Origin of the sequence: Cronobacter condimenti 1330 (assembly GCF_001277255.1) — a bacterium.
GTDB lineage: Bacteria > Pseudomonadota > Gammaproteobacteria > Enterobacterales > Enterobacteriaceae > Cronobacter > Cronobacter condimenti.
This window is the reverse complement of sequence record NZ_CP012264.1, coordinates 460,057-515,346: the sequence shown is the minus strand read 5'-3', so window position 1 is coordinate 515,346 and position 55,290 is coordinate 460,057. Positions and strand designations below refer to the sequence as shown.

The following is a 55,290-nucleotide window of genomic DNA, read 5'->3' as shown; positions in this document are numbered from 1 at the left end:
GCCTGCTCGGCATGGTGAAAACCTACGGCTGGGTCAGCCCCGATAACGCGCTCTATATCATGCTGGATATGTGCAGCTCGGCGGCGTTTATCATTCTGCCCATCCTGATAGGCTTCACCGCCGCGCGCGAGTTTGGCGGCAACCCGTACCTCGGCGCGACGCTTGGCGGTATCCTCACCCATCCGGCGCTGACCAACGCCTGGGGCGTGGCGGCAGGTTTCCACACCATGAACTTCTTCGGGATTGAGGTCGCGATGATTGGCTACCAGGGCACGGTGTTCCCGGTTCTGCTGGCAGTGTGGTTCATGAGCCTGCTGGAAAAACAGCTGCGCCGCATTATCCCGGATGCGCTGGATCTTATCCTGACGCCGTTCTTTACCGTGATTATCTCCGGCTTCGTCGCGCTGCTGGTGATTGGCCCGGCGGGCCGTGCGCTGGGCGACGGTATCTCGCTTGTTTTAAGCACGCTGATTACGCATGCCGGCTGGCTGGCAGGGCTGCTGTTCGGCGGGCTCTATTCGGTGATTGTCATCACCGGGGTGCACCACAGCTTCCATGCGATTGAAGCAGGCCTGCTTGGCAACCCGTCTATCGGCGTGAATTTCCTGCTGCCTATCTGGGCGATGTCTAACGTGGCGCAGGGCGGTGCGTGTCTCGCGGTGTGGTTCAAAACCAAAGATGCGAAAGTGAAGGCGATTACGCTGCCGTCCGGTTTCTCGGCGCTACTCGGCATCACGGAAGCCGCGATTTTCGGGGTCAACCTGCGCTTCGTGAAGCCGTTTATCTCCGGGCTTATCGGCGGCGCGGCGGGCGGTGCATGGGTGGTTTCGACACATGTGGGCATGACGGCAGTCGGCCTGACCGGCATTCCGGGCATGGCTATCGTGCAGGCCAGTTCACTGCTGAACTACGCCATCGGCATGGTTATCGCCTTCTGCATCGCCTTTGTGGTCTCTTACCTGTGGAAATACAAAACGGACGCTGAATAATGACTACCCCCACGCTGCTGCCCGCCATTTTGCAGGCGGTGATGAAAGGCCAGCCGGTCGCGCTTGGCGATCGCCATTATCCGCACTGGCATCTGGCGCCGGTCACCGGCCTGTTGAACGACCCGAACGGTTTTATTCATTTTCAGGGCCGTTACCATCTGTTTTATCAGTGGAATGCGCTGGGCTGCCAGCATCAGCATAAGTGCTGGGGGCACTGGAGCTCAGCCGATCTGACGCACTGGCAGCATGAGCCGCTGGCGTTGATGCCTGATGAAGAATATGACCGCAGCGGCTGTTATTCCGGCAGCGCGGTAGATGACAACGGACGGCTCACGCTCTGCTATACCGGTAATGTGAAGTTTGACGACGGTACCCGCACCGCCTGGCAGTGCCTGGCGGTACAAAACGCCGAAGGCGGTTTCGACAAGCTCGGTCCGGTCGTGCCGCTGCCCGGCGGCTACACCGGACACGTGCGCGATCCGAAAGTCTGGCGTTACGGCGAACACTGGTACATGGTGCTCGGCGCGCAGGATCTGGAACGTCAGGGCAAAGTGCTGCTTCTGCGCTCCGAAAACCTGTGGAACTGGGAGAACCTGGGTGAAATTGCCGGCAGCACGCTCGGCGGGCTGGGCGACGCAGGGTACATGTGGGAGTGTCCGGACCTCTTTATGCTGGACGACAAGGCTATCCTGCTCTGCTGTCCACAGGGTGTGACGCGCGAAGAAAAACGTTTTCTGAATACTTACCCGAGCGCGTACCTGTGCGGTGAACTGGACTACGACCAGGCGGCATATCACCACGGCCCGCTGGTGGAGCTGGATGCCGGGTTTGAGTTTTACGCCCCGCAAACCACACTTGCGGAAGATGGCCGCCGCCTGCTTATCGGCTGGATGGGCGTACCGGACGGCGAAGAGATGCTACAGCCGACGGTGGCACAGGGCTGGATCCACCAGATGACCTGTCCACGCGAGTTGTCGCTGCGCGATGGCAAACTCTGCCAGCAACCGGTGCGGGAGTTGGCCGCGCTGCGCGGTGAAGCGCATCACGTTGACGGCACGGCATCGGTACTCTCCCCGCTTGCGGCCGAAAGCCTGGAGTTAATGCTGGAATCATCGGGCGACGTGACGCTTAATGTCGCCGATACGCTGCGCCTTGACTGGACGCGTGACGGCCTGCGTCTGGCGCGCCGCAGTCTCGACACGGGCGAGTGGCTCTACCGCTACTGGCAAGGCGAGGTGAAGCGCCTGCACATGTTGTGCGATCGCTCAAGCATCGAGATTTTTATAAACGACGGCGAAGGCGTGATGAGCAGCCGCTATTTCCCGCCTTCACCCGCCATGCTTGCCTTCGAAGGGCAGGCGCATCTCCGGCTGCGCTACTGGTCGTTGCGCCCTTGCATGGTAGAATGAGGGTTTGACCACTAACCGAACCGAAGCCGTGCGAAAAACCAAACGCGTTACTATCAGTGATATCGCCGCCCTGGCGGGGGTTTCCAAAGCCACCGCCAGCCTGGTGCTGAATGGCAGGGGCAAAGAGCTGCGCGTCGCGCAGGAGACGCGCGAGCGCGTTCTCGCCATCGCCCAGCAACACCATTATCAGCCGAGCATCCACGCCCGTCTGCTGCGCAATAACCGCAGTCATACGCTCGGCCTGGTGGTACCAGAGATAACCAACTATGGTTTCGCGGTGTTCTCTTATGAACTGGAAACGCTGTGCCGCGAAGCGGGGCTTCAGCTCCTTATCTCCTGCACCGATGAAAATCCAGGGCAGGAGACCGTAGTGGTCAATAACCTGGTGTCGCGCCAGGTGGACGGACTTATCGTCGCCTCCAGCATGTTGAGCGACAGCGATTATGTGAAGCTCAGCGAACAACTCCCGGTGGTGCTTTTCGACCGCCATATGAACGACACCCAACTGCCGCTGGTGATAACCGATTCCGTCACGCCGACGGCCGACCTGGTCGAGCGTATTGCCCGCCAGCATCCTGACGAGTTCTACTTCCTGGGCGGCCAGCCGCGCCTCTCTCCAACACGCGATCGGCTTGAAGGCTTTAAGCAAGGCCTGACGCGGGCAGGTGTGGAGCTACGCCCCGAGTGGATCATTCACGGTAATTATCATCCAAGTAGCGGCTATGAAATGTTCGCCGCGCTTTGCGCGAAGCTCGGACGTCCACCGAAAGCGCTTTTTACCGCCGCCTGCGGCCTGCTGGAAGGGGTGCTGCGTTATATGAGCCAGCATCGTCTGCTGGAAAGCGACATCCATCTTGCGAGTTTTGACGATCATTATCTGTATGATTCGCTGTCGGTTCGTATCGACACCGTCCAGCAGGATTGCCGTCAACTGGCGCTGGATTGCTTTGAGATGATCACCCAACTGGTGGATGACCATGAACCGACGCCGCTGCAGCGCTACCTGCCAGCGACGCTGCAATGGCGGCATTCGGCGGATTAACGTTTCACGTTAAAGAGTTTCGGGATTTCACGCAGACACCACGCTTTCGCCTCGCCCATGCTGTCGCGCCGCCACGCCATGATGATGTCCACCTCGCTGGTGGACTCCGGGCTAACCACGCGCAGCCGCCCTTCAGCAATATCTTTCTCCACCAGCGGATAGGGCATGGTCGCCACGCCCAGCCCGGCGAGCAGCGCCTGGCGTTTATCTTCAATGGATGTCACCGTCAGCCTCGGCTGTTTATCCAGCAGCTGTACCGTCAGCACTGGGCGTTCACGCGCGGTATCCGCCACTGCCACGCCGCGATATTTCACGCGAGTGACTTCAGACAGCGGTTCTGGTTCGTGATGGATGGGGTGATCCGGCGCCGCGACATAGACATTCATCAGCGTATAAAGCTTGCGGGAATTGATTTCCGACGACGAGCGAAAGTGCATATCCGGCGCGATGACGATATCGGCGCGCCCTTGCTCCAGACGCTCCCAGGCGCCCGCCAGCACTTCGGTAATGAAAGAGAGCTGGGTATTAGCTTTCGACGCAAGTTTTTCAACGAGCGGGAACAGACAGTGCGTGGGCACCAGCGCTTCGGCGACGATGGTCAGGTGCGTTTCCCAGCCGCGCGCCAGCGCTTCAGCGTCGGTTGTGAGCTTATCCGCCGCCTCCAGCAGCACGCGACCGCGCTCCAGCAGCATACGGCCCACGTTAGTGAACTTGGTACGGTGTCCGGAGCGGTCGAAAAGCACCACATCCAGCTCCTCCTCCAGCTTCTGCATGGTGTAGCTTAATGCAGAAGGCACGCGTCCCAGTTCGTCAGCCGCGGCGGCGAAACTGCCGCGCCGGTCGATAGCATCCATGACGCGCAGCGCCTCCAGCGTCAATGCCCTTTCTTTAGCCATCAGGTTCTCGTTCAGGAAATTTGAATATACCAAGCAGATTAACTGGCTAACAATGCAGCGTCCACACCCTTAACATAAAAGCCTGTCAAGAGAGGTAAATTATGATTATCACGAGAACAGCCAAACAGTGTGGGCAAGCTGACTATGGGTGGCTGCAGGCTCGCTATACCTTTTCCTTTGGCCACTATTTCGATCCAAAATTGTTGGGGTATGCTTCGCTCCGTGTCCTGAACCAGGAAGTGCTGGCGCCGGGCGCTGCATTTCAGCCGCGCACTTACCCGAAAGTCGATATTCTTAACCTGATCCTCGACGGCGAGGCGGAATACCGTGACAGCGAAGGGAATCACCTGCGCGCGAAAGCGGGCGAGGCGCTGTTGCTTTCCACCCAACCGGGCGTGAGTTACAGCGAACATAATCTGAGCAAAGATCAGTCGCTAACGCGGATGCAGCTCTGGCTCGACGCCTGCCCGGAACGCGAAAACGCGGCGGTGCAGACGATGACGATTGGCCCGCAGGCGCGCCAGCTTATCGCCTCGCCAGATGGCGCTGACGGCAGCCTGCAGTTGCGCCAGCACGTCTGGTTGTGGCATATCGCCCTCAACGAAGGGGAATCCGTAAGCCTGCCGCTGAACGGACCGCGTGCGTACCTGCAATCCATCCACGGCACGGTGCACGCAAAAACCGAAACAGACGGCAAAGAGGCATTAACCTGCGGAGACGGCGCATTTATTCGTGACGAGGCTAACATAACCCTCATCGCCGGTTCGCCGCTGCGCGCTTTACTGGTAGATTTGCCGGTGTAACAGAAGATGCAGATCGCTGCATCAGGAGTCAGAAAATGAGTACCATCACACAGCAAAAGAAAGTCACGCAGTTGACTGTTTCACCCGCCATGCAGGAAGCGCACACACGCGCCGGAGCGCAACACGAGTTTTCCTACGATTGTATGCTCAGCGAGCTGGAAGCCATTATCGCTGAAGCCGAAGTACGCCTGGCCGAGGAAGAAGCCGCCTGACGTACGCTCTCCGGGCGGGCCTGCCGGCTCGCCTGCTCCTGTTTTTCTTCCTTTGTCGCGCTCTGTTACGGGTGTTCTTCCGTTCTGATGGCAAACCATCCCGCAGGCCAGGTAACACACCGGTCGCCACTACGACCGCTGTCTCACATCCATCTGTGTCTCTTTACACTGTCAGTTTCTGATTTTTCCATCGTTTAGCTGCCCTTCGCATCAAAAGCATAATTTCAAACGCACAGCTCATGAAAATGGCGGCTGATTCTGGGCTCGCTCCGGATTAAGGAAAAAAATGATGAGGATGATCAGAGGTAAAATATGAAGAAAATCGCACTACTTGGGCTAACGTTATTGAGCACAGCCTGCCTCGCGGCAGAGGATCAACCCTCAACCCTGTCTATCGCCGGAAGTGTAAATCAGCCTTACCGTTGCTCAGTGTCCCTGAGCCGCACGACGGCCGATTTAGGGACCCGGAAAATTGAGCAGTTACCCACGGCCGCCACCAGCACAATAAATACGACATCATCCGTACTGGTCGTCGCCACCGTTACGGGTACAGGCTGCAAAGATGATAGCGATACCGATAATTACTACGCCCATACGGCGCTGACGTTTAACGGCGCAGCAGATAGTAATGACAGCACTGTCCTTGCCAATACGTTAAATGACGACACCGCGGCAAAAGGTATCGCCGTCGGTTTATATTCGTCCGAAGGTGTTCGATTTAATATCAACGAAAACCTCCCATTAAGTGATGGCCGCTTCCCCTTCTTTATCGGGATGGTCAAAGTAAACGATAACCCCAGTGCAGGTAAGGTGCAGTCATCCCTGACCGTTTCCGTACAGCATCTTTAAGCGACCGACTTGAGATCCAAAAAAGCAAAAACCCCGCCGAAGCGGGGTTTTTAAAGGAGTGAAGCTAACCGATAAGCCGGGTTCTGTCGTGGACAGTCATTCATCTAGGCCAGCAATCGCTCACTGGCTCAAGCAGCCTACCCGGGTTCAGTACGGGCCGTACCTTATGAACCCCTATTTGGCCTTGCTCCGGGTGGAGTTTACCGTGCCGCGAACTGTTACCAGTCGCGCGGTGCGCTCTTACCGCACCCTTTCACCCTTACCTGATCCCGCTTACGCGGGCCATCGGCGGTTTGCTCTCTGTTGCACTGGTCGTGGGTTTCCCCCCCAGGCGTTACCTGGCACCCTGCCCTATGGAGCCCGGACTTTCCTCCCCTCCGCCCGTCTCCCCGAAAGGACGACGACGAAGCGGCGACTGTCTGGTCAGCTTCGGCGCGGAGTATAGAGGATTTGCCAGTCGCTGTCACGCCCCATCACGGTTTATCGGCCGTCAGCCCTGCTGCTCGAGCGCATATTTGTACAGCGCGTTCTTTTTCACGCCGTGGATCTCCGCCGCCAGCGCCGCGGCTTTTTTCAGCGGCAGTTCGGCCTGCAGCAGCGCCAGCGTGCGCAGTGCGTCCGGCGGCAGCGCATCTTCCTGTGCTTTATGTCCTTCGACGATCAGCACCATTTCACCCTTACGACGGTTTTCATCGTCTTTTATCCACGCAAGGAGTTCACCTACCGGCGCGCCGTGGATGGTCTCCCAGGTTTTGGTGAGTTCGCGGGCCAGTACCACATAACGCGCCTCGCCCCAGACAGCGACCATATCTTCAAGACTTTCCAGCAGACGGTGCGTAGATTCATAAAAAATCAGCGTGCGCGGTTCTTGCTCCAGTGCTTTCAGCACGTCGCGGCGGCCTTTAGATTTTGCTGGCAAAAAGCCCTCATAACAGAAGCGGTCTGACGGCAAACCTGCCGCGGAAAGCGCGGCGATCGCGGCACATGGCCCCGGCAGCGGCACCACGCGCAGACCGGCTTCACGGCAGGCGCGCACCAGATGGTAGCCCGGGTCGTTAATCAGCGGCGTACCGGCGTCAGAGACGAGCGCGATGTTTTGTCCTTCGCGCAATTTGGCGATGAGCGTTTCCGCTTTTTGCTGTTCGTTATGGTCATGTAGCGCAAAAAGCCGGGCGCTGATAGCAAAATGTTGCAGCAGCAGACCGGTATGACGGGTATCCTCAGCGGCGATAAGATCGACGGACTGCAATACTGTCAGGGCACGTTGCGTAATGTCGCCAAGATTGCCGATAGGCGTCGGGACAATATAGAGCTGGCCCTGAGAATTCTGCGCCGAATCGTTTTGTTTCATTGTTTCGTCCGTATTGCCGATTTAAAATTGAACATTCACCAGAAAAAAACCACTGGATACAGCATGGTACCTTCTAAACTTTCCGGCTCTAAAGCCGCGCGTTGTCTGCCTGTCCTGCTGGCAGCTCTATTTTTCGCAGGCTGCGGCACGCAGACGCCTGACCAGAGCACTGCACATATGCAGGGCGAAGCCAAAGCGGATTCAGGCTTTTATCTGCATCAGATGGAGCAAAGCCGTGATGATAGCAAGACCAACTGGCAATTACTCGCCATACGTGCACTGCTCGGCGAAGGCAAACGCGAGCGCGCCATCACGCTGTACGGCGAGCTGCCGCAGAACCTGACCAACGCCCAGCGCCGCGAAGCGTCACTGCTGGAAGCACAGATAAAACTCGCGCAGCAGGATTATCAGGGCGCTCTGGCGCTGCTTGAGAAAATCAATCTGGCTGATCTTAACGACGAGCAGAAAGCCCGTTACTGGCAGGCGAAAATTGACGCAAGCCAGGGCCGTCCATCGCTCGAACTGCTGCGCGCCCTGATTGCGCAGGAGCCGCTGCTGCAAGGCCCGGCCAAACAGAAAAACATCGACGCCACCTGGCAGGCGCTTTCGCAGATGTCGCAAGATCAGGCAAAGTCGCTGGTGATTAACGCTGACGAAAATACGCTGCAAGGCTGGCTCGATCTGCAACGCGTCTGGTTTGATAACCGCAATGACCCGAAAATGCTCCAGGCGGGCGTAAAAGACTGGCAGACCCGCTATCCGCAAAACCCGGGCGCGAAAATGCTGCCGACGCAACTTGCCAACCTGCAAAACTACAAACCGGCTTCCGCCGATAAAATTGCGCTGTTGCTGCCGTTAAACGGCCAGGCGGCGGTCTTTAGTCGCGCCATTCAGCAGGGGTTTGAAGCCGCAAAAAATGCGGGCACCAGCCCGGTTGCCGTACAGGCGCCAGTAACGGCGCCTGCGGATAACGCTGCCGCGCAGAACACGGATAACGATCAGGCACCGCAGACCGCCGCGGCCGACGCCGTGGCAAGCCCTGCCGACGCCGTGGCAAGCCCTGCCGCCGCCCCGGTTGACGATCTGGCCGCACAGCCTGTCGCACAACAAAGCCAGCCTGAATCGCAACCTGCCGTGGCGCCACCGGTTACCGCTGCGCCGGCGAACCCATCGGCGGAAATCAAAGTCTATGACACCAGCTCACAGACCATCACGCAGATCCTCGCACAGGCACAGCAGGACGGCGCAAGCCTGGTTGTCGGTCCACTGCTTAAAGAGAGCGTGGACGGTCTGCTGAAAACCGGCACGCCGCTGAACGTGCTGGCACTTAACCAGCCGGAAACCGTGCAGAACCGCCCGAACGTGTGTTATTTCGCGCTCTCGCCGGAAGATGAGGCCGCCGATGCCGCCGCGCATATCTGGCAGGAAGGCAAACGTGCGCCGCTGCTGCTGGTGCCTTACAGCGCGCTGGGCGACCGTGTGACAAAAGCCTTCGCCGATCGCTGGACGCAGCTTGGTGGCGGCACCGTGTTGCAACAGAAATTTGGCTCCGTTAACGAGCTTAAGATGAACATTAATGGTGGCACCGGCATCGCGCTGACCGGCTCGCCTGTCGCTGCCAGCTTGCCGCAGCAGCAACCGGTGACTATCGGCGGCCTGTCTATCCCGGCACCGCCGACCGACGCGCAGATCACGGCGGGCAGCAGCGGCAAAGTGGACGCGGTCTATATCCTCGCGACCCCTGCGGAAATTGCGCTGATTAAGCCGATGATCGCCATGCGTGCCGGCAGCCACAGCGGCGCGGCGCTTTACGCCAGCTCCCGCAGCGCCCAGGGTGGCGCAGGCCCGGACTTCCGTCTGGAGATGGAAGGACTGGAGTTTAGCGATATCCCGATGCTCGCAGGCAGCAACCCGGCGCTGATGCAGCAGGCGCTTTCAGCGGTGAATAACGACTATTCGCTGGCGCGCCTCTATGCGATGGGCGTGGATGCCTGGTCGCTTGCGAACCATTTCTCCCAGATGCGCCAGGTGCCCGGTTTCCAGCTTAGCGGCAACACCGGGGCACTGAGCGCTACACAGGACTGCGTGATTAACAGGAAGTTAACGTGGCTCAAATACCAGCAAGGACAGTTGGTTCCGGCCAACTGAGTCGCAAAGAGACTGGCGCCGCCTTCGAAGCGCAGGCGCGCGCCTTTCTTGAGCGCAAGGGATTGCGTTTTATCGCCGCCAATGCGCATGAGCGCGGCGGCGAAATCGATCTCATTATGAATGACCGTGGCGTAACGGTGTTCGTCGAGGTGCGCTACCGACGCGCCAGCCTTTATGGCGGAGCCGCCGCCAGTGTCACCCGCAGCAAACAGCAAAAATTGTTACATGCCGCCCGGTTGTGGCTCGCGCGCCACAATGGGAGCTTTGATACTGTGGATTGCCGGTTCGATGTGTTAGCCTTCACCGGCAATGAAATCGAGTGGATTGCGAACGCCTTTTCGCTCCACGCCTGAACTGACGTAACGCTCAAAGGATAATCGTGCTAGAAAGAATCAAAGTCTGCTTTACGGAAAGCATTCAAACCCAGATTGCGGCGGCGGAAGCACTCCCGGATGCGATTTCTCGTGCGGCCATGACCCTGGTTCAGTCTCTCCTCAACGGCAACAAAATCCTCTGCTGCGGCAACGGCACGTCCGGCGCTAACGCGCAGCATTTCGCGGCCAGCATGATTAATCGTTTTGAAACGGAGCGGCCCAGTTTACCCGCCATTGCACTTAATACCGATAATGTGGTCTTAACGGCGATAAGCAACGACAGGCTGCATGATGAAGTGTATGCCAAACAGGTGCGTGCGCTGGGCCATGCCGGGGATGTGCTGCTCGCTATCTCCACGCGTGGCAACAGTCGCGATATCGTCAAAGCCGTTGAAGCTGCTGTGACCCGCGATATGACTATCGTGGCGCTGACGGGCTACGACGGCGGCGAGCTGGCCGGGCTTCTGGGCCCGCAGGATGTGGAGATCCGTATCCCCTCCCATCGCAGCGCGCGCATTCAGGAGATGCACATGCTGACGGTAAACTGCCTGTGCGATTTAATCGATAACACATTATTTCCACACCAGGATGATTAAGGAGTACTCATGAAGGCCATTAAACCCCTCGCGGTGGTGATGACCGCGCTTGTGCTGCAGGGCTGCGTCGCCGCAGCTGTCGTCGGAACGGCAGCCGTCGGCACCAAAGCCGCGACCGATCCGCGCAGTGTGGGTACTCAGGTTGATGACGGTACGCTGGAGCTGCGCGTAAATACTGCGCTTGGCAAAGATGAGCAACTGAAGAAAGAAGCGCGCATCAATGTCACCGCGTATCAGGGCAAAGTGTTGCTGACCGGCCAGTCGCCGAACCCGGAACTGGCGTCCCGTGCGAAACAGATAGCCATGGGCGTGGAAGGCGCGACTGAAGTGTTTAACGAGATCCGCAACGGCCAGCCGATTGGGCTTGGCACCGCATCGTCGGATACCTGGATTACCACCAAAGTGCGCTCACAGTTGCTCGGAAGCGATCAGGTGAAATCGTCTAATGTGAAAGTGACGACCGAAAATGGCGAAGTGTTCCTGCTGGGTCTGGTGACCGAGCGCGAAGGCCGCGCAGCGGCAGATACCGCAAGCCGCGTGAGCGGCGTGAAGCACGTGACCACCGCGTTTACCTACATTAAGTAACCCTTCACCTAAGCCCTCTCCCGCCGGGGAGAGGGTTCACATCATTTCCATTGATGTTTTAATCGGTCTTGCGGCAGAGGGCGCAATGCTTGCCCGCCCGACAAACCAGGCTCATGGGATACACCGCGCCATAACCCACTACATCAGCGCCAGCGCGCCTGTGACCGCACCTGCAAGCATCACCATACCGCCGGTCAGCCACAATGCTTTCGCCGGGAACGCCTTACGCAGCATAATCAGCGACGGCAGGCTCACTGCCGGCAGCGTCACCAGCAATGCAAGCCCTGGCGCAAAGCCCATACCGGCGAGCATCATCGTCTGCACAATCGGAATTTCCGCTGCGGTCGGGATCACAAACAGGCAACCTACTATTGCCATCGCCAGCACCCAGAGCAGCGTATTACCTACGGCGCCATCGGCATGCGGGAACAGCCAGACGCGGGCAGCGCCCAGCACCAGTACCGCCAGCAGATAGACCGGGATCGTGTTCCAGAACAGCGTCCAGAGCGCCTGTCCCCAGCGCTTCATAAAGCTGCCCTGCGGGGCTTCTGCAGGCAGCGCCGATTCAGGCAGCGCAGGCGCAGGCGTGTCGGCCACAAAACGCTGCACCAGCGATGCGATGCCAATCACCATCACCAGGCCTGCGGCCACGCGGATGAGCGTAAACTCCCATCCCAGCACGAAGCCCATAAAGACCAGCGTCGCCGGGTTCAGCAGCGGATTACCAAGCCAAAACGCCAGCGCGCCGCCCATCGATACTGACTGGCGACGCATGCCGGCAGCCACTGGCGCAGCACAGCAGGTACACATCATTCCCGGCAGAGAAAACAGCGTCCCCAGCAGCGTGCCGCGAAAACGCGGCTGACCGAGTGTGCGCACCAGCCAGTCGCGTGGGATCAACACCTGAATCAGCGAGCCGAGCAGCACACCAAGAACGGCCGCTTTCCAGACCGCGAGAAAATAGATGCCGGCATAATCGAGCGCCGCACGCAGAGGGTTATCCTGCGCGTTAGCAAGTATCGAATTACCGATGCTGTGCGTTTGCGCGGCGGTAAAGGCTTTGCCGTAATAGGGCTGCCATTTGACGTACCACAGACCGACACACAGAACGAGAAAGAACAGCGCGGGCTTCCACCATGCGGTAGATTTCAGCGCCAGAGATGAAGACTGACCAGCCATAACATTCCTCTGGAAAACAGGGGGGATAAAATTTGCCGGTCAATACTACGCTCGTGATGTAATTTTTGAAACGCTGTTCAACGCACGGTTTGTGCGGCTATTTCACGCAATTGCGCCGAATCCAGCACGGAGACATCCTCTTTGGCAGGCGACAACGCCGCGTTCATCAACGCCTGCGCTACCGTTTGCGCCTCAATAGCCTTCCATTTACCGGGCAACAGACGAAACAGCGGTGCCATGAATGACTCTCCGGCGCGGCGTTTTTCGCGCTCGCCCGTCAGCAACGATGGACGCGCGATGGTAAGCCGCGGCCAGCCCTGCGCCTTTAATGCCGCTTCCATCTCACCTTTCACGCGATTGTAGAAAAACGGTGAGTTCGGGTTAGCGCCAAGCGCGCTGACCACCAGCATATGCTTTGCGCCAAGCCGTAACCCGGCAAGCGAAGTGTCCACCACCAGTGAATAGTCGGCCAGGATAAACGCCTCTTTACTGCCTGCCTCGCGCCGTGTAGTGCCGAGGCAGCAAAAAACGAGATCCAGCGGCGTATCAAGCTGTGTGAGCACGTCGGAGAGCTGCGGATCGTGAGGGTTTTCTACTTTATTTAACGCGACCTGCAACGGACGGCGGGTCGCCGCGATAATTGACGACACGCGCGGCTCGTCAGCCAGCATCCGTAACAGATGGCTGCCCACCAGTCCGCTCGCGCCGGTTATCAGTACTCGACTCATGATGGCTCCTTTGCAGAATCTTCTGCCTTGCAATGTCAGCGCCCTCAACCAGGCTTAATAGTCTGTGTGGTTTAAGTATTTACCATTTCTGGCAAAAGCCATTACTGCACATCACCGTTCTGTAAAGACACCAAGGGAGGCGTAATGAGCAAGAAGATTGCAGTCTTAATCACTGACGAATTCGAAGATTCGGAATTCACATCCCCCGCCGCGGAGTACCGCAAAGCCGGGCATGAAGTGATCACCATTGAGAAAGAAGCGGGGAAAACCGTCACCGGCAAACAGGGCGAGGCAACGGTTACAATCGATAAATCTATCGATGACGTCAGCCCGGCGGATTTTGACGCCCTGCTGTTGCCTGGCGGCCATTCGCCTGACAGCCTGCGCGGCGACGATCGCTTCGTCACCTTCACGCGCGATTTCGTCAATACCGGCAAACCGGTCTTTGCTATCTGCCACGGCCCGCAACTGCTGATTAGCGCAGATGTGATCCGTGGGCGTAAGCTCACCGCCGTGAAGCCTATCGTTATCGATGTGAAAAACGCCGGGGCGGAATTCTTCGATCAGGAAGTGGTGATAGACAAAGATCAACTGGTGACCAGCCGCACCCCGGAAGATCTGCCTGCGTTTAACCGCGAGGCGTTACGCCTGCTCGGCGCGTAACCAGGCGAGTTTTTTACCAAACCCCAGGGTGTTGTCAGTGAACTTGATTTCATCAAGACGGATCTCCCACAGTGGGGAGGACATCACCCTGGCCACCGGAAAGCGGCGGTTATAGCGCTCGCGCAAGGCTTCGCTTTCCGGTCCTTCCACCAGCCGTAATTCCCCCGCAAACTGCACGCCGCGTATTAGCGCCACGGTTTTGGTCTGCCCATTGACGGTGCCCGCCACACGCGCAAGTGTGCCTGCCATTTCGCCGTGCCGGCTTTTGGTATCGCTCAACAGATAAAACGCTACGCGCTCGCGGTCATAAAGGTAAAACGCATTCGCGCACCAGAGCGCGTCTTCATTCCCAACGCAATAGGTGACGACATGCTGTTTGGCCAGCCATTTGCTGATGGCGTCGAGTTCGTCCATTGGTTCTCCTGTCAGGGATAATCATGTTAAGGTGCGGCCAGTCGTGGCTGTCGCTGATATTCATTATGGAAGAATGGTTTCTCTATCTGATCCGCTGTGCGGATAACCGGCTTTATACCGGCATCACTACCGATGTGGCGCGCCGCTTCACCCAGCATCAGCGCGGCAAGGGCGCAAAGGCGCTGCGTGGTAAAGGCGAGCTGACGCTGGTGTTCAGCACGCCCGTGGGCACTCGCTCCGAGGCGCTACGCGCCGAGTATCGCATCAAGCAACTGACGAAACGGCAGAAAGAGCAACTGGTCGCGGGGGAGCTGGCGTTTGAAGCGATGGCGAACGCGCCGCAAACGCCCTGAGATCAGAAACGGTTAAAATGGTCGTGGTAATCCACGCGGCCATGTACGCCATCAAGCGCGTCATCGGCAAGGCGATGCACCTGAAACGCCGCTTCGGCGCCCGGCCAGCGGCAGTGGAGATCGTAGCGGGCGGCAGGTTCGAAACCCAGGCGGTTATAGAATTCCGGCAAGCCCAGCGTCACGACTGCCGAGTAGCCAAATTCATTCAGCGAATCGAGCCCTTCGTATACTAACTGACGACCAATCCCCTGCCCGCGCCAGGACTCATCGACCGCCAGCGGCGCAAGCCCCAGCCACTGCCGCTCTTCGCCCGCAATAGTGACGGGGCTGAAGGCGACGTAACCGACAACCTGTCCTTCATCGTCCGTTGCGACTAACCCCAGCGTTAACAGCCCGTCTTCACGCAGCGCATGCACCAGCTCCGCTTCGTCGTCGCGTCCGAAAGCGCGGCGAAGTAAAGCGTCGATGCCCGGCGCATCAATGGGGATTTCTACACGAATCAGCATGGTTCACCTATGGAATGTGCTTTAGTTAGCGGCGAGACGCTCAGCCCCGCTTCAACGAAGTCCGCCAGTTGCAGCAGCATCACGCGCAGCGGTTTCGGCATCGCGTCGAGCTCAATGGCGTCCATCAAGTTCTTCACATATAACCCTAATTCAGTATCGCCTTCAATCACCAGACGACGCTGGAAGAAAAGCGTGTCGGGATCCTGCTTGCGCGCGGCGATCATCAGTAGATCGGCCGCGTCGGCGCGGAACATCACATCCGCTTCGGCCTCTTCACGCACGATAAGCGTATCGTTTTCCACCGACGTGAACCAGCGCAGGCCGATGTCGCGCACCTCAATACCGAGCCAGCGGCCCTCCAGAAAGGCCAGCTCTTCATCCGCCAGCGCCTGGCGGAATTGCCAGCCGAGCAGCTGCTCCAGCGCCTGGCGCTTGATAGCGAAAGGCGTTAAGGCCACCGGCGCTTTCAGCAGCGAAGGGCCAAGGTGTACCAGACAGGAACGCAGATTCTTCAACACGGGCTTTTCTCCTTGCCAAATCACAGTGGCCGTTATTGTGCCATATCAGCCAAATGGGATAGCGGTTCAAATCAAGCTTTGCGCCTTCACGGGTACCCCTTTATAGATGCCATCAATACGACATTAGCTGCCTTAAATCAAAAATTGTCGCGGGCGGGTTAACTAAAATCGCCGTTCGTTAACAATTTCGCTGCCTTTGCGCAGCGCGCCAGGCCCAATGCGGCCTGCTTTTATTTTCAGGACACGCTATGGAGTTGCTTTGCCCCGCCGGTAACCTTCCGGCTTTGAAGGCGGCCATCGATAATGGCGCGGATGCGGTTTATATCGGTCTGAAAGACGATACCAACGCCCGCCACTTCGCTGGCCTGAATTTTACCGAGAAGAAATTACAGGATGCGGTGAACTATGTGCATCAACATGGCCGCAAGCTGCACATCGCTATCAATACGTTCGCGCATCCCGATGGTTACGCGCGCTGGGAGCGCGCGGTGGATATGGCCGCACAGCTGGGTGCCGATGCGCTGATCCTCGCTGATATCGCGATGCTGGAATATGCTGCCGCCCGCTACCCACACGTTGAGCGCCATGTATCGGTACAGGCTTCCGCCACGAACGAAGCCGCCATCCGCTTTTATCAGCGCCATTTCGATGTGGCCCGCGTAGTGCTGCCGCGCGTCTTATCCATTCATCAGGTGAAACAGTTAGCCCGCGTCACGCCGGTGCCGCTGGAAGTCTTTGCTTTCGGCAGCCTGTGCATCATGGCGGAAGGACGCTGTTATCTCTCTTCTTATCTGACTGGCGAGTCGCCTAATACCGTTGGCGCGTGTTCCCCGGCCCGTTTTGTGCGCTGGCAGCAAACGGATCAGGGGCTGGAATCGCGCCTCAATGACGTGCTGATCGACCGCTATCAGGAAGGCGAAAACGCCGGTTATCCGACGCTGTGCAAAGGCCGTTATCTGGTGGATGGACAGCGCTACCACGCGCTTGAAGAGCCTACCAGTCTCAATACGCTGGGGCTGCTGCCGGAGCTGTTAGCGGCCAATATCGCCTCAGTGAAAATCGAAGGGCGCCAGCGCAGCCCGGCCTACGTAAGCCAGGTCGCGAAGGTGTGGCGTCAGGCTATTGACCGTTGTCAGGCCGATCCGCAGCGTTTTGCACCGCAACCGGCCTGGATGGACGCGCTCGGCGCGATGGCCGAAGGCACCCAGACGACGCTTGGCGCGTACCATCGCAAATGGCAGTAAGGAGAGCCGCATGAAATATTCGTTAGGGCCAGTGCTGTACTACTGGCCGAAAGCCACGCTTGAGAGCTTTTATGACGCGGCGGCGGCAAGTAGTGCCGATGTGATTTACCTCGGCGAAGCCGTGTGCAGCAAACGGCGCGAGACTAAAGTCGCCGACTGGCTGGCCCTTGCCAAAACGCTCGCCGCAAGCGGCAAACAGGTGGTGCTCTCAACGCTTGCGCTGGTGCAGGCACCGTCTGAACTCAACGAACTGAAGCGCTATATCGACAACGGCGAGTTTCTGATTGAGGCCAATGATTTTGGCGCCGTGGGGCTGGCGGCGGAGCGCAAGCTGCCTTTCGTCGCCGGACACGCGCTCAACTGCTATAACGCCGTCACGCTGCGCCTGCTCCTTAAAGATGGCATGACACGCTGGTGTATGCCGGTGGAGCTGTCGCGCGACTGGCTGGTGAACCTCCTCGAGCAGTGCGATACGCTGGGCATTCGCGATAAGTTTGAAGTGGAAGTGCTGAGCTACGGTCATTTACCACTCGCCTACTCCGCTCGCTGCTTTACCGCCCGATCCGAAGACCGTCCTAAAGACGAGTGTGAAACCTGCTGTATCAAATACCCTAACGGGCGCAGCATGCTGTCGCAGGAAAATAGCCAGGTGTTTGTGCTAAACGGCATTCAGACCATGAGCGGCTACGTCTATAACCTCGGCAACGAGCTGGCCTCGATGACAGGGCTTGTGGATATGGTGCGCCTCTCGCCGATGGGCATGGAGACGCTCACGGTGCTTGATGCCTTCCGGGCTAATGAAACTGGCGCTGCGCCGCTTCCGCTTGCGGCACACAGCGACTGCAACGGCTACTGGCGGCGGCTCGCCGGGATGGCGCTTCAGGCGTAAGAAAAGGCTCACTTTGTTAACAGCATTTTGCATGAGTTCATGCAGTATGAAAGGACAGCTTTCCGGCTGGCGCCCGGGCAAAATCCCCGAAATGCGCCAGGCTGGAAGAAGACCTTCAATCTGATAGCTATGCTGTAATTAAGTGAGCCGTTATGTCTGATAAATCTGTTGTGCCCTTCTCAGTGCTCGATCTCGCGCCGATCCCGCAAGGCTCCTCCGCCCGTGAGGCGTTCCATCACTCGCTCGATTTAGCGCGCCTCGCAGAAAAGCGCGGTTATGACCGCTACTGGCTGGCGGAGCACCACAATATGACCGGCATCGCCAGCGCGGCGACGTCGGTACTGATTGGCTATCTCGCCGCCAACACCACGACACTGCGTCTGGGCTCCGGCGGCGTGATGCTGCCAAACCATGCGCCGCTGGTGATTGCCGAGCAGTTCGGCACGCTTGATGCGCTCTATCCGGGCCGTATTGAACTGGGCCTTGGTCGTGCACCGGGCAGCGATCAGCGCACCATGATGGCGCTGCGCCGAAATATGAATAACGATATCGACAACTTCCCGCGCGATGTGAAAGAGCTAACGGACTGGTTCGACGCCCGCGACCCAAACCCGGCGGTACGTCCGGTACCGGGCTATGGCGCCAAAATTCCGGTGTGGCTGCTGGGCTCAAGCCTTTATAGCGCGCAGCTCGCCGCCCAGATGGGTCTGCCGTTCGCGTTTGCCTCGCACTTTGCGCCGGATATGCTCTTCCAGGCGTTGCACCTCTACCGCACCCATTTTCAGCCTTCAGAACGACTTGAGAAGCCGTATGCGATGGTATGCATTAATATCGTCGCCGCCGACAGTAACCGCGATGCGGAATTCCTGTTCACCTCGATGCAGCAGGCGTTTGTGAAACTGCGCCGTGGCGAAACCGGCCAGCTGCCGCCACCGATTGAATCGATGGAAAGCTTCTGGAGCCCGGCTGAGCAATATGGCGTACAGCAGGCGCTCAGCATGTCGCTGGTCGGCGATAAAGCGAAGATCCGCCACGGACTGCACTCGGTGCTGCGTGAAACCGGCGCAGATGAAATTATGGTTAACGGCCAGATTTTCGACCATGAAGCGCGGCTGCATTCGTTCGATCTCGCCATGCAGGTACGCGAAGAGTTACTCGGTTAAGGGGGACGTGGCCCTCATTACAGCCCTCTCCCATAAGGAGAGGGCGCAAAGCGAGCAAGCGTTACTGATAAACCGGCAACAGATTAAAACTTGAAAGCAGATGCACCAGCGCATTGCCCAGCCCAAAGAGCAGGATCAGCGCAATCATGCCGTTGCCGCCCCAGACGCGAAAGCGTGGGCTGCCAAAACGCTGCCGTGACGCCCGCGCCAGCAGCGCCGGAACAATAGCCGCCCAGATTGTCGCAGCGAGCCCTGCATAACCAATCGCATACAGAAACCCGTTCGGCCACAGCAGCCCGCCTGCCATCGGGGGCAGGAACGTCAGCAGCGCGGTGTTAAGCCGCCCGCGCGGTGAATCGTCAAATCCAAAAAGATCCGCCAGATAATCAAACAGCCCCAGCGTCACACCCAGGAACGAGCTCGCCACCGCAAAATTGGAAAACACAATGAGCAGCACGTCTAATGTCCGGCTATTCAGCGCACCGCTCAGCGCGCTCACCAGCACATCGATATTGCCGCCTGCTTTCGCGATGCCAATAAATTCCGGGCGCGGAATATTACCCATCGTCGCCAGCAGCCAGACGGCGTAGAGCGCCAGCGCAATCAGCGTTCCCCAGAGCAGACAGCGAATAATCGTGCCGGGTTCTTTCCCGTAATATTTCATCAGGCTCGGCACGTTGCCGTGGTAGCCGAACGATGCCAGACAAAACGGCAGTGTCATCAGAACATAAGGCGTATAACTCGGGCTCGCTTCCAGCGTGTTGAAGAGCGTCGTGGGTTCAACGTGGCCCAGCAGGCCGCCAAACGTCAGAAAGAACGTGAGGACTTTACCGCCAAGGACAATTGCCGTCATCCGGCTTACCGCGCTGGTAGAAAGCCAGACAATAAATGCGACGACCAGCGCAAAGCCAAACCCGGCAAGCCGCGCTGGCACCTCAAGAGACAGTCCGGCGAGCGTATGGTGGATAACCGACCCGCTGGCGGAGATGTAGGCGTACGTCAGGATATAGAGCACGAACGCGACGGCCGCGCCGTTCACCACGTTCCAGCCTTTGCCCAGGAGGTCGCGGGTCATGGTGTCGAAGCTTGCGCCGATGTGATAGTTAAGATTGGCCTCCAGCAGCATTAACCCTGAATGAAGCATACAAAACCAGGTAAACAGCAAGGCAAGCAGTGACCAGAAAAACCACGCGCCGGACATCACCACAGGTAAAGAGAACATTCCCGCGCCGATGATCGTTCCGGCGATAATCACAACGCCGCTCAAAAGCGAAGGTGAGGCGCTGCGGGCAATAAGTGTGGTCATAATGCATTCCTGTGAAAAAAGTAACCCGGACGATTCATTGTACCAGTACATTAGTACAATCAGGAGAAAAAATTACGCTCCACATGGATCGTGACGTATTGCGCTGGGGAGGCGCAGTACAACAGCGGATTAATCAGCCAGCGTTCACTGGCACAGCACGTTGATTCTCGCTACAGCGACAGAGGGCGCGTCGTGCGCGCCCTACGGGGATCAGGCGACAGGCTTGAGCCGTGCAACAAAATGGCGCAGCACAGGTGGCTCATAGGTAAAAGTCAGCCCTTTGATTTTGCTCGCACGTTGCTTCACGCTTATCAGCGCGTCGGCGATGTAGTCCATATGATCATTGGTATAGACGCGGCGGGGAATGGTCAGACGCAACAGCTCCATCGGAGAAGGCTTTTGCAGACCCGTTTGCGGATCGCGCCCCAGCAGCAGGGAGCCGATTTCAACGCTACGGATGCCTGCCTCCAGATAGAGTTCGTTGTTGAGCGCGTGCGCCGGAAATTGTTCAGGCGGAATGTGCGGCAGCAACAGTTTCGCATCAACAAACACGGCATGGCCGCCAGTGGGATACTGAATGGGAATGTCGCCTGCGCGCAGGCGCTCGCCGAGATATTCCACCTGATGAATACGGTAGGCGAGGAAATCTTCGTTGGTGCCCTCTTCCAGCCCAATGGCGAGCGCTTCCATATCGCGGCCGGCAAGCCCGCCGTAGGTCACAAACCCTTCCATTGGTACGCAGCGGATGCGCACTTCATTAAAGAGCGCTTCGTCCTCGCGAAAACAGCATAGCCCGCCGATATTTACCATCGCATCTTTCTTGGCAGACATCGTCAGCATGTCGCCGTACTGGTACATTTCGCGAATAATTTCCTTCACGCTCTTATTTTCATAGCCCGCTTCGCGCTGCTTAATAAACCAGGCATTTTCACAAAAACGCGCCGAATCGATGACCACAGGAATATTATGCTTACGCGCAATCTCATAGACTTCGCGCATATTTTGCATCGACACCGGCTGCCCGCCGCTGCTATTACAGGTGATCGTGGTAATAATCGCCGCTACGTTTTCTGCGCCCTGTTCCTGAATCGTCGCCTTTAACTGGTCAATATCGAAATTGCCTTTCCAGTCATACCAGGAGACGGTATCAAATGCTTTCGGCGTAACAACATTAATCGCTCTGGCGCCGTTTAATTCCACGTGCGCGGCAGTGGTGTCGAAATGGAAATTGGAAATAAATACCGGGCGGCGAGACTGAATGCGTGCGATAAGACTCGGGAAAAGAATTTGCTCTGCGCCGCGGCCCTGATGGGTGGGAATGGTAAAGGGGTAACCGATAATCTCTTTCACCTTTTCGCACAGATGCTGGTAGTTGCGCGAGCCCGCGTAGGCTTCGTCGCCCATCATCAGGCCTGCCCACTGGCGGTCGCTCATGGCACCGGTGCCAGAATCCGTCAGCAGATCGATATAAACATCTTCGCTATTCAATAAAAAAGGATTGTAACCAGCTTCTTCCAGCGCGTTGACGCGATCCTGCCAGGTAGTCATGCGAATGGTCTCGACCATCTTAATACGGAAAGGCTCAGGGATACGTTTCATGTTAATTCTCCGACGTACGTCGCCCGCAGGTGGCCCTGAATAACAGCGTCAGAAAGACCTTACCCGCAAAGGCAATAATTTAAAAAAGCGTGATTGAAAAAACGGAGGAGAATTAACGTGGGAAATCGTTAGAAATGCGGTGATCGAGATTATACCAGGCGTTTAAACCGCCTCGCTGAATGAGATGATACGACAGAGACAACACATTCATTACATCGTCCTCTGCGGGTGACAGGTCTGTTAAAAATATCCATAAATAGATATTTATCCGTGACTGATTCCACAAAAGAACAATTACAGAAGAAAACCTTTTGGTTTATTACCCCCATAAAAAAGCCCCGACAATGTCGGGGCTTTTATCAGACTCGTTGTGCTTACGCGTCGCTGGCGCGACGACGACTGGTCGCATCATCACGACGCGGGCCACGGCCACCTTCACGACGTTCGCCACCGAAGCTACGACCGCCTTCACGACGTTCGCCGCTAAAACGACGACCTTCGCCACGGCCTTCAGCAGCACGACCACCTTCACGGCGCTCACCACCAAAACCACGGCCGCCACCGCCACCAGGACGACGATCGCCGCGCGGCTGAGCATCACCCATCAGCTGCATATTCATCGGCTTGTTCAGAATACGCGTGCGGGTGAAGTGTTGCAGCACTTCGGTCGGCATGCCTTTCGGCAGCTCAATGGTGGAGTGGGAGGCAAACAGCTTGATGTTACCAATGTAACGGCTGCTGATATCGCCTTCGTTGGCGATAGCACCCACGATGTGACGCACTTCAACGCCATCATCACGGCCCACTTCAATGCGGTACAGCTCCATGTCGCCTGCGTCACGACGCTCACGACGCGGACGTTCTTCACCGCCGTTACGGTCGCTGCGCGGACCACGCTCATTGCGGTCACCACGGCGCTCGAAACGATCGTCGCGATCGCGGAATTCACGCTTCGGACGCATCGGTGCATCCGGTGGCAGGATCAGCGGACGTTCGCCCTGCGCCATTTTCAGCAGCGCGGCAGCCAGCGTTTCAACATCCAGCTCGCCTTCCGGCTGAAGCTTGGTCAGCAGCGCACGGTATTGATCCAGATCGCTACTTTCCAGCTGCTGCTGAACTTTCGCTGCGAATTTTTCCAGACGACGTTTACCCAGCAGTTCTGCGTTCGGCAGTTCTACTTCCGGGATAGTCAGCTTCATGGTGCGTTCGATGTTACGCAGCAGACGACGCTCGCGGTTCTCAACGAACAGCAGTGCGCGACCCGCGCGACCCGCACGACCGGTACGGCCGATACGGTGAACGTAAGACTCGGAATCCATCGGGATGTCGTAGTTCACCACGAGGCTGATACGTTCAACGTCCAGGCCACGTGCCGCAACGTCAGTTGCAATCAGGATATCCAGACGACCGTCTTTCAGACGTTCCAGGGTCTGCTCACGCAGCGCCTGGTTCATGTCACCGTTCAGCGCAGCGCTGTTGTAACCGCTGCGCTCCAGCGCTTCAGCTACTTCCAGGGTCGCGTTTTTAGTGCGCACGAAGATAATCGCTGCGTCAAAGTCTTCGGCTTCCAGGAAACGCACCAGCGCTTCGTTTTTACGCATGCCGTAGACAGACCAGTAGCTCTGGCTAATGTCCGGGCGAGTGGTAACGCTGGACTGGATGCGCACTTCCTGCGGCTCTTTCATAAAGCGGCGGGTGATGCGACGAATCGCTTCCGGCATGGTCGCGGAGAAGAGCGCGGTCTGATGTTCAGCCGGGATCTGCGCCATGATAGTTTCAACGTCTTCGATGAAGCCCATACGCAGCATTTCATCGGCTTCGTCCAGTACCAGACCCTTCAGGTTAGAAAGATCCAGCGTGCCACGTTTGAGGTGATCCAGCAGACGGCCCGGCGTACCGACCACAATCTGCGGGCCCTGGCGCAGTGCGCGCAGCTGCACGTCATAACGTTGACCGCCGTAAAGGGCTACAACGTTTACGCCATGCATATGTTTAGAGAAATCAGTCATTGCTTCAGCAACCTGAACCGCCAGTTCGCGGGTCGGTGCCAGCACCAGAATCTGCGGTGCGCGCAGTGTTTCATCAATGTTGTGAAGCAGCGGCAGAGAGAACGCTGCGGTTTTGCCGCTACCAGTCTGGGCCATACCCAGAACGTCACGACCAGCCAGCAGATGCGGAATACATTCTGCCTGGATTGGAGATGGTTTTTCGTAACCCAGATCGTTAAGGGCTTCAAGGATAGGAGCCTTCAGCCCCAGATCAGTAAAAGTGGTTTCGAATTCAGCCATGTAGTACGAGTGCCTCAGAATTAATGGCGGCCAGTCTACATAACTCATCGTGAAAATTTTCTGCAATTTTCATTAAAAGTGTGAACCGGCTCAAAGTATGTGGATTGACGAACAAACAAGCCCTCACCGGTTAAGGTGATGACTTTAATAAAAAAATCCGTGGGCTGAAAAGTTCGTCAGCTATTGCTGGTCCGATTCTGCCAGGTCATCTTGCTCCTGGCCCAAGAGCGCTAATTCCAACAATGCATAACGGTGCTCAACGAAGTTGTGTACGTTGTTAGCAACCGCTAATTTGAACAGTGCCGTGGCGCTGTCCTTATCCCCCAGACTTAGGTAGTACTTACCTAAATAGAAGTTGGTTTCACTGAGATGCTCAGCGAGCGAGGTGTTATCCGTTGCGTCTGACTTCAGGCGTTCCATTAACGTTTTTTCGCTAATGTCACCCAGCCAGAATTCGACAATGTTCCATCCCCACTGTTCTTTGTCCGATTTCTCAAAGCGTTCTTGCAAGGCCGCTTTGGCCTGTTTCTCATCCAGTTTGCTTTCAGCAAGGAAGAGCCACAGACTACGGAAAGGATCATTGGGATCGTCGTGATAAAACGCTAGCAGATCATCTTGCGCTAATCGGTAACGTCCACCGTAGTAGAGGGCGATACCGCGATTTAAATGCGCGTAGTTGTAAGTTGGATCAAGCTCTAGTACAGAATCAAACGCTTCATAGGCAGCATCAAAATTGCCTGCCTGCGTTAAATAAATGCCTAAGTAATTGAATACTTCAGGCATATCGGGGCGGATAGCCAGCGCTTGTGAAAAATCATTTCGCGCCAGTGCCCGCAAACCAAGACTATCATACAACACTCCGCGCTCATATAAAAGCTGTGCGCGTTCATCATCGGTTAAAGCCCGACTTGCGAGGATCTGCTCCATGCGTGCGAGGATCACTTCTTGCTGCAAGGCCGGTTGCAATGGCACCGCCAGGACCTCGCTCTTACGCCAGGCAGAGTTGCTGCATCCTGCCAGCGTGAGTGCTGTCGCAACGAAACACCAGCGCAATAAAGGCTTCATTTCCCACTCCCGAAGACAACTATTGGATGAACGTCCTGTCCCCCGGCTGCAAACGGGGCATCCTGCCCCGTAACAACTGGCTCTCCGTGTCACCACGGAGAGCTAAAGGGCAAACCTTACTCGGCTTCCGGCGCAGCAGGGGCTGCTGCTTCCTGAGTCTGCTCGGTCGCTTCTTTGATGCTCAGGCGTACACGGCCCTGACGGTCAACTTCCAGTACCTTAACAGGCACTTCCTGACCCATCTGCAGGTAGTCGGTGACTTTCTCTACACGCTTATCAGCGATCTGAGAAATATGCACCAGACCTTCTTTACCGCCGCCGATAGCAACGAAAGCACCGAAATCAACGATACGCGTTACTTTACCATTGTAGATACGACCCACTTCGATTTCAGCCGTGATCTCTTCGATACGACGAATAGCATGTTTCGCTTTTTCGCCGTCGGTCGCGGCAATTTTTACCGTGCCGTCATCTTCGATCTCAATGGTAGTGCCGGTTTCCTCGGTCAGCGCACGAATCACTGAGCCGCCTTTACCGATCACGTCCTTGATCTTGTCCGGGCTGATCTTAATGGTATGGATACGCGGTGCGAACTGAGAGATATCGCCACGCGGTGCATTGATAGCCTGTTCCATCACGCCCAGGATGTGCAGACGCGCGCCCTTAGCCTGGTTCAGTGCCACCTGCATGATTTCTTTGGTGATACCTTCAATTTTGATATCCATCTGCAGCGCAGTGATACCTTCGCGGGAACCCGCTACTTTGAAGTCCATATCGCCCAGGTGGTCTTCGTCACCCAGAATATCGGACAGAACAACAAAGTTTTCGCCTTCTTTTACCAGGCCCATCGCGATACCTGCGACAGCGGCTTTGATCGGCACACCTGCATCCATCAGCGCCAGAGAAGCGCCGCACACGGAAGCCATGGAAGATGAACCATTGGATTCAGTGATCTCGGATACAACGCGGACAGTGTACGGGAAACGGTCAGCGGCAGGCATAACAGCCAGAACGCCACGTTTCGCCAGACGACCATGACCAATTTCACGACGCTTCGGAGACCCTACCATGCCGGTTTCGCCGACAGAGTACGGAGGGAAGTTGTAGTGGAACAGGAAACGATCAGTACGCTCGCCCATCAGTTCGTCGATGTTCTGCGCGTCGCGCTCGGTGCCAAGGGTCGCAGTAACCAGCGCCTGAGTTTCACCGCGGGTAAACAGCGCGGAACCGTGAGTACGCGGCAGTACGCCAGTGCGCACATCCAGGCCACGAATCATATCTTTTTCACGACCATCAATACGTGGTTCGCCAGACAGCACGCGAGAACGAACAACGTTCTTTTCAATAGCGTGCAGAATGTCGCCCAGTTCGTTTTCGTCAAGCGCGTCGCCTTCGGCCTGCTCAGCCTGCAGTGCGGAGATAACGTCCGCTTTGATAGCGTCGATCTGGCTATAACGTTCTTGTTTGTCCGTAATGCGGTACGCGTCGCTCAGACGAGATTCAGCCAGCGCTTTCACGCGCGCGTTCAGCGCTTCGTTCGCGGCTTCTGGCTGCCAGTCCCAGCGCGGCTTGCCCGCTTCTTTAACGAGATCGTTGATATTCTGGATAACAATCTGCTGTTGTTCGTGACCAAACACGACCGCGCCCAGCATCTGATCTTCGCTCAGCAATTCAGCTTCAGATTCCACCATCAGCACAGCGCTTTCTGTACCAGCAACAACCAGGTCCAGGCGGCTTGATTTCAGCTCTTCCTGGGTCGGGTTCAGTACATACTGATCGTTGATGTAACCAACACGCGCGGAGCCGATCGGACCGTTGAACGGGATACCAGACAGAGACAGCGCCGCAGAGGCACCAATCATCGCGACGATATCCGGGTTAACTTGCGGGTTTACCGAAACGACAGTTGCGATAACCTGAACTTCGTTAACGAAGCCTTCAGGGAACAGCGGACGCACCGGGCGGTCAATCAGACGCGCGATCAGCGTTTCGCCTTCGCTCGGACGGCCTTCACGACGGAAGAAGCCGCCAGGAATACGGCCAGCAGCGTAAGTACGCTCCTGATAGTTGACGGTCAGCGGGAAGAAGTCCTGGCCTGGCTTCGCTTTTTTAGCGCCGACTACGGTAACGAATACCGCAGTGTCATCCATGCTTACCATTACGGCAGCAGTGGCCTGACGAGCCATCATACCGGTTTCAAGAGTGACAGTATGTTGACCATACTGAAATTTGCGGACGATCGGATTAAGCAAAATTATACCCTTTCTAAATGAAGAACAGCACGCCCAAAGCCGTGCTGACAGTACCCGACCTTCTTTGCATCCTCGCGACTAATGACAACCTTAACCCGCTTATGCGGATAAAGCCTCTCATTAGCCGCGCGAACCTCTGCAACGAAGATCATACTCAGCAACAATACATGAGTTTACTCGCAATTGCTGCCGCCTGGTCGAAAAAAGGGGCCGTAAAGGCCCCCTTTTCTGAAACTCGCAGTGATTAGCGACGCAGACCCAGGCGCTCGATCAGCGCAGTGTAGCGTGCTACATCTTTACGTTTCAGGTAGTCGAGCAGTTTACGACGCTGAGAAACCATACGCAGCAGACCACGACGGCTGTGGTGATCTTTTTTGTGCTCTGCGAAGTGGCCCTGCAGGTGGTTGATCTGCGCAGTCAGCAGTGCAACCTGAACTTCGGTAGAACCACTGTCGTTCTCACCACGACCAAACTCAGAAACGATTTTAGCTTTAGCTTCAACGCTTAGAGACATTTTCAACTCCAGTTAATAAAAAATAAGGGTGCCGATCTCTAATTCAGCCACCCGGGGCTACGCCTGCATTAAAATGAAGGGCGTAGTGTTAAGCCGCAATATTCTACCTGTCGCAGCCTGTTATCGCAAGGTAACGACATGCGTTAAACCGGATACTCCACCACCAGTCGACGGGGCGCGACGCGACCTTCGCTGTCAATTTCGCCCATACCGATAAACTTTTCTGTGTCGCCTTCCGTCACGCGAACGAGACCTTCAGACGGCGCATCGCTGGTGCGCACCGGATTGCCGTTTTTGAAGTAAACGGACGACGTTAAGGGTAAGTTGACCAGCGGATAGTCCGACGCGGGACTGTCCATCGGCATTAACAACGGGTCGAGCAAATCAGAGGGGGCAATCGCCTTCTGTTGCGCTTCTTCAAGCAGCGTATTCAACTGCTCAAGCGTCACCATTCGCTCTAGAGGATATTTGCTGACCGTCAGACGGCGCAGATACGTTACATGCGCGCCACAGCCAAGTTTTTCGCCTAAGTCATCAATGATGGTACGGATATAAGTGCCTTTCGAGCAATGCACTTCCAGTTCCAGCTCATTGCCTTCATGACGAATAAACAGCAGCTCATAAACAGTGATCGGACGCGCTTCACGCGGCACTTCAATACCCTGACGCGCGTATTCATATAGCGGTTTACCCTGATATTTCAGTGCTGAGAACATCGTTGGTATTTGCAGCGTGTCGCCACGAAAGCACTCCAGCGCATCCTGTAAATCCTGAGGACTGAATGTAACGGGCCGTTCTTCTACCACCGTACCATCGGCATCAGAAGTGTCGGTGCGCTGGCCCAGACGAGCAATGACGCGATATCGCTTGTCAGAATCAAGCAAATATTGTGAAAACTTAGTCGCTTCGCCAAGACAAATCGGCAGCATGCCGGTCGCCAGCGGATCCAGCGCGCCGGTGTGTCCAGCACGATTTGCGTTATAGAGACGTTTTACTTTTTGCAGCGCATCGTTGGAAGAAAGCCCCTGCGGCTTATCCAGCAGCAACACGCCATGCACATCGCGACCGCGACGACGAGGACGACTCATTATTCCTCCTTGTCGTCGTCCGGATTAACGCGACGCTCTTCGTCGTGTTTCACTACGCTGCTGACCAGGTTAGACATGCGCATGCCTTCTACCAGAGAGTTATCGTAGAAGAAGGTCAGTTCCGGCACGATGCGCAGACGCATCGCTTTACCGAGCAGGGAACGGATAAAACCTGAGGCGTCCTGTAGCGCTTTGATACCGGCTTTGATAGCCGCGTCGTCTTTATCGTTCAGAAATGTCACGAACACTTTGGCATACGCCAGATCGCGGGAAACTTCTACGCCCGATACGGTGGTCATTAGCCCAACGCGCGGATCTTTGATTTCGCGCTGCAGAATGATAGCAATCTCTTTTTGCATCTCCTGCGCAACACGCTGAGGGCGACCGAATTCTTTCGCCATAATAAATTCTCCAGACAAAAAAGGGGCTATTAGCCCCTTTTGAATATTCATACCGGGTGGCGCTTCGCTAACCCGGCCTACAAATGTGCACTGAATCCATGCCCGGCATACCGCTACGGCGCCAGGCTTTTACGGATTAGTCGATGCTGCGCTGGATCTCGATGATTTCGAACACTTCGATCATATCGCCAACGCGAACGTCGTTGTAGTTCTTCACGCCGATACCACATTCCATGCCGTTACGGACTTCGTTAACGTCATCTTTGAAGCGGCGCAGGGATTCCAGCTCGCCTTCATAGATAACCACGTTGTCGCGCAGGACACGGATCGGGTTGTGACGTTTAATCGTGCCTTCGGTAACCATACAGCCCGCAATCGCGCCAAATTTCGGCGATTTGAACACGTCACGCACTTCGGCAAGACCAATGATCTGCTGTTTCAGCTCAGGCGACAGCATGCCGCTCATGGCCGCTTTCACTTCGTCGATCAGATTATAGATGACGGAGTAGTAACGCAGATCCAGGCTTTCCGCTTCAATAACACGGCGCGCAGAAGCGTCGGCACGAACGTTAAAGCCAACCAGAATGGCGTTGGAAGCAGCTGCCAGCGTAGCGTCGGTTTCGGTGATACCACCTACGCCCGAGCCCACAATCTTCACCTTCACTTCGTCGGTGGAGAGTTTCAGCAAGGAGTCGGAGATAGCTTCTACAGAACCCTGTACGTCGGCTTTCAGCACGATGTTCACTTCGTGGACTTCGCCCTCGGTCATGTTCGCGAACATGTTCTCGAGTTTGGATTTCTGCTGACGCGCCAGTTTCACTTCGCGGAACTTGCCCTGACGATAAAGCGCAACTTCACGCGCTTTCTTCTCGTCACGAACGACAGTCACTTCGTCACCGGCCGCAGGCACACCGGAAAGACCCAGAATCTCAACAGGAATGGACGGACCTGCTTCCTGGACTTCCTGGTTCAGTTCGTTGCGCATAGCGCGCACACGGCCATATTCAAAGCCACACAGAACGATATCGCCTTTGTTAAGCGTACCTTCGCGAACCAGAACGGTAGCAACCGGACCACGACCTTTATCCAGGAAAGATTCGATAACGACACCGGTCGCCATACCTTTACGCACGGCTTTCAGTTCCAGAACTTCAGACTGGAGCAGGATAGCATCCAGCAGTTCATCGATACCGGTACCCGCTTTCGCAGAAACGTGGACGAACTGGGATTCGCCGCCCCACTCTTCCGGGATGATGCCATATTGAGACAGTTCGTTTTTAACACGATCCGGATCGGCATCAGGCTTATCGATTTTGTTAACTGCGACAACAACCGGCACTTTCGCCGCTTTCGCGTGCTGGATAGCTTCTACAGTCTGCGGCATCACGCCATCGTCTGCAGCAACAACCAGAACCACGATATCCGTCGCCTGCGCACCACGTGCACGCATTGCGGTAAACGCGGCGTGGCCCGGGGTATCAAGGAAAGTGATCATGCCGTTATCGGTCTGTACGTGATACGCACCGATATGCTGAGTAATACCGCCCGCTTCGCCCGAAGCCACTTTCGTGGAGCGGATATAGTCCAGCAGAGAGGTTTTACCGTGGTCGACGTGACCCATGATGGTCACAACCGGCGCGCGTGACTCTGACTGGGCGCCCATATCACGGTCGCTCATTACCGCTTCTTCCAGCTCGTTCTCACGACGCAGGATAACTTTGTGGCCCATCTCTTCGGCAACCAGCTGTGCGGTTTCCTGATCGATAACCTGGTTGATCGTCGCCATCGCACCAAGCTTCATCATCGCCTTGATAACCTGAGAGCCTTTTACCGCCATCTTGTTAGCAAGTTCAGCGACGGTGATGGTTTCACCGATAACAACGTCACGGTTAACAGCCTGAGCTGGCTTGTTGAAGCCCTGCTGCAGGGAGCTACCTTTACGCTGTTTGCCGCCTTTGCCGCCGCGAACGGCTGCGCGAGCTTCTTCACGATCCGCTTTGGATTCGGAATGCTTGTTGCTCTTCTTCTGGCGGGCGACTTTCGCCGGACGCGCACGGCCACGGCCGCCTTCTACTTCGCGATCGCTGTCATCTTCTGCCTGACGCGCGTGCTGAGAAGTAGTGACATGGTAGTCGCTGCTGTCTTCAGATTCCTCTACGCTGCCGCTTTCCCAACCGGGGGCATTTTCTTCAGCCATACGACGGGCTTCTTCTGCAACGCGACGGGCATTTTCTTCCAGCTTGCGACGCGCTTCTTCTTCGGCCTTGCGCTTAAGTTCAAGGGCTTCAGCTTCGCGGCGGGCTTTTTCCGCCTGAGCAGCTTTGCTCACTTCGTCAGTTTGTTGATTGCTCACTTTGCTCGTTTCCGCAGCTTCACGTTTCGCTTTATCAGCGGCTTCGCGTTTAGCTTGTTCTTCAGCTTCGCGTTTAGCCTTATCTCCGGCTTCACGTTTGGCTTTTTCCTCTGCCTCTCGCTTGGCAGCTTCCTCTGCTTCACGACGGGCCTGCTCTTCCGCCTCACGCTTCGCCTGTTCTTCCGCGGCGAGACGCTCTGCCTCTTGCGGATCACGTTTTACAAAGGTGCGTTTCTTGCGGACTTCGATCTGTACCGACTTACTTTTACCGCCGGTACCCTGAATATTTAAAGTACTGCGCGTTTTGCGCTGTAAAGTCAACTTATCTGGCCCTGAACCATGTTCGCGGTTCAGGTGCGCCAGTAAGGTTTGTTTCTCTTGTGCCGTCACAGAGTCTTCAGCGGACTTCGGGATCCCTGCATCAGCGAATTGCTGTACCAGGCGGTCCACGGAGGTCTGAATCTCTGCGGCCAGCGCTTTTACGGTTACATCAGTCATGCTGTTCCTTCCTGCTACAGTTTATTACGCTTCATCGCTAAACCAGCGGATGTTACGAGCGGCCATGATAAGCTCACCGGCTTTTTCATCGGTCAACCCTTCGATATCCGCGAGGTCGTCCACGCCTTGATCGGCGAGGTCATCAAGCGTACACACACCGAGAGCAGCGAGCTTGTAAGCCAGAGAACGATCCATACCTTCAAGGTTAAGCAGATCGTCAGCAGGCTTGTTGTCGCCGAGGCTCTCTTCCTGAGCCAGCGCCAGGGTGGTGAGCGCATTCTTAGCGCGTTCACGTAATGCTTCCACGGTCGACTCATCCAGGCCGTCGATTTCCAGCAGCTCTTTCATTGGCACGTAGGCCAGTTCTTCGAGCGTTGAGAAGCCTTCTTCTACCAGAACCGTGGCAAACTCTTCATCAATGTCGAGATACTTAGTGAAAGTATCGATAGCGGCGTGCGCTTCAGCCTGATGCTTGGCCTGCAGGTCTTCAACGGTCATGACGTTGAGTTCCCAGCCACTCAGCTGTGAAGCAAGACGCACGTTCTGACCATTACGGCCGATGGCCTGTGCCAGATTGCCCGCTTCGACGGCGATATCCATGGTGTGTTTATCTTCATCCACCACAATAGACGCGACATCAGCCGGCGCCATAGCGTTGATAACGAACTGCGCCGGATTATCATCCCACAATACGATATCGATACGCTCGCCGCCAAGCTCAGTTGAAACGGCCTGAACGCGCGCGCCGCGCATACCAACACAAGCACCGACCGGGTCGATACGCTTATCATTGGTTTTCACTGCGATTTTAGCGCGTGAGCCCGGATCGCGAGCGGCAGCTTTAATTTCGATCACTTCTTCGCCAATTTCCGGCACTTCGATGCGGAACAGCTCAATCAGCATCTCCGGTTTGGCACGGGTCACGAACAGCTGAGCACCGCGCGCTTCAGGGCGGACGGCATACAGTACGCCGCGTATGCGGTCGCCCGGACGGAAGTTTTCACGCGGCAACATATCTTCACGCAGAATGACCGCTTCAGCATTACTGCCGAGGTCAAGCGTAATGTTTTCGCGGTTAACTTTTTTCACCACGCCAGTGATTATCTCACCTTCATGCTCACGGAACTGGTCAACAACCATTGCGCGTTCCGCTTCACGAACTTTCTGTACGATGACCTGTTTGGCGGTCTGCGTCGTGATGCGGTCAAACGTTACGGATTCGATCTGATCTTCAACGTATTCGCCAACGTTCAGGCTCGGATCTTCGAAACGTGCCGCTTCAAGGGTGATTTCACGGGTCGGCTGGGTGACTTCTTCGACAATAACCCAGCGGCGGAACGTATCGAAATCACCGCTTTTACGGTCGATGCTCACGCGAACATCGATCTCTTGTTCATATTTTTTCTTAGTTGCCGTAGCCAGCGCGCTTTCCAGCGCTTCAAAGATTTTCTCGCGCGGAACCGCTTTTTCGTTGGAAACTGCTTCGACAACAGCCAAAATTTCTTTATTCATCAGGGGCCTTCGCCTCAATCCAGACTGTTAAAATTGGGGTACCAGGTTCGCTTTCTGAATGTTGCTCAGTGCGAACACTTCATCTTTGCCGTCAACTGCAACGGTAATCATCTCGCCATCAACGGCTTTAATGATCCCCTGCCACTTACGACGATTCTGTACCGCCATACGCAGTACCAGCGTCACCTCTTCGCCAGTGTAGCGTGCATAATGTTCGGCAGTGAAGAGAGGACGGTCGAGGCCAGGCGAGGAGACTTCCAGGTTATAAGCCACCGTGACTGGGTCTTCGACATCAAGAACGGCACTAACCTGGTGGCTGACATCAGCACAATCGTCAACAGTGATGCCATCTTCACTATCAATATAGATGCGCAGCGTCGATGTGCGACCGCGAATGAATTCGATGCCGACGAGTTCGTAGCCCAGCGCTTCCACCGGTGCCGTAATCATCTCTGTTAATTTTTGCTCTAATGTGGACAAGCCCACCCCCAGGACATAAAAAAAGGGCATAAAGCCCAGTTATTCTTTAGCCAGATAACAAAAAACCCCGATAAATCGGGGCTTTTAATAACTGAACCCTGTAAACCGCGATGCGCGGTCCGGAACACCTTCCAGGGAATTTTCTTTCAAAAAAGATCAGGAAGGCATTCGCTGCACTTCACAGTATATTTGAAAAACAACTCTCAGGGAAAGTGGTTGCGGGGGCCGGATTTGAACCGACGACCTTCGGGTTATGAGCCCGACGAGCTACCAGGCTGCTCCACCCCGCGTCCGAAAACGTGGCAAATACTACGCCTTAAACGTCAAAATTGCAAGTTTTGCTGGGATTTGGTACCGAGGACGGGACTTGAACCCGTAAGCCCAATCGGGCACTACCACCTCAAGGTAGCGTGTCTACCAATTCCACCACCTCGGCACTATAGTGCGCAGTTTCTGTTTACTACGCGAAGCTGACAAATTATCGCGGGATATCGCTGGTCGGCTTAGCCGGCGCTGCGGGCTGAGTCTGCTCAGTTTTAGCTGGCGCAGTCAGATTCTCCCACTCACTTCCTTTATTGGTTTTATTGCTGTTAATGTTACCCAGAACCAAGCTGATAATGAAGAACAGGGTTGCCAACACAGCTGTCATACGGGTCATGAAGTTACCAGAACCACCTGAACCAAACAGCGTAGCAGAAGCGCCTGCACCAAAGGAGGCTCCCATATCAGCGCCTTTACCTTGCTGCAGCATGATAAGACCAACAAGGCCTAACGCTACAATAAGGAAAACTACCAAAAGAGCTTCGTACATAATCAACCTGTTCCTTGCGGGGTTACCGCAGCCAATTGCTTCAAACCAATAAAGCAGGGCATTTGTCATTCCCTACTGAAGCGGGTGTGAATACTAACGAAACCGACCACTGCACGCAAGTGCAATTTTATCTGATAATGCTGACTGCGGAAAAAAACGGCAAATAAGACTAAGGTGGCGATTTTAAAGGCGACTTTCGCCGCCTTTTTAAACGATGGCGTAATTAAACGGCTTTCACTGCATCCGCGATACGGTGTGCAAAAGCCGTCACCTGCGCTTCGTCCTCGCCTTCTACCATGACGCGAATGAGCGGCTCGGTACCAGATTTACGCAGCAATACGCGCCCGCGTTTACCCAACGCCTGTTCAACCTCTTCAGTAATTGTTTTTACCGACGCATGTTCCAGCGGATCGCCACTCCCCGGGGTAAAGCGCACGTTGACAAGAATCTGCGGAAACAGCTTCATACCACTGCATAGATCGTGCAGACTCATGTGATTACGCGCAATTGCCGTTAAAACCTGCAGCGCGGCCACAATGCCGTCACCGGTCGTCGTTTTATCTAACAGAATGACGTGCCCGGAGTTTTCCGCACCAATGCGCCACCCTTTTTCTTGCATTTTTTCGAGGACATAACGGTCGCCTACCTTGGCTCGTGCAAAGGGAATACCGAGCTGTTTTAGTGCAACCTCAAGCCCCATATTGCTCATTAGCGTACCGACCGCGCCGCCACGTAACTGCCCCTGACGCAGGCCTTCGCGCGCAATAATATAAAGAATTTGGTCGCCATCTACTTTATTGCCTTCATGGTCGACCATAATCACGCGGTCGCCGTCACCGTCAAAGGCGATCCCTAAGTCGGCTTTTTCCGCCACCACGCGTTCCTGCAGCATTCGTACGTCGGTCGCACCACATTTTTCATTGATGTTCAGGCCGTCCGGCTCGCACCCGATGGTGATAACCCGCGCGCCGAGTTCACGCAGCACGTTCGGCGCAATGTGGTAAGTGGCGCCGTTCGCGCAATCCACGACTATTTTCAGGCTGTTAAGGCTAAGTTCATTCGGGAAGGTGCCTTTACAAAATTCAATATAACGGCCTGCAGCGTCCACAATACGGTTTGCTTTACCCAGCTCCGCAGAATCAACGCAGTTAATCTCTTTTTCCAGCTCCGCCTCAATCGCTTCTTCAACTTCATCCGGCAGCTTAGTGCCCTCAATTGAGAAGAATTTGATGCCGTTATCGTAAAAGGGGTTATGGGACGCTGAGATAACAATCCCAGCTTCTGCGCGAAAGGTACGCGTCAGGTATGCGACAGCAGGCGTCGGCATCGGGCCGGTAAACAATGCTGAAAGACCAGCTGCGGCAAGGCCTGCTTCAAGTGCGGATTCCAGCATATAACCGGAAATACGGGTATCTTTACCGATGATAACCTTACGCGACCCGTGTCTTGCCAGCACCTTACCTGCCGCCCAGCCAAGCTTAAGGACAAAATCAGGGGTAATGGGTGCATCGCCTACGCGGCCGCGAATACCGTCGGTCCCAAAATATTTACGGTTACTCATAGTATTTTTTATCCTTCGCTGAAAGAGTTGCTTCCACTACGCGCATCGCTTCGACGGTTTCTTTGACGTCGTGAACCCGCATAATTTGCGCGCCCTGCATCGCCGCCGTGACTGCACAAGCGAGACTACCCGGCAGGCGCTGGTCGGGCCCAACATTAAGTAATTGTCCAATCATCGATTTACGCGACATTCCCACCAACAAAGGCATTCCGAAACGGTGAAATTCTGAAAGCCGGGCAAGAAGCTGATAATTGTGGGTCAGATTTTTACCGAAACCGAATCCCGGGTCGAGTATGATTTTCTCTTTTGTTATGCCTGCCGCCTCACAACGCGCAATATGCTGTTCGAAAAAGCGCATGACATCGGTAAACACATCATCATAGTGCGGCGCCTGCTGCATCGTTTTAGGCTGGCCCTGCATATGCATCAGACAAACCGGCAATCCGGTTTGTGCCGCAGCCTCCAGCGCCCCGGGTTCAGTCAACGAGCGGATATCGTTAATGATATGCGCCCCGGCTCGCGCCGACTCACGAATCACCTCAGCTTTTGACGTATCGACGGAAACCCATACTTCGAACCGTTGCGCCAGCGCTTCAACAACCGGCACGACGCGTGAAAGCTCCTCATCTACGCTCACTTCTGCGGCTCCCGGGCGCGTTGACTCCCCTCCCACGTCAATGATTGTCGCACCCGCGTTAATCATTGCATTGGCATGTTTCACGGCCTCTGTAAGCGTGTTGTGTTGGCCACCATCGGAGAATGAATCAGGCGTGACATTCAGGATCCCCATCACATGTGGGTGCGAGAGTTCGAGCATTGTGCCCTGAGCGAAGAGTTTCATTGCCATTCCCTTATGAACTTGAATGAACGAAAACAGAAAACCCCGGACAAGCCGGGGTTTTAATTAAGGCAGCGGTACTACAGTCAGCAATTATTTATCACCGAACTGCTCAGACATGGTGTTACCCGGGTTCGGCGTACGCGGTTCATCGACCGGACGCGGCGCACGCGGGGTGCCATTGCTGTCAGAGTTATTGTTAGCACCCGGATCTTCCCAGCCAGCTGGCGGGCGAACATCACGGCGAGCCATCAGATCGTCGATTTGCGGCGCGTCGATGGTTTCATATTTCATCAGCGCATCTTTCATGGCATGCAAGATGTCCATGTTATCGTTCAGAATCTGACGAGCGCGATTGTAGTTACGTTCGATAAGGGACTTAACTTCCTGATCGATAATACGCGCCGTTTCGTCTGACATATGCTTGGCTTTCGCCACGCTGCGGCCCAGGAATACTTCACCTTCTTCTTCCGCATACAGTAGCGGACCGAGTTTGTCGGAGAAGCCCCACTGAGTCACCATATTACGCGCCAGGTTCGTCGCCACTTTAATGTCGTTAGACGCACCCGTGGAAACATGCTCTGGTCCGTAAATAATTTCTTCTGCCAGACGACCGCCGTATAGCGTAGAAATCTGGCTCTCCAGCTTCTGACGGCTGGCGCTGATAGCATCACCTTCAGGCAGGAAGAACGTTACGCCCAGCGCGCGACCGCGCGGAATAATCGTTACTTTATGTACCGGATCGTGCTCAGGCACCAGACGGCCGATAATCGCATGGCCCGCTTCATGGTAAGCGGTGGATTCTTTCTGCGCTTCGGTCATGACCATGGAACGGCGTTCCGCGCCCATCATGATTTTGTCTTTCGCTTTTTCGAACTCAACCATTGATACCACGCGACGGTTCCCGCGTGCGGCGAACAGCGCCGCTTCGTTCACCAGGTTCGCAAGGTCAGCGCCCGAGAAGCCCGGCGTACCGCGCGCGATAATTGCCGCGTCGATATCCGGCGCCAGCGGTACACGTCGCATGTGCACTTTCAGGATCTGCTCACGGCCACGTACATCTGGCAGGCCAACCACAACCTGACGGTCGAAACGACCGGGACGCAGTAGCGCAGGATCCAGTACGTCAGGACGGTTAGTCGCCGCGATGACAATAATGCCTTCGTTACCTTCAAACCCGTCCATTTCAACCAGCATCTGGTTTAGCGTCTGCTCACGTTCATCATGACCACCGCCAAGACCAGCGCCACGCTGGCGGCCAACGGCATCGATTTCATCGATAAAGATGATGCAAGGTGCCGCTTTTTTAGCCTGTTCAAACATATCGCGAACACGGGACGCACCCACACCCACGAACATTTCTACGAAGTCAGAACCGGAAATAGTAAAGAACGGTACTTTCGCTTCGCCTGCGATGGCTTTTGCCAGCAGCGTTTTACCGGTACCCGGCGGGCCGACCATTAAAACACCTTTCGGAATTTTACCGCCCAGCTTCTGGAAACGGCTCGGTTCGCGCAGGTATTCCACCAGCTCGCCCACTTCTTCTTTCGCTTCGTCGCAACCTGCCACGTCAGCAAAAGTGGTTTTAATCTGATCTTCCGTCAGCATGCGTGCTTTGCTTTTACCGAACGACATGGCACCTTTGCCACCGCCGCCCTGCATCTGACGCATAAAGAATATCCAGACCCCAATCAGCAACAGCATCGGGAACCACGAAATGAAGATAGTGGCCAGCAGGCTCTGTTCTTCAGGCGGCTCACCAACTACTTTTACGTTTTTAGTCAGCAGGTTATCAAGGAGTTTGGGATCGTTTACGGGAATGTAAGTCGTGTATCGGTTACTATCTTTCTTGGTAACGTTGATTTCACGTCCGTTGATACGCGCTTCGCGAACCTGGTCCTGGTTAACTTCTTGCAGGAAGGTAGAGTAATCCACCCTACGGCCACTCGACTCGCTGGGCCCAAAGCTCTGGAATACTGACATCAGCACAACTGCGATGACCAGCCAGAGTATTAGGTTTTTCGCCATGTCACTCAAGGGATTAACCTCATATTACAACTGTGTTAACAAACAGCGTCAGGGTACTATAGTTTGCGCCCGGTCGCTACAATGTACACTTCACGTGAACGGGCACGAGAAGAGTCCGGTTTACGAACTTTCACCTTCGTAAACAGGGAGCGAATTTCCCGCAGGTATTCATCGAAACCTTCGCCCTGAAACACCTTCACAACAAAACTACCGCCCGGTGCCAGCACATCTCGACACATCTCGAGCGCCAGTTCCACCAGATACATGGCGCGGGGAATATCTACAGCTGGAGTCCCGCTCATGTTTGGTGCCATATCTGACATGACAACCTGTACTTTACTGTCACCCACGCGTTCCAGTAACGCTTTCATAACTAATTCATCACGAAAGTCGCCCTGAAGGAAGTCCACACCAACGATAGGATCCATTGGTAAAAGATCGCAAGCGATAATACGGCCCGCGCCTCCAATTTGCGTGACGACATACTGTGACCAACCACCGGGCGCCGCGCCAAGATCGACGACTGTCATCCCCGGTTTAAAAATCTTGTCACTTTGCTGTATTTCATCAAGTTTAAACCAGGCACGGGAACGTAACCCTTTTTTCTGCGCCTGTTGAACATATTTATCGCTAAAGTGTTCCTGAAGCCAGCGACTGGAGCTGGCAGAACGCTTTTTACCTGTCATTTCACATTCCATCCGGGTTCATCGTGAGCCGCAGGCTCAAAAACCCACGTTTTGCCATTTGGCGATAATTGGGAGATGGCGGTAGAATGACCCGTTTTCAATCCCAACGTAAGCAAAAAATACGATGAATCTGAGTACTAAACAAAAACAGCACCTGAAAGGTCTGGCCCATCCGCTCAAGCCGGTGGTTATGCTTGGCAGTAATGGTTTGACCGAAGGGGTACTGGCCGAGATTGAACAAGCGCTTGAGCACCATGAGTTAATCAAGGTGAAGATCGCCTCTGAAGACCGCGAAACTAAGACCCTGATTGTGGATGCCATCGTGCGTGAAACCGGCGCCTGTAATGTACAGGTCATCGGGAAAACGCTGGTGCTCTACCGCCCGTCAAAGGAACGTAAAATTTCGCTGCCCCGCTAAGTTGTGGGCTCTGCGAGCGATCGCAGAAGTCGCAAACTACAGGCAGGGGTGCAAAATGCCACGCTCCGTTTGTTGATAAAAGGCCGCTTAGCGGCCTTTTTCCTTTCTTTACAAACTGAACGGTATGGTTGTCATTTCGATAAAACCTCACGGTACTGGTAGGCAAATCCGTCTGCAAGACGCGCCGCATATCGAAAAAAACTTCCGTTCAGAGGCAGGGTTTAAAGATAATCGACTTTGATAATTTCAAATTCAACCACACCGCCCGGGGTGTTAATCGCCACCACGTCATCCAGTTCCTTACCTACCAACCCACGTGCAATCGGCGAGTTCACAGAGATAAGATTCTGTTTAAAATCTGCTTCATCGTCACCGACGATGCGATACGTCAGCTCTTCATCGGTATCGAGATTCAACACCGTGACGGTGGAGCCGAAAATAACGCGGCCGTTATTGGGCATTTTGGTGATATCAATCACTTGCGCGTTCGAAAGTTTCGCTTCGATATCTTTAATACGCCCTTCGCAGAAACCCTGCTGCTCGCGAGCGGCATGGTATTCCGCATTCTCTTTCAGATCGCCATGCTCGCGGGCTTCGGCGATAGCGGCAATGATTTCCGGGCGACGCACGGATTTCAGGAAGTCCAGCTCTTCGCGTAATTTATCAGCGCCACGTAAGGTCATCGGAATAGGTTGCATTTGTTATACCTCTCACTGTCCTGTTAAGAACGGTTCACAGCCCGCTCCGGCTGCACGCCAGCCCGGAAAGCCTTCCAGCCCCGGATGGCAAACAAAAGAAAACTGACCCGGAGACAAAGCCCCAGGTCAGGAACGATTTTTCAATTTGATACGCATTTTACCCTGAAGTTCCCGAAGGGTCATCGTTTACTTTGCAGGGCGATGCGCCTTAGTATGACGGCACGTTTCCAGCTGTTACCGCGAGATTATGCGATTTTCCAGATTTGCTGTCGGATTGACCACCAGTGTAGCCCTGAATGCCAGTGCCGCCAATGTCGAAGAGTATATCAATCAGTTACCCGCCGGCGCGAATCTCGCTCTGATGGTGCAAAAAGTCGGAGCCAGCTCCCCTGAGATTGATTTTCACAGCCAGCAGATGGCGCTGCCTGCCAGTACACAGAAAGTGATTACGGCACTGGCCGCGCTGTTGCAGCTCGGGCCGGACTACCGCTTCACCACGACACTTGAAAGCCGTGGCGACGTGCGGGACGGCGTGCTGGACGGCGATTTAATCGCACGCTTCACTGGCGACCCAACCTTCAAGCGTCAGGATATGCGCAATATGGTTACGGCGCTAAAAAAAGCAGGCGTTCAGCAAATAAAGGGAAACGTGCTGATCGACACTTCTGCCTTTGCGAGCCACGATAAAGCGCCCGGTTGGCCGTGGAACGACATGACCCAGTGCTTTAGCGCGCCGCCTTCAGCGGCCATTGTTGATCGTAACTGTTTTTCCGTCTCGCTCTACAGCGCGCCACAAGCGGGCGAGCCCGCTTTTGTGCGTATCGCCTCTTATTATCCGGTTAACGTCTACAGCCAGGTGAAAACCCTGCCGCGAGGCTCCTCGGAAGCGCAGTATTGCGAGCTGGATGTGGTGACAGGCGACCTCAATCGCTACACGCTAACAGGCTGCATGACGCAGCGCGCCGATCCGCTACCGCTGGCCTTCGCGATTCAGGACGGCGCAGGTTACGCAGGGGCTATTCTCAAAGCGGAACTCAAACAAGCGGGCATCACTTACAATGGCACGCTGCTGCGCCAGACGCAGCCGAACGAGCCGGGCACAATTATCGCCAGCCGCCAGTCGCCTCCGCTGCATGACCTTCTGCGCGTGATGCTTAAAAAGTCCGACAATATGATTGCCGACACGGTATTCCGTACCATCGGTCGTAACTTCTATGGCGTACCAGGCACCTGGCGTGCCGGCGCGGATGCCGTTCGCCAAATCCTGCGTCAAAAAGCAGGCGTAGATTTAGGCAATACAATCGTGGTGGATGGTTCTGGCCTGTCGCGCCATAATCTGATAGCGCCCGCCACCATGATGCAGGTGCTGCAGTACATTGCGCGCAACGACAGCCAGCTGAATTTTATCTCTATGCTTCCGCTTGCAGGGCACGATGGCTCGCTGCTATACCGGGCAGGTCTGCATGAAGCGGGCGTAGATGGCAAAGTTTCCGCCAAAACCGGCTCGCTACAAGGGGTTTATAACCTGGCGGGCTTTATTACTACGGCCAGCGGGCAACGCATGGCATTCGTTCAGTATCTTTCCGGCTACGCCGTAGAGCCTGCGGATCAGCGCAACCGCCGCATTCCGCTGGTACGCTTTGAGAGCAGGCTCTATCGCGACCTTTACCAGAATAACTAACGATGAAACTGCTGATAGTCGAAGATGATTTGCTGCTACAGGAAGGACTGGCGCTGGCGCTCGGTAACGAGGGCTATGCGCTGGATTGCGCCGCCAGCGCGGCACAGGGCGATGCGCTGCTTCAGAGCGGCGAATATAGCTTGATTATCCTCGACTTAGGCCTGCCTGATAAAGATGGCGCAACACTGTTAAGCCAGTGGCGTCGCAGCGGCATCAGTACACCGGTACTGATTCTGACCGCGCGTGACGCGCTGGCGGATCGCGTGAACGGTCTTGACGCCGGTGCAGATGATTATCTGGTTAAACCTTTTGCACTGGCGGAACTGAACGCGCGCGTACGGGCACTGATCCGTCGCTATCAGGGACATAGCGATAATCTTCTGCAGCACGACGACATTACCCTCAATCTGCAAACGCAGCAGGTTTTATTGCAGGGCCAGCCGGTAGAAGTCACGCCTAAAGAGTTTGCGTTATTAACCCGTCTGATGATGCGCATCGATCAGACCGTTCACCGCGAAACGCTGCAGCAGGATATCTACAGCTGGCAGGACGATCCGAGTTCCAATACGCTTGAAGTCCATATTCATAATTTGCGCCGCAAGCTTGGTAAAACACGCATCCGTACCGTACGTGGTGTCGGTTACCGACTGGAGCGCCAGCCATGAACAGCATGCGCCGTCGGCTAATGCTGATGCTGGCGCTTATTCTTCTTTTCTTTCAGCTCATTAGTGTTATCTGGTTGTGGCATGAAAGCCGCGAGCAGATCAGTTTCCTGGTCAACGAAACGCTGTCGGCGAAATCCCGTACGAACCATGTCGAAAAAGAGATCCGCGAGGCGATCGCTTCGCTGCTGGTCCCTTCGCTGGTAATGGTCGGGTTTACCCTCTTTTTTTCTTTCTGGGCGGTGACCTGGATTACGCGGCCGCTCAGTCTGCTGAGCCACACACTCGCTAACCGCTCTGCAGATAATCTGTCCCCTGTCCCCATTGATTCAGCAATGGAGGAGATAAGCGCGGTTACACTTTCGCTCAACCAGCTTTTCTCACGCCTCGACCATACCATTCAGCAGGAGCGTCTGTTTACGGCCGATGCCGCGCACGAGTTACGCACGCCGCTTGCCGGCATCCGGCTTCATCTGGAGCTAATGGAGCAATCGGGCGTTACTCAGGCCGCGCCGCTTCTGGCACGCATCGACAGACTGATGCATACCGTCGAGCAATTACTGATGCTGTCGCGTGCCGGTCAGGCGCTGGCCAGTGGTCACTATGAAACGCTGCGTTGGTATGAAGATATCATTGCCCCACTGCGTAGTGAGATGGATGAACTGGTGGAGCAACGCGAACAACATATCATCTGGCCCGTCGGCGAGCTGGCGCAACATGTTCAGGGTGATGCGGTCTTGCTGCGTCTTATGCTGCGCAACCTGGTAGAAAATGCTTCCCGGTACAGTCCTGAGAAAAGCCGTATTGTCGTGCAACTGATACCGGAGCAGGATGGCAGCAGCCTGAGCGTTATTGACCAAGGGCCGGGAATAGCAAAAGAACAGCGTCAGGCAATAACAGAGCCTTTTCGCCGGTTGGATCAGCGTTATGGCGGCAGCGGCCTGGGACTCAGCATTGTGCAGCGTATCGTGCATCTGCATCGCGGTCGGTTAATACTGAATGACGCACCGGAAGGCGGGTTGGCGGCCTCATGCTGGTTGCCGGAGACCATTAATCAACAATAAAAAAGCCACCTCGCAAAGAGATGGCTTTTATAAACATCATAAGGCCAGTTCCCCGGCTTTATGACTAACGCTGATAGACGATTTCAACGCCTTCGTCGTCATCTTCGTCCCAGTCGTCATCCCACTCTTCTTCCGCTTCAGCTTCAATCTCTTCGAGCTGCTGGCGATGATAGTCATCCCACATAAACTCGACTTTTTCAGGCTGCTTCGCTTCTTCTTCGTGAACAACAGGGTTTTCGATGATGAAGTGCATCACGTCCCAGCAAAGATCTTTCACGCCCATCTGGCTCGCAGCAGAGATCAGATAATATTTATCGTCCCAGCCCAGCGCTTGTGCGATTGCTTTGGCTTTAGCTTCAGCCTCGTCGCGATCCAACAGGTCGATTTTGTTAAAGACCAGCCAGCGCGGTTTAGAAGCCAGTTTCTCGCTGTATTTTTCCAGTTCACCCACAATAATGCGGGCGTTTTCCGCCGGATCGGAACCGTCGATCGGATCGAGATCGATCAGGTGCAGCAGCACGCGGCAGCGCTCAAGGTGTTTCAGGAAGCGGATGCCAAGGCCAGCGCCTTCCGCCGCGCCCTCGATCAAACCAGGGATGTCGGCGACAACAAAGCTTTTCTCGTTATCCATACGCACGACGCCAAGGCTTGGCACCAGCGTGGTAAAGGGATAGTCCGCCACTTTTGGCTTCGCCGCAGATACCGCACGAATAAAGGTGGATTTACCGGCATTTGGCATACCCAGCATACCTACATCTGCCAGCAGCATCAGTTCCAACTGGAGATCGCGCTTTTCGCCCGGTGTACCCATCGTTTTCTGGCGCGGCGTACGGTTAACGGAAGATTTAAAGCGAGTGTTACCAAGGCCATGCCAGCCGCCTTTAGCGACCATCAGACGCTGACCGTGTTTGGTCATATCGCCCATCGTTTCGCCAGTACCTTGATCGATAACACGCGTGCCGACCGGCACTTTGACGGTGACGTCTTTACCACGTTTACCGGTGCAGTCACGGCTCTGCCCGTTCTGACCACGCTCAGCGCGGAAAGATTTCTCAAAACGGTAATCGATAAGGGTGTTGAGGTTCTCATCCGCTTCCAGCCAGACATCACCGCCATCACCGCCGTCGCCGCCATCAGGGCCGCCTTTCGGAATGTATTTTTCACGACGGAAGCTTACGCAGCCGTTACCGCCATCACCCGCCACGACCAGGATCGTAGCTTCATCAACAAACTTCATTTTACTTCTCCGTAATTCATTCGCCCGAGCGGGGGAGTACTCCAACCGCTTCGTTTTTGCGCCACCGTCCCCAAAGACGGTGACCAATGGCGGAATACATCGCACCCGCAACCACGACAAACGCACCGAGATAACCCAACAGGTTTAGCATCGGTCTGGCGAAGAAATCGGGCCAGGCAACAGATAACACATCTGAAAATAGTAAGGTAAACAAAGGGGTAAGCGTAATAATGGCGCTTACCTGCGCCGCCTGCCATCTCGCCATCGCTTCTGCCAGCGCACCATATCCCACCAGCGTATTCAGGCCACAGAAAATAAGACAGGCGACTTGCCATGAGCTGAGCTGGAACAGTACGGCAGGCTTCGCCAGCGGCAACAGCGCAATAGTACATAAAGTGTACAGCAAAAAGAGGATCTGTTGCGAGGCCAGACGCCGCAGTAATACTTTCTGCGCCACGCCATAACTTACCCACACCGTCGCCGCGCCTATCCCGAAAATCACACCCCAGGTGTAATCGGTAAGCCGCGTAAAGATCTCTATCAGGCTGGTGTTGAAAAACATCACCAGTCCGCAAAGCAGCATCAATGCCCCAATAACCTGCGTGCCGCGCATCTTTTCTTTGAGGATTAGAACGCTTGCGACCATCATGCCAACCGGCGAAAGCTGGCCTATTACTTGCGAGGCTGTGGGGCTTAAATATTGCAGGGAAGAACTAAACAGAATGAAGTTGCCGAAGAGACCACCTGTCGCTATTGCCAGTAAAACCAGCCAGCGCGGTTTGCGAAACAAGCCCATCGGCGGTAGTTTGCCTTTGATCGTAAGGATCAACCCAAGCCCGATTCCCGCCATCAGAAAGCGGTAGAACACCACGGTGGGCGGCTCCATCACTTCCAGTACCTGCTTCATTGCAATTGGCAGCGCACCCCAGCACATTGCGGTCGTAAGCGCCAAAAGAATACCAATGCCGGCCTGCTGCTTCATGCCCGTTTTCCCTACAGAAAATATTACCGGGTTCCCAATGTAAAAAGCCCCGCAACAGGTTGCGGGGCTTTAATCCGTTACCGGACCGAGAAAACCTTACTCAGCAACGATGCTGATGTATTTACGGTTGTTCGGGCCTTTAACTTCGAATTTCACTTTACCGTCTGCTTTAGCAAACAGAGTGTGGTCACGACCGCAACCTACGTTGTTGCCAGCGTGGAATTTGGTACCACGTTGACGAACGATGATGCTACCCGCCAGAACGGTTTCGCCACCGAAACGCTTAACGCCCAGGCGTTTAGCTTCTGAATCGCGACCGTTACGTGTGGAGCCGCCAGCCTTTTTATGTGCCATTTAAATCTCTCCTCAGGTCTTAGGCGCTGATGCCAGTGATTTTCACATCAGTGAACCACTGACGATGGCCCTGCTGCTTACGGTAGTGTTTACGACGACGAAACTTAACGATTTTAACTTTCTCGCCACGACCATGAGCAACAACTTCAGCTTTGATTACGCCGCCATCAACGAAAGGAACGCCGATTTTGACATCTTCACCGTTTGCGATCATCAGAACTTCAGCGAACTCAACAGTTTCGCCAGTTGCGATGTCCAGCTTTTCCAGGCGAACGGTCTGACCTTCGCTAACTCGGTGTTGTTTACCACCACTTTGGAAAACCGCGTACATATAGAACTCCGCTTCCGCGCACGCCTTTTGCATGATCAGAGTGCGCTATAAATATTCACAATAGGGCGCGAATATTACGCAAATTGCGACGCTTTGACAAGCCCGTTTGTTGTTCAGTGCGGAAAAAAAACACAACCGCGACGGCAGCGTTTATCTGCCGCGTTTTTCCGGTACAATCTGTACTACATTTAGAATCCACTATCCTTACCTTCTCCCTTACAGACTGTGGTAAACAGGACGATAGCCAGACTTTTGCGATGAATTTAGAAAAAATTAATGAGTTAACCGCGCAAGATATGGCCGGTGTCAACGAGACCATCCTTGAGCAGCTCAATTCCGACGTGCAGCTTATCAACCAGCTGGGCTATTACATCGTCAGTGGCGGCGGCAAACGCATTCGCCCGATGATTGCTGTGCTCGCTGCTCGTGCGCTCGGTTATGAGGGGAAAGCGCATGTCACTATCGCCGCGCTCATCGAATTCATTCACACCGCCACGCTGTTGCATGACGATGTGGTGGACGAATCCGACATGCGTCGCGGCAAAGCGACGGCCAATGCCGCCTTCGGCAACGCTGCCAGTGTTCTGGTGGGAGATTTTATTTACACCCGCGCTTTTCAGATGATGACAAGCCTGGGCTCACTCAAAGTGCTTGAAGTGATGTCAGAAGCGGTCAACGTTATTGCTGAGGGCGAAGTGCTCCAGTTGATGAACGTAAACGATCCTGATATTACCGAAGAGAGCTACATGCGGGTGATTTACAGCAAAACCGCGCGGCTTTTCGAGGCAGCGGCGCAATGCTCCGGTATTCTGGCCGGTGCAAGCGAAGCGCAGGAGCGCGCATTACAAGATTATGGTCGCTATCTCGGTACGGCATTTCAGTTGATCGACGATCTTCTGGATTACAGCGCTGACGGTGAACGTCTCGGTAAAAACGTGGGCGATGACCTCAACGAAGGCAAACCTACGCTTCCGCTGCTGCATGCGATGCACAATGGCACGCCTGCGCAAGCGCAGATGATCCGCGAGGCGATCGAACAAGGCAACGGGCGCCATCTGTTGGATCCCGTTCTGGAAACGATGGCAGCCTGTGGCTCGCTCGAATGGACACGCACTCGTGCAGAAGAAGAAGCGGATAAAGCCATCGCCGCGCTTGAAATTCTCTCCCCTTCTCCCTGGCGCGACGCTCTGATTGCGCTGGCACACATGTCGGTCCAACGCGATCATTAATCTTTCTCCGCGCCATTCGGCGCGGAGAAATTTCCGCTCTTATTAGCGCCTTTCGCGCGAACGCCAACCGTCCACTTTCCAGATAATACGTTTCCGGATTTTATAAGATCCTGGATACCTCTAACGATCTTTTGGCAATCATTCTCGTTAGAGGCAATGGCATACTTTACATCCGCTTTGTGGTTATTCGCACACTTCTGAATACAACCAAAAGTAACTGGAACCATTTAGAAAATTTTGTGTTATAAATGATCAACCAGTTCCTTATGGAACTGCGCAGGGGGTTTTAATGCCGTAACAGGGAGGATGTATGGAACGTAAGTTTATCGACTGGCACCCCGCCGATATCGTTGCCGCACTACGCAAGAAAGGCTCATCGCTGGCCGCAGAATCTCGCAAAGCGGGTCTGAGTTCTTCAACGCTTGCGAACGCGCTGACCCGCCCCTGGCCCAGAGGCGAGAAGATCATCGCAGAAGCATTGGGCACTGAGCCCTGGATTATCTGGCCCTCACGCTATCACGATCCTGTGACACACGAATTTATTGATCGATCACGTCTGATCCGCCATCGCTGACAGCACTAGAGCAGGGTCGCGGCTGTTGTATCCCGCTATGAGACCTCTTCTTTTTATAACCAATAAAAAAGCCTGCCGGGAGCCGCTGGATATCAGCCTTTCCCGACAGGCTTATCGCCCGTGTGCGCACTTGCGCAGACGCGTTATTCGCCTTTTACGCGCTCGATGTTGGCGCCCAGCGCGCGCAGCTTATCTTCAATACATTCATAGCCACGATCAATGTGGTAAATACGATCCACAACCGTCGTACCTTCTGCGATGCACCCTGCCAGCACCAGGCTTGCGGACGCACGCAAGTCGGTCGCCATAACCTGAGCGCCGGAGAGTTTCTCAACGCCGTGGCAGATAACCGTATTGCTTTCGATTTCCGCATGCGCGCCCATACGGATAAGCTCCGGCACATGCATAAAACGATTTTCAAAAATAGTTTCGGTAATAACGCCAGTGCCTTCCGCAACCAGGTTCAGCAGCGTGAATTGCGCCTGCATATCTGTCGGGAACGCCGGATGCGGCGCGGTGCGTACGTTAACGGCTTTCGGACGTTTGCCGTGCATATCGAGACTGATCCAGTCTTCGCCGGTTTCGATATCCGCGCCTGCTTCACGTAATTTTGCCAGCACCGCGTCCAGAGTGTCAGGACGCGTGTTATGACACATCACTTTACCGCCAGAAATCGCGGCAGCGACCAGAAAAGTCCCCGTTTCGATACGGTCAGGCAGAACGCGATAGACACCGCCGCCCAGGCGCTCAACGCCTTCGATGGTGATTTTATCGGTGCCCTGCCCGGTGATTTTTGCCCCAAGCGTATTCAGGAAGTTTGCGGTGTCGACAATTTCCGGCTCGCGCGCGGCGTTTTCAATAACCGTGGTGCCTTCAGCGAGCGTCGCTGCGGACATAATGGTCACGGTGGCACCAACGCTCACCTTATCCATCACAATGTGCGCGCCTTTGAGGCGGCCCTGGACAGAGGCCTTCACGTAACCCTCTTCCAGCTTAATTTCCGCACCGAGTTGCTCAAGGCCCGTAATGTGTAAATCGACCGGACGCGCGCCGATAGCACAGCCGCCCGGCAGTGAAACCTGGCCCTGGCCGAAACGCGCCACCAGTGGACCGAGCGCCCAGATAGAGGCGCGCATGGTTTTCACCAGCTCGTACGGCGCACAGAAAATATTCACCTTGCTTGCATCGATCCAGACGGAACCATTGCGCTCGACTTTGGTGCCGAGCTGGCTCAGCAGCTTCATGGTGGTATCGATATCTTTAAGCTTCGGTACGTTTTGAATTTCTACAGGCTCTTCAGCCAGCAGGGCGGCAAAAAGGATCGGCAGCGCGGCGTTTTTTGCCCCTGAGATCGTCACTTCGCCGGAAAGGCGGCCTGGCCCCTGCACACGGAATTTATCCATCAGAACTGTTCTCTGTTATTCAATCACTTGCTGCCGGCGTAACGCCCACAGCTCAAAAACCATTGAGTTTGCGATCGCGTTCCCATTCCTGGGGCGTAAACGCTTTGATGGAAACCGCATGGATGCGGTTATCGGCAATGAACTCCATCAGCGGGCCGTAGACAGCCTGCTGTTTCTTCACGCGGCTCATCTCGCCAAACAGCTCACCCACAGCAATGACCTGAAAATGGCTGCCATCGCCGGAGACGTGGACTTCCTGGAGAGGCAGTGCGTTCATCAGCACCGTCTGAATTTCATGATTTTCCATGGGCTTTATTCATTATTTAGTGAAAACAGCCCAACATCTTAGAGCAAAGTGGCGCTGTCTTAAACAAGCAAAAAAGCCCCGCCGTTTAGCCGGACGGGGCTTTATCAGTAACGTGCTGAAAATATTAGTCTGTCGAGGTCGGCAGAACGTTTTCCGGCAGGTTGTAAAGTTTCGCAAGCGTCGTCAGATTCTCGCTCATGCCTTCAAGCGTCACGCTACGCCCGCCCGTTTGTGCAAGCGCAATGAGCTGGACCAATAGCGCCAGCCCGGCAGTATCAACGCGAGCAAGGCCGCTGAGATCAATGCGCTGCAAGCCGTCAGTAAGCGTCTGGCGCTGATCCCAGAGCGGCATCAGCGTTTCGCGATCCAACGTTCCGGTTAAGTGCAACCGCGCGTCCTGACGTTCCCAGTGCAGTTCAGCGGACATTATTGTTTCTGATCCAGCGTAATCGGCTGGCGAGAAATTGACTTCAGCTGCTCGGTCAGGCCATCAATGCCTTTCTGGCGCAGCAGGTCGCTCCACTCATTCTGCTTGGTCGTAATCATGCTTACGCCTTCCGCTATCATGTCATACGCCTGCCAGTTACCAGTCTGGCTGTTTTTACGCCACTGGAAATCCAGACGCACCGGCGGACGGCCATTCGGGTCGATGATAGTTACGCGAATCGGCACGATGTTGGCATCACCGAGCGGCTGCTCCGGCGCTATCTGGTAGGTCTGACCGTGATACATCGCCAGCGCCTGACCATACGCCTGTTTCAGGTATTCGCGGAACGCCGCGAAATACGCGTCGCGTTGTGCAGGCGTCGCTTCTTTATAATAACGTCCCAGTACCAGCGCGCCGGCATATTTCACCTGCACATACGGCAGCAGTTCCTGGTCTACAATATCGCGCAAATAGTTCGGATTCTGGCGAATTTTCGGCTGTTCATTCTTCAGGCGATCAAATGTTTTTTTCGCCGCCTCGTTCATAAGTTTATACGGGTTGGATTGGTCGGCTGCCGTTGCGAGCGGCGCAATCACCAGCATCGCGACCATTAAAAGACGTTTAAACATATCCGTTTCTCCTGATTAGTTCGTCGCGCCGGCAGGCGGCGTCGCGTTCTCCGGTTGGGCGGCAGTACCCTGCTCGCCGCCCGCGTTCTGGTTGTCGCCGCTGTTGCTCTTATAGAGGAACTGGCCAATCAGATCTTCAAGCACCATGGCAGATTTCGTGTCCTGAATCGTGCCGCCATCTTTAAGGATAGCGGTTCCGAGCTCGGGATCTTCAAAACCGACGTTCAGCGCCAGATATTGCTCACCCAATAAGCCGGAAGTACGAATCGCCAGCGAGCTGGTATCCGGAATATGATCGTAGCGCTGCTCAATATCCATCTCGACACGCGGCAGGTAAGTTTTTGGATCCAGCGTAATGTCGGACACCCGGCCAATCACTACGCCGCCGATACGTACCGGCGAATGCGGTTTCAGGCCGCCGATATTATCAAAGGTGGCATAAAGCCGGTATGTTGGTTCGGCTCGCAGAGAGGTGACATCCGCCACTTTCAGACAGATGAACAGCGCAGCCAGCAGTGCGACCAGCATAAAAGCGCCAACCCAGATCTCAAATTTCTTCGTTTGCATGCGTTAGTTCCCAAACATCAATGCGGTAAGCACAAAATCAAGGCCAAGCACGGCCAGCGAAGCGTGCACAACGGTACGTGTAGTTGCCCGGCTAATTCCCGCCGATGTCGGGATCGCGTCGTAACCGTTGAACAACGCAATCCAGGTCACCGTAATGGCAAATACCACACTTTTAATCAAACAGTTAATCAGGTCCATACGCCAGTCGACGGCGTCCTGCATCGCGGACCAAAAGAAGCCAGCGTCAATGCCCTTCCAGTTAACGCCGACCAGCGAGCCACCCCAGACGCCCACCGCGACGAAAATCACGGTCAGCAGCGGCAGCGAGATGACCCCCGCCCAGAAGCGCGGCGAAATCACACGGCGCAGCGGATCGACCGCCATCATCTCCATGCTGGAGAGCTGTTCGGTCGCTTTCATCAGGCCGATTTCTGCCGTCAGTGCCGAGCCAGCGCGACCTGCGAACAGCAACGCCGCCACCACAGGCCCAAGCTCGCGCAGCAGCGACAGCGCCACCAGCATGCCGAGGCTGGTTTCTGCACTGTACGTCGTCAGCACCAGATACCCCTGCAGGCCGAGCACCATCCCGATAAACAGCCCCGAGACGATGATAATGATCATCGACAGAACGCCTACGTTATAGAGCTGGCGCACCAGCAGCGGGCCGTGTTTGCGAAACTCCGGCTTACCGATGATGGCGTTAAATAACATCAGTCCGGCGCGGCCGAAAGAGGCGCTGAATTTCAGTCCGCGTTGCCCCATCGACGCCAGTAAATTTAACAGCATGAGCAGACTAACTCCCTGTTGGCGAAATCAGATCGTGGTGATAATCCCCGGCGGGATAGCGGAAAGGCACCGGTCCATCGGCGATGCCGTCAAGGAACTGGCGCACACGTGGATCGGTATTCTCTTGCAGCGCCTGCGCGCTACCGTGCGCGACAATCCGTTTGTCTGCGACGATGTAAGCATAATCCGCGATGCTTAACACCTCCGGCACGTCATGTGACACCACCACGCAGGTGACGCCAAGCGCGCTGTTCAGCTCAGAAATCAGCTTCACCAGTACGCCCATCGTGATAGGGTCCTGCCCAACAAAGGGCTCATCGAACATGATGAGATCTGGCTCCAGCGCAATCGAACGGGCCAGCGCAGCGCGGCGCGCCATACCGCCCGAGAGTTCGGAGGGCATCAGTTTTGCGGCCCCGCGCAACCCGACAGCTTCGAGTTTCATCATCACGGTGCTGCGCAGCAGCGGCTCCGGCAGGCGGGTATGTTCGCGCAGTGGATACGCGACATTCTCAAACACATTGAGGTCGGTAAACAGCGCCCCGGACTGGAACAGCATGCTCATGCGCTTACGCACTTCATAAAGCCGTGAGCGGGACATTGCAGGAATATTTTCGCCATCAAAGAGGATTTCGCCACAGTCCGGCGCAATCTGACCGCCGATGAGGCGCAGCAGCGTGGTCTTGCCAATGCCGGACGGCCCCATAATGGCGGTCACTTTACCGCGCGGAACGGTAAGCGAAATATTATCAAAAATAGATCGGTTGCCGCGCGTAAAGCTTACGCCGCGCACGTCAATCAATGTCTCACCGATCTGGCTCATCAACGCATCCCTTATCGTTCAGATAGTTGTTCATAATGGCGCCAGTCGACACCGCAAAGGGGTTATTTTTACAGAATATCCCCAGATGAGGTTAGCGAAAGCTGGCATTTGTTTTACTTTTGGCGCGCATCTGGTCAAAATTAAGAGTTTACTTCGTTCCTTGACGATCTGTATGCGCGGCCAGCAATTCAGGCACAGTGGACCGGCGATTATACCTGAAGAAAGGACTTTGCATGCTCTTAGCTACGGCGCTGTTGATAATTGGTTTGCTTTTGGTGGTGTACAGCGCCGACCGCCTGGTTTTTGCCGCCTCGTTACTGTGTCGCAATCTCGGCGTGCCACCACTGCTGATTGGCATCACCGTGGTCGGTATCGGCACCTCCCTGCCTGAAATTATCGTCTCTGTCGCCGCCGCGCTGCATGGCGAAACCAGCCTCGCCGTCGGGACGGCGATAGGCTCAAATATTACTAATATCCTGCTGATTGCAGGGTTAACGGCCCTTTTACGTCCACTGGCGGCGCATTCCTCTATGCTGCGCCGCGAGCTTTCCGCCATGCTACTGGTGAGCGCCCTGGCAGGGCTGGTGCTGTGGGACGGCATGCTTACACGCGCTGAAGGCATTTTGCTGCTACTCATCGCTTACGCATATTTATGGTTTATCATCCGCATGGCACGCCAGGCGGAACGTCAGGGCAACGATAGTCTGACGCGCGAGCAACTCGCAGAACTACCGCGTGAAGGCGGGCGTTCGGTGGCTTTTCTCTGGCTGGCTGTGGCTCTCATTATTATGCCCATGGCGACACGCATGGTGGTCGATAACGCCACTGTACTGGCCCACGGTTTCGCGATTAGCGAACTGACCGTCGGCCTTACCGCTATCGCTATCGGCACCAGCCTGCCGGAACTGGCGACGGCGATTGCTGGCG

59 protein-coding genes, 2 tRNA genes and 1 other RNA gene (2 of these 62 cut by a window edge) are annotated in these 55,290 nt (G+C 55.3%); 22 read left to right on the top strand and 40 right to left on the bottom strand.

Annotated elements, in window-relative coordinates; translation table 11 throughout:
• The 3 genes in view from AFK62_RS02440 to AFK62_RS02430 are tightly spaced (at most 28 nt apart) and all read left to right on the top strand, a layout consistent with a single transcriptional unit that may run on beyond the window.
• Positions 1-989 carry the 3' portion of a sucrose-specific PTS transporter subunit IIBC gene (locus AFK62_RS02440; protein ID WP_007666244.1) on the top strand. It extends 382 nt beyond the left edge of the window, so the window shows 989 of its 1,371 coding nt (coding positions 383-1,371); its start codon lies off the left edge, out of view; its stop codon occupies positions 987-989.
• Complete coding sequence (locus AFK62_RS02435; RefSeq protein ID WP_007666247.1) at positions 989-2,398, top strand: sucrose-6-phosphate hydrolase; 1,410 nt, start codon at positions 989-991, stop codon at positions 2,396-2,398. The genes AFK62_RS02440 and AFK62_RS02435 overlap by 1 nt, the downstream gene beginning before the upstream one ends.
• A gap of 28 nt (positions 2,399-2,426) precedes the next feature.
• Positions 2,427-3,440, top strand: coding sequence for a substrate-binding domain-containing protein (locus AFK62_RS02430; RefSeq protein ID WP_032984056.1), 1,014 nt, complete (start codon positions 2,427-2,429; stop codon positions 3,438-3,440).
• On the opposite strand, the gene yhaJ is transcribed toward AFK62_RS02430, so the two are convergent.
• Positions 3,437-4,336 (bottom strand): DNA-binding transcriptional regulator YhaJ, encoded by a 900-nt coding sequence (yhaJ, locus tag AFK62_RS02425; RefSeq protein ID WP_007666253.1) that lies wholly within the window; start codon positions 4,334-4,336, stop codon positions 3,437-3,439. The genes AFK62_RS02430 and yhaJ overlap by 4 nt on opposite strands.
• Positions 4,337-4,437: 101 nt before the next feature.
• Here yhaJ and AFK62_RS02420 point away from each other — a divergent pair, with 101 nt between their 5' ends.
• The 3 genes from AFK62_RS02420 to AFK62_RS02415 all read left to right on the top strand — a co-directional run bounded on the left by AFK62_RS02420 (position 4,438) and on the right by AFK62_RS02415 (position 6,200).
• Positions 4,438-5,139, top strand: coding sequence for a pirin family protein (locus AFK62_RS02420; RefSeq protein ID WP_032984055.1), 702 nt, complete (start codon positions 4,438-4,440; stop codon positions 5,137-5,139).
• 35 nt (positions 5,140-5,174) lie between these two features.
• The gene (locus tag AFK62_RS22550; protein ID WP_007666259.1) at positions 5,175-5,351 is read left to right on the top strand and encodes a hypothetical protein; all 177 of its coding nucleotides are present in this window, start codon (positions 5,175-5,177) and stop codon (positions 5,349-5,351) included.
• A 312-nt stretch (positions 5,352-5,663) separates the two neighbouring features.
• Entirely contained in the window at positions 5,664-6,200 is a 537-nt protein-coding gene (locus AFK62_RS02415; RefSeq protein WP_226991867.1) for a fimbrial protein, read from the top strand.
• A gap of 56 nt (positions 6,201-6,256) precedes the next feature.
• On the opposite strand, the gene rnpB is transcribed toward AFK62_RS02415, so the two are convergent.
• Together rnpB and rsmI are read right to left on the bottom strand one after the other, a co-directional pair.
• Positions 6,257-6,631, bottom strand: an RNA gene (rnpB, locus tag AFK62_RS19965) — RNase P RNA component class A.
• A gap of 59 nt (positions 6,632-6,690) precedes the next feature.
• Positions 6,691-7,551 carry a 16S rRNA (cytidine(1402)-2'-O)-methyltransferase gene (rsmI, locus tag AFK62_RS02410; protein ID WP_053531691.1) on the bottom strand — a complete coding sequence of 287 codons (861 nt, stop codon included), beginning with the start codon at positions 7,549-7,551 and terminating at the stop codon, positions 6,691-6,693.
• A 63-nt stretch (positions 7,552-7,614) separates the two neighbouring features.
• Here rsmI and AFK62_RS02405 point away from each other — a divergent pair, with 63 nt between their 5' ends.
• Genes AFK62_RS02405 through dolP form a run of 4 tightly spaced genes read left to right on the top strand, consistent with a single transcriptional unit; the run spans position 7,615 to position 11,254 of the window.
• Positions 7,615-9,699: a penicillin-binding protein activator gene (locus AFK62_RS02405; protein WP_053531690.1), complete on the top strand. Its 2,085-nt coding sequence runs from the start codon at positions 7,615-7,617 to the stop codon at positions 9,697-9,699.
• Entirely contained in the window at positions 9,657-10,052 is a 396-nt protein-coding gene (locus tag AFK62_RS02400; protein WP_007673086.1) for a YraN family protein, read from the top strand. The genes AFK62_RS02405 and AFK62_RS02400 overlap by 43 nt, the downstream gene beginning before the upstream one ends.
• A 26-nt stretch (positions 10,053-10,078) precedes the next feature.
• The gene (gene diaA, locus AFK62_RS02395; protein ID WP_007673089.1) at positions 10,079-10,669 is read left to right on the top strand and encodes a DnaA initiator-associating protein DiaA; all 591 of its coding nucleotides are present in this window, start codon (positions 10,079-10,081) and stop codon (positions 10,667-10,669) included.
• 9 nt (positions 10,670-10,678) lie between these two features.
• Entirely contained in the window at positions 10,679-11,254 is a 576-nt protein-coding gene (dolP, locus tag AFK62_RS02390) for a division/outer membrane stress-associated lipid-binding lipoprotein (RefSeq protein WP_007673092.1), read from the top strand.
• 138 nt (positions 11,255-11,392) lie between these two features.
• Here dolP and AFK62_RS02385 read toward each other — a convergent pair whose 3' ends face one another.
• The gene (locus AFK62_RS02385) at positions 11,393-12,433 is read right to left on the bottom strand and encodes a permease (protein ID WP_007673099.1); all 1,041 of its coding nucleotides are present in this window, start codon (positions 12,431-12,433) and stop codon (positions 11,393-11,395) included.
• A gap of 77 nt (positions 12,434-12,510) precedes the next feature.
• A complete protein-coding gene (locus AFK62_RS02380) occupies positions 12,511-13,161 on the bottom strand; it encodes an NAD-dependent epimerase/dehydratase family protein (RefSeq protein ID WP_007673101.1) in 651 nt (216 codons plus the stop codon).
• A gap of 144 nt (positions 13,162-13,305) precedes the next feature.
• Here AFK62_RS02380 and AFK62_RS02375 point away from each other — a divergent pair, with 144 nt between their 5' ends.
• Positions 13,306-13,824, top strand: a complete 519-nt coding sequence (locus AFK62_RS02375; protein WP_007673104.1) for a type 1 glutamine amidotransferase domain-containing protein — start codon at positions 13,306-13,308, stop codon at positions 13,822-13,824.
• Here the strand turns inward: AFK62_RS02375 and AFK62_RS02370 are convergent.
• On the bottom strand, positions 13,804-14,238 hold the full coding sequence (locus AFK62_RS02370) for a YhbP family protein (RefSeq protein WP_007673107.1): 435 nt from the start codon (positions 14,236-14,238) through the stop codon (positions 13,804-13,806). The two genes, AFK62_RS02375 and AFK62_RS02370, sit on opposite strands and share 21 nt — an antisense overlap.
• Positions 14,239-14,303: 65 nt before the next feature.
• Between AFK62_RS02370 and AFK62_RS02365 the strand changes: the two genes are divergently transcribed.
• On the top strand, positions 14,304-14,591 hold the full coding sequence (locus AFK62_RS02365; RefSeq protein ID WP_032984444.1) for a GIY-YIG nuclease family protein: 288 nt from the start codon (positions 14,304-14,306) through the stop codon (positions 14,589-14,591).
• Between the two features lie 2 nt (positions 14,592-14,593).
• On the opposite strand, the gene AFK62_RS02360 is transcribed toward AFK62_RS02365, so the two are convergent.
• Together AFK62_RS02360 and ubiT are read right to left on the bottom strand one after the other, a co-directional pair.
• Positions 14,594-15,097, bottom strand: coding sequence for a GNAT family N-acetyltransferase (locus tag AFK62_RS02360; RefSeq protein WP_007673112.1), 504 nt, complete (start codon positions 15,095-15,097; stop codon positions 14,594-14,596).
• Positions 15,091-15,615 carry a ubiquinone anaerobic biosynthesis accessory factor UbiT gene (gene ubiT / locus AFK62_RS02355; protein ID WP_007673115.1) on the bottom strand — a complete coding sequence of 175 codons (525 nt, stop codon included), beginning with the start codon at positions 15,613-15,615 and terminating at the stop codon, positions 15,091-15,093. Before ubiT ends, AFK62_RS02360 begins: the two co-directional genes overlap by 7 nt.
• 248 nt (positions 15,616-15,863) lie before the next feature.
• On the opposite strand from ubiT, the gene ubiU reads away from it, so the two are divergent.
• The 3 genes from ubiU (at position 15,864) to AFK62_RS02340 (ending at position 18,911) form a co-directional block, all read left to right on the top strand.
• On the top strand, positions 15,864-16,859 hold the full coding sequence (gene ubiU, locus AFK62_RS02350) for a ubiquinone anaerobic biosynthesis protein UbiU (RefSeq protein WP_007673118.1): 996 nt from the start codon (positions 15,864-15,866) through the stop codon (positions 16,857-16,859).
• A 10-nt stretch (positions 16,860-16,869) separates the two neighbouring features.
• Positions 16,870-17,748, top strand: a complete 879-nt coding sequence (locus tag AFK62_RS02345; protein WP_007673120.1) for a U32 family peptidase — start codon at positions 16,870-16,872, stop codon at positions 17,746-17,748.
• A 152-nt stretch (positions 17,749-17,900) separates the two neighbouring features.
• Positions 17,901-18,911, top strand: a complete 1,011-nt coding sequence (locus AFK62_RS02340) for a luciferase-like monooxygenase (protein ID WP_007673125.1) — start codon at positions 17,901-17,903, stop codon at positions 18,909-18,911.
• Between the two features lie 61 nt (positions 18,912-18,972).
• On the opposite strand, the gene mtr is transcribed toward AFK62_RS02340, so the two are convergent.
• The 20 genes from mtr to rlmE form a co-directional block, all read right to left on the bottom strand.
• A complete protein-coding gene (gene mtr, locus AFK62_RS02335; RefSeq protein ID WP_007673126.1) occupies positions 18,973-20,217 on the bottom strand; it encodes a tryptophan permease in 1,245 nt (414 codons plus the stop codon).
• Between the two features lie 210 nt (positions 20,218-20,427).
• Positions 20,428-21,816, bottom strand: a complete 1,389-nt coding sequence (gene tnaA / locus AFK62_RS02330; RefSeq protein ID WP_053531689.1) for a tryptophanase — start codon at positions 21,814-21,816, stop codon at positions 20,428-20,430.
• Between the two features lie 112 nt (positions 21,817-21,928).
• Positions 21,929-22,027: a tryptophanase leader peptide gene (gene tnaC / locus AFK62_RS20740; protein WP_071884221.1), complete on the bottom strand. Its 99-nt coding sequence runs from the start codon at positions 22,025-22,027 to the stop codon at positions 21,929-21,931.
• Between the two features lie 163 nt (positions 22,028-22,190).
• Complete coding sequence (locus tag AFK62_RS02325; protein WP_007673132.1) at positions 22,191-24,104, bottom strand: DEAD/DEAH family ATP-dependent RNA helicase; 1,914 nt, start codon at positions 24,102-24,104, stop codon at positions 22,191-22,193.
• Positions 24,097-24,177, bottom strand: coding sequence for a protein YrbN (gene yrbN / locus AFK62_RS22035; protein WP_097563900.1), 81 nt, complete (start codon positions 24,175-24,177; stop codon positions 24,097-24,099). Before yrbN ends, AFK62_RS02325 begins: the two co-directional genes overlap by 8 nt.
• 107 nt (positions 24,178-24,284) lie before the next feature.
• A complete protein-coding gene (gene nlpI, locus AFK62_RS02320; protein ID WP_007673135.1) occupies positions 24,285-25,169 on the bottom strand; it encodes a lipoprotein NlpI in 885 nt (294 codons plus the stop codon).
• Between the two features lie 116 nt (positions 25,170-25,285).
• Complete coding sequence (gene pnp / locus AFK62_RS02315) at positions 25,286-27,421, bottom strand: polyribonucleotide nucleotidyltransferase (protein WP_032984430.1); 2,136 nt, start codon at positions 27,419-27,421, stop codon at positions 25,286-25,288.
• 244 nt (positions 27,422-27,665) lie between these two features.
• Positions 27,666-27,935 (bottom strand): 30S ribosomal protein S15, encoded by a 270-nt coding sequence (rpsO, locus tag AFK62_RS02305; protein ID WP_004385056.1) that lies wholly within the window; start codon positions 27,933-27,935, stop codon positions 27,666-27,668.
• Positions 27,936-28,078: 143 nt separating this feature from the next.
• The gene (gene truB, locus AFK62_RS02300) at positions 28,079-29,023 is read right to left on the bottom strand and encodes a tRNA pseudouridine(55) synthase TruB (protein WP_007673143.1); all 945 of its coding nucleotides are present in this window, start codon (positions 29,021-29,023) and stop codon (positions 28,079-28,081) included.
• Positions 29,023-29,424 carry a 30S ribosome-binding factor RbfA gene (gene rbfA / locus AFK62_RS02295; protein WP_007673146.1) on the bottom strand — a complete coding sequence of 134 codons (402 nt, stop codon included), beginning with the start codon at positions 29,422-29,424 and terminating at the stop codon, positions 29,023-29,025. The genes truB and rbfA overlap by 1 nt, the downstream gene beginning before the upstream one ends.
• A gap of 136 nt (positions 29,425-29,560) precedes the next feature.
• Positions 29,561-32,275, bottom strand: coding sequence for a translation initiation factor IF-2 (gene infB, locus AFK62_RS02290; RefSeq protein WP_007673147.1), 2,715 nt, complete (start codon positions 32,273-32,275; stop codon positions 29,561-29,563).
• 24 nt (positions 32,276-32,299) lie between these two features.
• Complete coding sequence (nusA, locus tag AFK62_RS02285; RefSeq protein WP_007673149.1) at positions 32,300-33,787, bottom strand: transcription termination factor NusA; 1,488 nt, start codon at positions 33,785-33,787, stop codon at positions 32,300-32,302.
• A gap of 27 nt (positions 33,788-33,814) precedes the next feature.
• Complete coding sequence (gene rimP, locus AFK62_RS02280; RefSeq protein WP_007673151.1) at positions 33,815-34,267, bottom strand: ribosome maturation factor RimP; 453 nt, start codon at positions 34,265-34,267, stop codon at positions 33,815-33,817.
• Between the two features lie 213 nt (positions 34,268-34,480).
• A tRNA-Met gene (locus AFK62_RS02275) sits at positions 34,481-34,557 on the bottom strand.
• A gap of 59 nt (positions 34,558-34,616) precedes the next feature.
• A tRNA-Leu gene (locus AFK62_RS02270) sits at positions 34,617-34,703 on the bottom strand.
• Positions 34,704-34,745: 42 nt separating this feature from the next.
• The gene (secG, locus tag AFK62_RS02265) at positions 34,746-35,078 is read right to left on the bottom strand and encodes a preprotein translocase subunit SecG (RefSeq protein ID WP_032984431.1); all 333 of its coding nucleotides are present in this window, start codon (positions 35,076-35,078) and stop codon (positions 34,746-34,748) included.
• A 223-nt stretch (positions 35,079-35,301) separates the two neighbouring features.
• Entirely contained in the window at positions 35,302-36,639 is a 1,338-nt protein-coding gene (glmM, locus tag AFK62_RS02260; RefSeq protein WP_007673156.1) for a phosphoglucosamine mutase, read from the bottom strand.
• The gene (folP, locus tag AFK62_RS02255) at positions 36,632-37,480 is read right to left on the bottom strand and encodes a dihydropteroate synthase (protein ID WP_007673158.1); all 849 of its coding nucleotides are present in this window, start codon (positions 37,478-37,480) and stop codon (positions 36,632-36,634) included. The genes glmM and folP overlap by 8 nt, the downstream gene beginning before the upstream one ends.
• Positions 37,481-37,570: 90 nt before the next feature.
• Complete coding sequence (gene ftsH, locus AFK62_RS02250; RefSeq protein WP_032984433.1) at positions 37,571-39,505, bottom strand: ATP-dependent zinc metalloprotease FtsH; 1,935 nt, start codon at positions 39,503-39,505, stop codon at positions 37,571-37,573.
• Between the two features lie 56 nt (positions 39,506-39,561).
• The gene (rlmE, locus tag AFK62_RS02245; protein WP_004385066.1) at positions 39,562-40,191 is read right to left on the bottom strand and encodes a 23S rRNA (uridine(2552)-2'-O)-methyltransferase RlmE; all 630 of its coding nucleotides are present in this window, start codon (positions 40,189-40,191) and stop codon (positions 39,562-39,564) included.
• Between the two features lie 124 nt (positions 40,192-40,315).
• Between rlmE and yhbY the strand changes: the two genes are divergently transcribed.
• The gene (gene yhbY, locus AFK62_RS02240) at positions 40,316-40,609 is read left to right on the top strand and encodes a ribosome assembly RNA-binding protein YhbY (RefSeq protein WP_007673165.1); all 294 of its coding nucleotides are present in this window, start codon (positions 40,316-40,318) and stop codon (positions 40,607-40,609) included.
• Positions 40,610-40,830: 221 nt separating this feature from the next.
• Here yhbY and greA read toward each other — a convergent pair whose 3' ends face one another.
• Complete coding sequence (gene greA / locus AFK62_RS02235) at positions 40,831-41,307, bottom strand: transcription elongation factor GreA (protein WP_007673170.1); 477 nt, start codon at positions 41,305-41,307, stop codon at positions 40,831-40,833.
• Between the two features lie 247 nt (positions 41,308-41,554).
• Here greA and dacB point away from each other — a divergent pair, with 247 nt between their 5' ends.
• The 3 genes from dacB to pmrB are packed head-to-tail and all read left to right on the top strand — an operon-like array spanning position 41,555 to position 44,714.
• Positions 41,555-42,988, top strand: a complete 1,434-nt coding sequence (gene dacB, locus AFK62_RS02230) for a serine-type D-Ala-D-Ala carboxypeptidase (protein WP_032984434.1) — start codon at positions 41,555-41,557, stop codon at positions 42,986-42,988.
• Between the two features lie 2 nt (positions 42,989-42,990).
• Positions 42,991-43,653 carry a two-component system response regulator PmrA gene (gene pmrA, locus AFK62_RS02225; RefSeq protein WP_007673177.1) on the top strand — a complete coding sequence of 221 codons (663 nt, stop codon included), beginning with the start codon at positions 42,991-42,993 and terminating at the stop codon, positions 43,651-43,653.
• The gene (gene pmrB / locus AFK62_RS02220; protein WP_007673180.1) at positions 43,650-44,714 is read left to right on the top strand and encodes a two-component system sensor histidine kinase PmrB; all 1,065 of its coding nucleotides are present in this window, start codon (positions 43,650-43,652) and stop codon (positions 44,712-44,714) included. Before pmrA ends, pmrB begins: the two co-directional genes overlap by 4 nt.
• Positions 44,715-44,778: 64 nt before the next feature.
• Here pmrB and cgtA read toward each other — a convergent pair whose 3' ends face one another.
• From cgtA to rplU, 4 genes are all read right to left on the bottom strand, one after another.
• Positions 44,779-45,951, bottom strand: a complete 1,173-nt coding sequence (gene cgtA / locus AFK62_RS02215; RefSeq protein WP_007673182.1) for an Obg family GTPase CgtA — start codon at positions 45,949-45,951, stop codon at positions 44,779-44,781.
• Positions 45,952-45,967: 16 nt separating this feature from the next.
• Positions 45,968-46,933 (bottom strand): DMT family transporter, encoded by a 966-nt coding sequence (locus tag AFK62_RS02210; RefSeq protein WP_007673185.1) that lies wholly within the window; start codon positions 46,931-46,933, stop codon positions 45,968-45,970.
• A gap of 96 nt (positions 46,934-47,029) precedes the next feature.
• A complete protein-coding gene (rpmA, locus tag AFK62_RS02205; protein ID WP_007673187.1) occupies positions 47,030-47,287 on the bottom strand; it encodes a 50S ribosomal protein L27 in 258 nt (85 codons plus the stop codon).
• Between the two features lie 19 nt (positions 47,288-47,306).
• Complete coding sequence (rplU, locus tag AFK62_RS02200; protein ID WP_004385077.1) at positions 47,307-47,618, bottom strand: 50S ribosomal protein L21; 312 nt, start codon at positions 47,616-47,618, stop codon at positions 47,307-47,309.
• Positions 47,619-47,875: 257 nt separating this feature from the next.
• Between rplU and ispB the strand changes: the two genes are divergently transcribed.
• A complete protein-coding gene (gene ispB, locus AFK62_RS02195; RefSeq protein WP_007673191.1) occupies positions 47,876-48,847 on the top strand; it encodes an octaprenyl diphosphate synthase in 972 nt (323 codons plus the stop codon).
• A gap of 310 nt (positions 48,848-49,157) precedes the next feature.
• On the top strand, positions 49,158-49,421 hold the full coding sequence (sfsB, locus tag AFK62_RS02185; RefSeq protein WP_007673194.1) for a DNA-binding transcriptional regulator SfsB: 264 nt from the start codon (positions 49,158-49,160) through the stop codon (positions 49,419-49,421).
• A 143-nt stretch (positions 49,422-49,564) separates the two neighbouring features.
• On the opposite strand, the gene murA is transcribed toward sfsB, so the two are convergent.
• From murA to mlaF, 7 genes are all read right to left on the bottom strand, one after another.
• Complete coding sequence (murA, locus tag AFK62_RS02180) at positions 49,565-50,824, bottom strand: UDP-N-acetylglucosamine 1-carboxyvinyltransferase (protein ID WP_007673197.1); 1,260 nt, start codon at positions 50,822-50,824, stop codon at positions 49,565-49,567.
• A gap of 52 nt (positions 50,825-50,876) precedes the next feature.
• Positions 50,877-51,131 (bottom strand): BolA family iron metabolism protein IbaG, encoded by a 255-nt coding sequence (gene ibaG / locus AFK62_RS02175; RefSeq protein ID WP_007673201.1) that lies wholly within the window; start codon positions 51,129-51,131, stop codon positions 50,877-50,879.
• 124 nt (positions 51,132-51,255) lie between these two features.
• Positions 51,256-51,558 carry a lipid asymmetry maintenance protein MlaB gene (gene mlaB / locus AFK62_RS02170; protein WP_032984437.1) on the bottom strand — a complete coding sequence of 101 codons (303 nt, stop codon included), beginning with the start codon at positions 51,556-51,558 and terminating at the stop codon, positions 51,256-51,258.
• Complete coding sequence (gene mlaC, locus AFK62_RS02165; RefSeq protein ID WP_032984438.1) at positions 51,558-52,187, bottom strand: phospholipid-binding protein MlaC; 630 nt, start codon at positions 52,185-52,187, stop codon at positions 51,558-51,560. The genes mlaB and mlaC overlap by 1 nt, the downstream gene beginning before the upstream one ends.
• Before the next feature lie 15 nt (positions 52,188-52,202).
• Positions 52,203-52,754, bottom strand: coding sequence for an outer membrane lipid asymmetry maintenance protein MlaD (gene mlaD / locus AFK62_RS02160; RefSeq protein ID WP_053531688.1), 552 nt, complete (start codon positions 52,752-52,754; stop codon positions 52,203-52,205).
• A gap of 3 nt (positions 52,755-52,757) precedes the next feature.
• On the bottom strand, positions 52,758-53,540 hold the full coding sequence (gene mlaE, locus AFK62_RS02155; RefSeq protein ID WP_004385085.1) for a lipid asymmetry maintenance ABC transporter permease subunit MlaE: 783 nt from the start codon (positions 53,538-53,540) through the stop codon (positions 52,758-52,760).
• Between the two features lie 7 nt (positions 53,541-53,547).
• Positions 53,548-54,363, bottom strand: coding sequence for a phospholipid ABC transporter ATP-binding protein MlaF (gene mlaF / locus AFK62_RS02150; RefSeq protein WP_007673213.1), 816 nt, complete (start codon positions 54,361-54,363; stop codon positions 53,548-53,550).
• 233 nt (positions 54,364-54,596) lie between these two features.
• Here mlaF and AFK62_RS02145 point away from each other — a divergent pair, with 233 nt between their 5' ends.
• A protein-coding gene (locus AFK62_RS02145) for a calcium/sodium antiporter (protein ID WP_007673215.1) crosses the window boundary here: on the top strand, positions 54,597-55,290 show its 5' portion. It continues 284 nt past the right edge of the window; 694 of the gene's 978 nt are visible here — the first part of the coding sequence; it begins with the start codon at positions 54,597-54,599; its stop codon lies off the right edge, out of view.

What these genes read in the sequence shown, in the direction of transcription:
- ibaG (WP_007673201.1), bottom strand. Translation starts at nt 51,131, where the DNA reads ATGGAAAATCATGAAATTCAGACGGTGCTGATGAACGCACTGCCTCTC.
- mlaB (WP_032984437.1), bottom strand. Translation starts at nt 51,558, where the DNA reads ATGTCCGCTGAACTGCACTGGGAACGTCAGGACGCGCGGTTGCACTTA.
- AFK62_RS02385 (WP_007673099.1), bottom strand. Translation starts at nt 12,433, where the DNA reads ATGGCTGGTCAGTCTTCATCTCTGGCGCTGAAATCTACCGCATGGTGG.
- AFK62_RS02210 (WP_007673185.1), bottom strand. Translation starts at nt 46,933, where the DNA reads ATGAAGCAGCAGGCCGGCATTGGTATTCTTTTGGCGCTTACGACCGCA.
- AFK62_RS02435 (WP_007666247.1), top strand. Translation starts at nt 989, where the DNA reads ATGACTACCCCCACGCTGCTGCCCGCCATTTTGCAGGCGGTGATGAAA.
- pmrB (WP_007673180.1), top strand. Translation starts at nt 43,650, where the DNA reads ATGAACAGCATGCGCCGTCGGCTAATGCTGATGCTGGCGCTTATTCTT.
- mlaE (WP_004385085.1), bottom strand. Translation starts at nt 53,540, where the DNA reads ATGCTGTTAAATTTACTGGCGTCGATGGGGCAACGCGGACTGAAATTC.
- greA (WP_007673170.1), bottom strand. Translation starts at nt 41,307, where the DNA reads ATGCAACCTATTCCGATGACCTTACGTGGCGCTGATAAATTACGCGAA.
- rplU (WP_004385077.1), bottom strand. Translation starts at nt 47,618, where the DNA reads ATGTACGCGGTTTTCCAAAGTGGTGGTAAACAACACCGAGTTAGCGAA.
- nlpI (WP_007673135.1), bottom strand. Translation starts at nt 25,169, where the DNA reads ATGAAGCCTTTATTGCGCTGGTGTTTCGTTGCGACAGCACTCACGCTG.
- glmM (WP_007673156.1), bottom strand. Translation starts at nt 36,639, where the DNA reads ATGAGTAACCGTAAATATTTTGGGACCGACGGTATTCGCGGCCGCGTA.
- rpsO (WP_004385056.1), bottom strand. Translation starts at nt 27,935, where the DNA reads ATGTCTCTAAGCGTTGAAGCTAAAGCTAAAATCGTTTCTGAGTTTGGT.
- nusA (WP_007673149.1), bottom strand. Translation starts at nt 33,787, where the DNA reads ATGAATAAAGAAATTTTGGCTGTTGTCGAAGCAGTTTCCAACGAAAAA.
- AFK62_RS02345 (WP_007673120.1), top strand. Translation starts at nt 16,870, where the DNA reads ATGAAATATTCGTTAGGGCCAGTGCTGTACTACTGGCCGAAAGCCACG.
- sfsB (WP_007673194.1), top strand. Translation starts at nt 49,158, where the DNA reads ATGGAACGTAAGTTTATCGACTGGCACCCCGCCGATATCGTTGCCGCA.
- AFK62_RS02370 (WP_007673107.1), bottom strand. Translation starts at nt 14,238, where the DNA reads ATGGACGAACTCGACGCCATCAGCAAATGGCTGGCCAAACAGCATGTC.
- mlaD (WP_053531688.1), bottom strand. Translation starts at nt 52,754, where the DNA reads ATGCAAACGAAGAAATTTGAGATCTGGGTTGGCGCTTTTATGCTGGTC.
- tnaA (WP_053531689.1), bottom strand. Translation starts at nt 21,816, where the DNA reads ATGAAACGTATCCCTGAGCCTTTCCGTATTAAGATGGTCGAGACCATT.
- dolP (WP_007673092.1), top strand. Translation starts at nt 10,679, where the DNA reads ATGAAGGCCATTAAACCCCTCGCGGTGGTGATGACCGCGCTTGTGCTG.
- AFK62_RS02340 (WP_007673125.1), top strand. Translation starts at nt 17,901, where the DNA reads ATGTCTGATAAATCTGTTGTGCCCTTCTCAGTGCTCGATCTCGCGCCG.
- AFK62_RS02365 (WP_032984444.1), top strand. Translation starts at nt 14,304, where the DNA reads ATGGAAGAATGGTTTCTCTATCTGATCCGCTGTGCGGATAACCGGCTT.
- AFK62_RS02405 (WP_053531690.1), top strand. Translation starts at nt 7,615, where the DNA reads ATGGTACCTTCTAAACTTTCCGGCTCTAAAGCCGCGCGTTGTCTGCCT.
- folP (WP_007673158.1), bottom strand. Translation starts at nt 37,480, where the DNA reads ATGAAACTCTTCGCTCAGGGCACAATGCTCGAACTCTCGCACCCACAT.
- AFK62_RS02420 (WP_032984055.1), top strand. Translation starts at nt 4,438, where the DNA reads ATGATTATCACGAGAACAGCCAAACAGTGTGGGCAAGCTGACTATGGG.
- rpmA (WP_007673187.1), bottom strand. Translation starts at nt 47,287, where the DNA reads ATGGCACATAAAAAGGCTGGCGGCTCCACACGTAACGGTCGCGATTCA.
- mlaC (WP_032984438.1), bottom strand. Translation starts at nt 52,187, where the DNA reads ATGTTTAAACGTCTTTTAATGGTCGCGATGCTGGTGATTGCGCCGCTC.
- yrbN (WP_097563900.1), bottom strand. Translation starts at nt 24,177, where the DNA reads ATGAAAATTGCAGAAAATTTTCACGATGAGTTATGTAGACTGGCCGCC.
- AFK62_RS02360 (WP_007673112.1), bottom strand. Translation starts at nt 15,097, where the DNA reads ATGCTGATTCGTGTAGAAATCCCCATTGATGCGCCGGGCATCGACGCT.
- yhaJ (WP_007666253.1), bottom strand. Translation starts at nt 4,336, where the DNA reads ATGGCTAAAGAAAGGGCATTGACGCTGGAGGCGCTGCGCGTCATGGAT.
- AFK62_RS22550 (WP_007666259.1), top strand. Translation starts at nt 5,175, where the DNA reads ATGAGTACCATCACACAGCAAAAGAAAGTCACGCAGTTGACTGTTTCA.
- yhbY (WP_007673165.1), top strand. Translation starts at nt 40,316, where the DNA reads ATGAATCTGAGTACTAAACAAAAACAGCACCTGAAAGGTCTGGCCCAT.
- cgtA (WP_007673182.1), bottom strand. Translation starts at nt 45,951, where the DNA reads ATGAAGTTTGTTGATGAAGCTACGATCCTGGTCGTGGCGGGTGATGGC.
- mtr (WP_007673126.1), bottom strand. Translation starts at nt 20,217, where the DNA reads ATGACCACACTTATTGCCCGCAGCGCCTCACCTTCGCTTTTGAGCGGC.
- secG (WP_032984431.1), bottom strand. Translation starts at nt 35,078, where the DNA reads ATGTACGAAGCTCTTTTGGTAGTTTTCCTTATTGTAGCGTTAGGCCTT.
- murA (WP_007673197.1), bottom strand. Translation starts at nt 50,824, where the DNA reads ATGGATAAATTCCGTGTGCAGGGGCCAGGCCGCCTTTCCGGCGAAGTG.
- mlaF (WP_007673213.1), bottom strand. Translation starts at nt 54,363, where the DNA reads ATGAGCCAGATCGGTGAGACATTGATTGACGTGCGCGGCGTAAGCTTT.
- rbfA (WP_007673146.1), bottom strand. Translation starts at nt 29,424, where the DNA reads ATGGCGAAAGAATTCGGTCGCCCTCAGCGTGTTGCGCAGGAGATGCAA.
- AFK62_RS02375 (WP_007673104.1), top strand. Translation starts at nt 13,306, where the DNA reads ATGAGCAAGAAGATTGCAGTCTTAATCACTGACGAATTCGAAGATTCG.
- pmrA (WP_007673177.1), top strand. Translation starts at nt 42,991, where the DNA reads ATGAAACTGCTGATAGTCGAAGATGATTTGCTGCTACAGGAAGGACTG.
- AFK62_RS02325 (WP_007673132.1), bottom strand. Translation starts at nt 24,104, where the DNA reads ATGGCTGAATTCGAAACCACTTTTACTGATCTGGGGCTGAAGGCTCCT.
- infB (WP_007673147.1), bottom strand. Translation starts at nt 32,275, where the DNA reads ATGACTGATGTAACCGTAAAAGCGCTGGCCGCAGAGATTCAGACCTCC.
- truB (WP_007673143.1), bottom strand. Translation starts at nt 29,023, where the DNA reads ATGAGTCGTCCTCGTCGTCGCGGTCGCGATGTGCATGGCGTGTTGCTG.
- rsmI (WP_053531691.1), bottom strand. Translation starts at nt 7,551, where the DNA reads ATGAAACAAAACGATTCGGCGCAGAATTCTCAGGGCCAGCTCTATATT.
- dacB (WP_032984434.1), top strand. Translation starts at nt 41,555, where the DNA reads ATGCGATTTTCCAGATTTGCTGTCGGATTGACCACCAGTGTAGCCCTG.
- AFK62_RS02380 (WP_007673101.1), bottom strand. Translation starts at nt 13,161, where the DNA reads ATGAGTCGAGTACTGATAACCGGCGCGAGCGGACTGGTGGGCAGCCAT.
- ftsH (WP_032984433.1), bottom strand. Translation starts at nt 39,505, where the DNA reads ATGGCGAAAAACCTAATACTCTGGCTGGTCATCGCAGTTGTGCTGATG.
- rlmE (WP_004385066.1), bottom strand. Translation starts at nt 40,191, where the DNA reads ATGACAGGTAAAAAGCGTTCTGCCAGCTCCAGTCGCTGGCTTCAGGAA.
- ubiU (WP_007673118.1), top strand. Translation starts at nt 15,864, where the DNA reads ATGGAGTTGCTTTGCCCCGCCGGTAACCTTCCGGCTTTGAAGGCGGCC.
- tnaC (WP_071884221.1), bottom strand. Translation starts at nt 22,027, where the DNA reads ATGAATGTGTTGTCTCTGTCGTATCATCTCATTCAGCGAGGCGGTTTA.
- ispB (WP_007673191.1), top strand. Translation starts at nt 47,876, where the DNA reads ATGAATTTAGAAAAAATTAATGAGTTAACCGCGCAAGATATGGCCGGT.
- AFK62_RS02415 (WP_226991867.1), top strand. Translation starts at nt 5,664, where the DNA reads ATGAAGAAAATCGCACTACTTGGGCTAACGTTATTGAGCACAGCCTGC.